This is a genomic window from Pseudodesulfovibrio halophilus DSM 5663 (genome assembly GCF_059568665.1).
Window position 1 is genome coordinate 173,825 of sequence record NZ_JCANTV010000011.1, and the last position, 55,537, is coordinate 229,361.

A 55,537-nucleotide genomic window follows, 5' to 3' on the forward strand; every position below is an offset into this window, starting at 1 on the left:
CTGCCGTTTCTCGCGGAGCTTCTTCCAGGTGGGGGTCGTGTAGAATTGCAGCAGGACGTCCACGTCCTTTTGCGTCAGGTGCGGCAGCCACGCTTCTGCCATCATGTCTGCCAGTTTGGGCAGGCTGCTGTTCAACTCTGCCTGCATTTCCTGTTTGATGATCTCGGCCACGCGCTCCCCCTTGCCGGGGTTGGCCTCGGTGTAGCGTTTCTTGGCCATGGCGTGCATCCGGCGCACGAGGAGCCTGACGTTGTCCAGCTCCCCGGAGAGTTGCAGAACGCGGATGACATCCTGCCGATCCGGGGCGCCTGCGTCGCCGTTGTCGACCTCTGCCGCGCGGAGCGGCAGGGGATCGAGGCACAGCGCGACAAAGAGAATGGAGAGAGTAAGAATCGGTTGTTTCATGCGTGTCCTATCTGACCTGCTTGTTGCACATGCCGCAGGTCTTGCAGTCGTGTTTGGGGCCTTCCACTGCATCCAGTCCGCGGATGCCGCGCTGCCAGTTGGTTAGCGCGTTCATGGCGCCCAGCACCAGTCCGAGGCACACAAATGCGCCCGGAGCCTCGATCATGAATGAAAACGGTTCGAAGCCGCTCCACATGACGTCGTTGCCGAAAAGGGTTCCGTAGCCGAAAGTTTCCCGGAGCGCACCAAGAAAGGTCAGGGATACCGCGAAGCCGAGCCCCATGCCGAAGCCGTCGGCGGCGGAGTAGAGGACGGTGTGGCGCGATGCGAACGCCTCGGCCCGGCCGAGGATGATGCAGTTGACCACGATCAGCGGCACGAAGATGCCGAGCTGCTGGTAGAGCGGATAGGCGAAGGCCTGCATGAGCAGTTCCACGCAGACCACCAGCGAGGCCGCCACCACGATGAAGCAGGCGATGCGCACTTTGTCCGGGATGAAGTTCCTGAGCAGGGAGACGAAGACGTTGGACATGGTCAGCACGAAGATGACCGCCAGCCCCATGCCGAACCCGTTGTCTGCGGTCTTGGTCACCGCCAGCGTGGGGCAGAGGCCCAGCACCACCCGGAACGGCGGAAGCTCGTCCCAGAGTCCTTTCGAAAATTCCTGCCAGAGTGTGCCCATGCGATTCTCCTAGGAGCCGAAGGCCGCCGGTATCCGTTCCTTGATCTTGTGATAGACCTTGATGGCCTGATTCACCGCGCCCACCGTACCCGTGGAGGAAACAGTCGCGCCCGAGACCGCGTCAATGTCGCCCCCGGTGGCCTTGAGGGCGACGCCTTCCAGCGGGTGGTGCCTGAACTGTTCGCGAAAATCGGGTTCGGTGATGCGTGACCCCACGCCGGGCGTTTCCTTCATGGTCGTTACGCCTATCCCGGCCAGCTCCGCTCCGTTTTCGCCGCCGACCTTGAACCCCACCATGATGCCCAGATCGCCGCCGAAGCCTTTGCCGATGGATTGAAAGGCAACGCCGGTCAGTTTTCCGTCCTTTTTCGCGGGAAAGACCAGCACTTCGTCACCGTCCCCGGTCTCGATGCGTTTTCTGTCGCGAACAGGGTTGTTGTCGTTGTCGCGGAAAATCTGGTTCAGGGCTGGCCCCTGAACGTAAGTCAGTTCCTGTTCAATGACATATGGCTCGGTGGCGTCGCGCAGGCTGGCCAGCGTCAGGCCGGAGGCCCCGCAGATGAGCGAAAGCACGAAGACCATGCGGATCATTTCCTTCATGCGGGCGACCTCCATGTTCCGAAAGGCTTGGGAGCGATGCGGTCCAGCAGCGGTGTGGCGAGCTGGGCCAGTATCAGCGCAAACGGAACGGCATCCGGGTAAACGCCGTAGACCCTAATCAGCATGGTCAGGATGCCCCCGAGCAGGCCATAGAGCAGCATGGGCACGGGCGTGACCGGAGACGGCGCCGGGTCCGTGGCGAGGAAGAACGCCCCGAATACGGTGCTGCCGCCGAGGATGTGGAACAGCGGAGAAGCCTGCTCGCCCGGATAGGCCCACTGGAAGAGGAGGGCCGCAGCCGCCACTCCCAGCAGGTAGCCGAAGGGAATCTCGGGTCTGGCGATGCGCCTGAACAGGAGGTACAGGCCGCCGAGCAGCACCGCGCCCGTCTGGGCCGCGCCGAGTCCTCCCAGCTGGTCGCCCAGCATCATGGATTTGAGGGTGATGTCCGAGACGGCTTCGAGGCCGAAGAATTTGAGTTCATGCAGGGGGGCTCGCAGCGGGGTGTCCAGCATGGTGGTGTAGGCGTCCATGGAGCCGCCCCATGAGATTCGGCAGGAGGCCCAGCCTACAAGCGCGGCCCCGAGCGGGTTGCCGCCGTTGCCGCCGAAGATCATCTTGCCGATGGTGATGGTCACCACCGCGCCCATGCCCACAAGCCACCACGGGGTCGAGGCCGGGAGCAGGAAGGCAAAGAACAGCCCCGAAAGGGCGGCGGTGTAGTCGTCCACCTGACTCTCGCGCTTCACCACGCGCCAGCAGATCGCTTCCGTTATGACGGCCACCGCGCAGGCCAGCGCCATGACGCGCACAGCGGGAAGCCCGAAATGCCATGCGGCCATCACCGCCGCGGGCAGGAGCGCGACGAACGTTTCAAGGGTCATGCCCCGGAAAGTCCTTCCGCTGTGTACGTGCGGCGGTTCGGCCACCGTGAGCAGCGTGTCAGGCTGGTTGATCATCATGCCGGGGCCTCCAGTATCTCGCATTGTCCCTTCTGAAGATTGATTTCGTGTTTGGCGTGCCGAATGTATTGAAGCAGCGGGCGTCTGACTGGGCAGAAATAGCCGCAGATGCCGCATTCAATGCAGGAAAACACTCCGTAGGCCTCGCAGCGCTCGTAGAGCTTGAACTCGGATGCGCGGCTGACCAGATCCGGACGGATGCGCGAGGGGCAGCGCCGGGAACATTCGCCGCAACCGACGCAGGAGGCGTCCCGGGTCGGCGGGAACAGGCCCGCGGGGATGACGTGTACGGCCGAGGTCGCCTTGTCGGTTCCCTGTTCCAGACGCGAGACGGACGCTCCGGTGAGCAGGCCGCCGAATATGACCCGGTCTCCTTCTGCCGCCCGGGTCTTTCCTTCTGCCAGCAGGTGGTCTGCCGGAGTGCCGACTGGAACCATCACGGTACGGTTGCCCATCTGGCAGACGGTGTGCGTGTACGGTCGGCCGGATTCTGCCATTCGTCCGACGATATAGAGGTCTTCGAGGGAGACGATGCATGCTGATGCGGGCCGCCCGGCCGGGGGCGTCTCTTCGCCGGTGACGGAGCGAAGCACCATGGGGGCCATGCCGTATGGGTGTCTCGCGGGAACGAAGTGCACGGTGCTGTCGGGAAAGGCCAGCACCCTCGTCCCCTTGGCTGCGGCGAGAACCGTCTTTGCGGGGGTGACCACCGATTTGATGATCTCGAGGCCGAGCTCCAACGCCTTGCGCTGGTCGTTCATGAGCGGGAAGACCGTGTCGTGCCCCGGCTCGCGGGGGACGTTGTTGATGATGAGCAGCCGTGAGGGGTAGATGTGGGCCGTGTTCATGCCCATGCGTGCCAGCCAGCCGGTAAGTTCGGCCTGCTCCGCGGGAGGATGAGCGCGTTCGGACACGCCTTCTCCGCCGGTCTCCACCGTGATGAGGTCGTCATGGACCGCGCTGACCCTGCCCGCATGGGAGGTGTGCATGTCGCCCACGCCGGAACGGGTGGAGCGGGCTATGCGCTGGTCGGCCAGCACCTCGTCGCCCTGACGCACTAGCGGCTCGTGACATTCCAGCGCGATGCGAAGCAGGGACGGTGCGCTGATGGTGCCGAGCGGACCGGCTTCAAGAGTGCCGAGGCGAAAGTCGTGTCTGTACATATCCCCTGTCCGTCACTGGTTGATATGGCATCGGTTGCAGGCGTTCTCCCCGTATGGGCCGGCGCCGAAGCGCTCGTGGCATCCCATGCACCGCTCGTGGAAGGCGGCGACCCGGGCCGGGATGGAGTTGGAGACCGGGTCCTTGTGGCAATCCGAGCACGGAGTGAAGGTGATCATCTCAGGCGGGACGATCTTTCGCGTGTGGCAGTAGCCGCATTTGCGGTAACCGGTTTCCAGCCTGTCCTGATGGCACTGGGCGCAGCGCTCGTGCGCCGCGTTCATGAGCGAGGGCTTTTCGGCGTCGCCGGGGCCGTGGCAATTGGAGCACCGCTGTGGTTCTTCTTCTATTTCGGGGCCGTGATGGCAGTCGGTGCAGTCGTATGTGTAGTCGTTGATATGCCCCTCGTGGTCGAAGGGGGAGATGTCCGCCCGGGCGTGGTGGCAGCTGGCGCACTGGCTCCGGGGCATCTGCATTTCGCTGTGTTGCTCGAGATATTCCGTGCTGAACTTCGAGGGGTGGCAGTCGGTGCAGCGGGGCGGGTTGGGGTCGTTGCCGCTCGTGTGGTGGCAGTCCTCGCAGGCTATCCCATATCCGTCGAGGTGCGACTGATGCGTGAAAAGCACATTGCCGCCCTTGGTCTCGAGGAGGACCTTTACGGGGGGAGAGTCCGTGTCGGCCGGGGTGACGTAGCCGAGCACCGAGACCACAAGCAGGATCACGGCAATGACGGTTATCGGAATGTATCGTCTACGCAAAAGGCTCCCCCCGAATGGAAATTCTTAATTCTACTGTGTAACGAAAACAACGGAGTTTCGTCCACCTCTTTCCCGAATTGTTATGTGTCCCGCTCGTGTTCTTGCCTGCGAACCGTTTATGGTTTTTCAGTTTTAATCATACTTTAAGAGTCTGATTTTATTGTAGCAGTTTTGTAAAACGGGTGTTTCCTATGGACGCATGACCGCCACGGATCCGTGACGGCCTCCTGCTAAGGAAGGGCAGATTCAGATTTTTTTGCTCGTAACAACCCAACTTCTGGAGGAATGCAATGAGGGGATTTGCCGCCAAAGCGGTCCTGCTGGTGCTTTTTGCGGTGCTGGCGCTGGGCTGCGACAACAGTAAACAGAAGGCCGAAACACCTTCCGCCGATCAGCCCAAGGTCAAGTATGTGATGCTGTTCATCGGTGACGGAATGGGGCTGCCGCAGCGTGCCGCCACCGAGCAGTTCCTCGGCCGCAAGTTGCACGTCGACTCCATGCCCGCGCAGGGAATCACCACGACTTTCGCGAACGACCGCTTCATCACCGGCTCCGCGGCTTCTGCCACTGCGCTGGCTTCCGGAATCAAGACCAACATCAACTATATCGGCGTGGACCCGGATTTCAGGCCCGTGAAGACCATTGCGGAAATGGCCCGCGACAACGGCATGAAGGTCGGCATCGTCTCCAGCGTCTCCATTGACCACGCCACTCCCGCCGCGTTTTATTCCCATGTGAAGACCCGCAAGATGTATCATGAGATCGACTGCCAGCTGGCCGACTCCGGTTTCGACTTTTTCGCAGGCGGCGGGCTGAAGGACCCTGAAGGCAAACGCTCCAAGAATCCGCAGGGCAACGCGGTGGAAAAGGCCAAGGCCAACGGCTACAAGGTGGTTACCGACAGGGACTCCTTCATGACGCTCAAGCCCGGCGACGGCAAGGTGCTGGCGTGGAACGCCAGGCTGCCCGACGGCAAGGCGCTGCCTTACGCCATGGACATGGACGGCAAGGACATCACGCTTCCCGAGTTCACCGCCAAGGCCATCGAGATGCTCGACAATGAAAACGGCTTCTTCCTGATGGTCGAGGGCGGCAAGATCGACTGGGCCTGTCACGCCAACGACGCGGCCGCTTCCGTGCGCAACACCGTGGCCTTCGACGATTCCGTGAAGGTTGGCATGGACTTTCTGGCCAAGCATCCCGACGAGACCCTCATCGTGGTCACCGGCGACCACGAGTGCGGTGGTCTGACTCTCGGCTTTGCAGGCACCAAGTACAAGAGCTACTTTGAAGTGCTCGGCGCGCAGAAGGCTTCCTTCCAGAAATTCACCGACGAGATTATGCCCGCTTTCAAGGCCAAGGGCGGTACGTTCGAGGACATGAAGCCGCTCATCACCGAGTATTTCGGTCTCAAGTTCGAAGGCGATCCCTCCAAGGACCGCCTCGTGCTGGCACCGTATCAGGTGGAAAGCGTGCGCAAGGCCTTTGAACGCAGCATGGAAGGCAAGCAGGAAAAATCCGGCGAGCAGACCTACCTGCTGTATGGCGGCTACGACCCGCTCGCCATGTCCCTGACCCACGCGCTCAACAACAACGCGGGGCTCTCCTGGACTTCTTACAAGCACACCGGTGTTCCGGTCTCAACTTCCGCAATCGGCGTGGGGCATGAGCGCTTCAACGGTTCCTACGACAACGTGGATGTGGCGCTTCGTCTCATGGACCTGATGGGAATGGAGGCCAAGGCTCAGTACCTGCCCGCTGAAAACACGGCCATGGCGCAGTAGCAATTCAAGAACCGCAGTCCGGGGCGGCGTTGCCATGCGCCGTCCCGGTTCATTTTCAGGATGACCATGCTCCGATCCCGCCGCCGAGATGTCGCCGTAGTAGTTCTTTTCCTGCTCCTGTGCGTCGTGTTGTACCTTGTCCCCACGGGGTTCGAAAACAGACACAAGGATGACTCCGTCCGCAGCGAGGCGCTCGTGCTGGAGGTGGATGATTCGGAGATTCACAGTTACGGTCTGATCCGCAAGGGTACCCAGACCGTGGTGATGCGAATGCTCGACGGCCCTTTCGAGGGAATGGTTCTCGAGGGGGACAACCAGCTTCTCGGGCAGCTCGACAGGGATAAACTGTTCCGGTCCGGGGACCGCGCGCTGGCGGTCATCACGCCCGGGCCCGAAGGCCGCCCGCAGGTGGTCAATCCGCAGGCGCACTATCGCATCGGTCTTGAGCTGTGGCTGCTCGGGCTGTTTGCGGTGCTTCTGCTCGTGTTCGGCGGGTGGACCGGAGCGCGTGCGCTGCTCTCGTTTCTTTTCACCGGGCTCATGCTCTGGAAGGTGCTGGTGCCGCTGATGCTTCAGGGCGTGCCGCCCGTACCACTGGCTCTCGGCGTGGTCGCGCTCCTGAGCGCCGCGATCATTTTCCTTGTGGCCGGTCCTACCAGAGCCGGGCTCACCGCGTTCGCCGGGGCCTTCATGGGCATCCTCTCAAGCTGCCTGCTCGCGTTGTGGTTCACGGACAAGTTTCATGTGCACGGCGCGGTAATGCCCTTTGCGGAGACCCTCCTGTATTCCGGGTACGAATATCTGGACCTGACCGCCATCTTCGTTTCGGGCGTGTTTCTGGCTTCGTCCGGAGCGGTCATGGATCTTGCCATGGATGTGGCCGCGAGCATGCGGGAGGTGGTGGAGAAGAAGCCCGGCATCGAGCGGGGCGAGGCGGTCATGTCGGGCATCCGTGTCGGACGCGCGGTGGTGGGGACCATGACGACCACGCTCCTGCTGGCTTATTCGGGGGGATATCTGACGCTGCTCATGGCCTTCATGGCGCAGGGCATCCCGCTGACGAGCACCTTCAACTTCGTATACGTTGCGGCGGAAGTACTGCGGACGCTGGTAGGGAGTTTCGGGTTGGTGCTTGTCGCACCGTTCACGGCGTTGGCGGGCGGCATTCTGCTCACCGGTCAGCGCCGGGAGGAGAAGGCTCCGCTCACGGCCCACGCCGCGCAGAACCCCGCACCCAGCCACCAGAGCGCCTCGGCCAGCTTTACTGACTGAAGCAGGTAGAGCAGCTTTACGAACCACGTCAGAGATAACCGCGTGGCCACGGCGAAAAGGTCCACGTCGATGAATCGGGCGAAGTCCATGAGGGTTATCCACTCCCGGCCGTCGCTGCCGAGGCTCATGACAGCCTGCAACCCGAGAACCAGCAGGCAACCCGTCCAACTCAATATGCAGAGGTATCGAAACATCAGGTGAATACTGAACCGTTTCGCCCCGGAGCGCAATTTGTCTTTTCCATAATTGCCCTGACCGGGCCGAATTGCTAACGTACGCGCAAAGGATTGAGGGGTAGGCATGCAGCTGGTCGTCGGAGACAGGGCCCTGTTCGAATTTCCGCCCTTGGGCGACAGGTTCGTGGGGGTGGTGACCGAAAACGACCCGGAAAACGGGATCGTTGCCTATGTCTCGACGCCTGCGTATGCCGCCGGAAGAATCCTCGCCAACGCTCCCGCCATGGTCTTTTTTGCTCGCGAAGGTCGCCTCATGGGCTTCCGGGCCATTGTCGAGGAGTCACACCATGGCTCCGGTACGACGGTGCGCCTCCTCCCCGAAGGATTTCCCGAAGACATGGACGTGCGAAGCGAGCCGAGGGCCGTCTGTTCCTTTCCGGCCACGCTGACCAACGGAAGCGATGTCCATGAGGGCTTCCTCGTGGACATGAGTCCGTCCGCCGCCCGTATGCGGCTGACTCCTGGAGATGACATCCCGGAGGTTGGTGCGCGGGCCATGCTGCGGTTTCGGGTCTTCGGAGCCGGGGACCACTATGAGGTACCGTGCAGCGTCTATCGCCGCTTTGTGAAAGAGGACGTTCCCCACGCCGTCCTGACGTTCGACGACCCGGCAGAGGAGTTCCGCCGGGCCGTCGCCGAATTCATCGAGTATCAGCGCCAGGCAGGCGCCCTGAACCCTATTTGAACTGCTTTGCGTGGGCTGCCGCGGACACGCCCGCAACGCAGCCTTCCCCAACGGCCTTGGCCATCTGCAGCGGAGGACCGGTGATGTCTCCGGCCGCGAACACGCCCTTGACGTTGGTCCGCTGCTTGCGGTCAACATCCACATAGCGCATGGACTCGTCCATGGTCAGGCCGAGGCTGGCCGCCAGCTCGAGCACTCCCTTGGCGCCCAGTTCGATGAACACCCCGGCGCAGTCGAGCTTTTCACCGTCGTCGAGGGTCACGCCGGTCACGGCATGTTCGCCTTCGATCTTTTGGATTGAGCGCCCCTCGTGCAGGATCACGCCCGCGTCCACGAGTCTCAGCCGCAGCTTTTCGCTGACGTCGAGCTCGTCGCAGACCAGATGGGTCTCCGATGCATGATGACTGAGGGTCACGGCGCCCCCGGCAGCGGCGCTGCGGCAGCCCGCAACCACGACGACCTCTTTCTTGAAGAAGCCCGCGTCGCAGTCAGCGCAGTAGCTCACGCCCTTGCCGAGCAGTTCCTTCTCGCCCGGGACGCCGAGTTTGTTGCGCGTGGTGCCGGTGGCGATAATCAGTGATCTGGCCTCGATTATCTCTCCGCTTTCGGTTTCCATGACGATGAGATCGTCCTTTTTCTCGACCTTCAGCACGTCCTCGTCGAAGAACTCCGCGCCGAATGCCTGAGCCTGTTCGCGTCCGGTCCGCAGGATTTCCTCGCCCGAGACCTTGAACATGCAGCAGTAGTTCTCAACATGCGCCCAGAAGAGGCTGCTGTCGGCGATTCTGCCCAGCAGCAGGGTGGACGCTTTCTTTCGGGATGCGTGGATGGCGGCCTGAATCCCTCCGGGGCCGGAACCGAGAATGACCACATCGTATTGTCTGGCGAGTTCGCTCATGTGCTACTCCTTTTGAGTTGTCGAAAACGCTCACCAGTCTACCAGTTCGCCCGTTTTTGGCAACAGGTGACAGGTCAGCCCTTTGTGACGAAAGGAACGGAAAGCATCCCCGGCAGACGGGAATAGCGGATGTCGCGCAGGATGTTCAGCCCGATCGTCATGCCGTCGTGCCCGTCGTCCGGCTGGGCCTTGTAGGTGGTGAAGAGGTAGTCCCACCACGGAACACAGAATCCGTAGTTGCGGTTGGCTTCCCGCATGTCCGTGGAGTGGTGTACGCGGTGCATGTCGGGCGTCACCAGAATCTTGCGCAGGGCGGCGTCCAGCCGCAGCGGGAGCCTGAGGTTGGCGTGGTTGAAAAGGGAACAGGCGTTGAGAATCACCTCGAAGGCCACCACTGCGGCGAAAGGTGCGCCGAGCATCGCCACCAGTGCGCACTTCAGGAGCATGGACGCGCCGATCTCGATGGGGTGGAACCGCACGCCGGTGCTTGTGTCGATGTCGAGGTCCGCGTGGTGCATCCGGTGTATCCGCCAGAGCGGGCGGATGCGATGAAAGGCCACGTGCTGCCAGTAGATGGCAAGATCCAGCACGAGCAGCGAGACGGCGAAGGATATCCAGTAAGGCGGTTGAAGCTGGTGCAGCAGGCCCCAGCCGCGTTCGGCCGCCACGATGGCGGTGGATGCCGGGAGCACGGGGAAGAGCAGGCGCACCAGTCCGGCGGAAAAAATCGATATCCCGACGTTGTTGGCGAAAGTGGCGAGTTTCGGCTTGCGCGGGGTGCGCCGGGGCCACAGAGTCTCCGCCGCGAGCATCACGAGCAGGACGGCCATGAACGAGCCGGACCGCAGCAGTGCTTCGGTGCCCATGCGCGGCTCCCTATACGTCCTTGGCGGAGTTGGAGAGTCCGCGCGAGTCTCCGAGCTGTCCGATGACCGGCGTCCACGGCTTGCCGTAAACCCTCTGGAACAGCTTGGCCGCCTCCGGGAAGTCGTTGCACATCTTCAGGGCGATGGCGACGTTCTTGCCCGCGTCCTCCTTGTGCCCCATGAAGTAGTAGGCCTTGGCCATGTTGAAGTAGATGTTCTCGTCGTTCGGGGTCAGTTCCAGCGCCTGCTTGTAGGCGTGCAGCGCGCCGGGGTAGTCCCCCTGACGGCGCAGGCGCACGCCGAGGCTGTTATAGGGGTTCGGGGTTTCCGAATCGTACTTGAGAATCTCGATGAAGATGGCCTTGGTCTCTTCCAGCTTGTCGAACTGGGCGTAAACGTCGGCGGCCTTCTGCAGATAGTGCTTGGTGGCCTCGTCGTCGCCCTTGCCCTTGTAGGCGTCGGCAAGTCCCTTGTAGGCCTCGCCGAAGAGGTCGTTGATCTTGACCGCCTTCTTGAAGGAGACAATGGCCTTGCCGTACTTGTGCTGCACCAGATAGTTGCAGCCCATGTCGTAGTAGCGCTGGGCCTCGTCCTGATAGGAGATGAGCTCCTCGAACGCCTCTATGGCTTCGTCGAACTCCCCGCGGCTGACCATCTCCTTGGCTTCCTGAAGTTCCAGCTCCTCGATCTCCGGGTAGTTGTCGAGCTGCTTGGCGAGTACCAGATAGCGCTCCATGGTGGCGATGGAGTAAGGGCGCAGGACGTACCCGGCACATCCCGCAGCGATGGCGTCCAGAACGTGGTCCTTGCGGTTTTCCAGCGTGACCATGATCACCGGGGGCGGGTTGTGGGTGTTCTTGCGGACTATCTGGCAGAACTTCACGCCCTGCATGTCGCTCGCAGTGGAGTCGCACAGGATCAGGTCCACGTTGTTCTGGCCTATGTAGTCCACCGCCTCGGTGCCCGAGGAAAACGTCTTGACGTATTCGGGAGCGAAATTTTTGATGGTTTCCGTGTCGCGACGTGCGTGGACTTCCACGTCGGTCACCACCACGACGTGCCGGAAAGCCTTGTATGCCTTGCTGCCGAGTTTGTTCATTCGTTCGCCTTTGGAATTGGTTGGGTCTACCCAAAGACAAGAGTAGACGGAACCGGCGGTATTCGCAAGAAGGTTAGCCGCCTCTTTTCCTGCTGGCGTGGGTCGTGACCGAATCCCGAAGTGTTTTGAATTCGGCGGTTTCGGGCAGGTGGGCGAAGATGCGGTCAAGCAACCCGTCGTCCAGGACACGGCCGCAGGAGTACGGGTGGTTCAGGTCGTACACCCAGCCTGCGAGAAGGATGAGAAAGTCGTTGGTCCAGCGGATGAGCTCGTAGTCGCCCAGCCTGCCGGAGAGGATCTGCTCGAACAGTTCGGGCGTGAATCTGTCCGGGTCGGGAGTGGCGCCGTGCATGACCACGGGGTTGTCGCCTCCTCGGTCGCAGTGGTCCAGAATCACGGGCAGAATGTCCAGCTTGTCGGCGTCGCGAACCACCGAGAGGGCTGTGCGGATGGCGGGGGTGGTCTTGACCGGGATGGACCGGACGTTGTGCAGGGCCACGGCGCCAACGGTCAGCCGTCGGATCGGCTCCGGGACGCCGTCGAGCAGGCCGTGGGTCTTGATGGCCCTGATGCTGAGGCGGGCATGGTTGGCTGATTCGGCGTCGCGGAACGTGCCGTAGTCGCGGTACTGAATGAATCGACCGGCGTCGTGATAGACCGCCGCGAGGAGCGCGGCCTCCCGCATGGGGGAGGGGATGTCCTCGGCGTCCGTGATGGCCTTTGCGTTTTCGACCACGCGCATGGTGTGGTCGTATTTGAGGATCACGTTTTCGTCCCCGTCCTTCATGAACGGGGCGGCGAAATCGTTGAAGCGGGAGAGGTGCTCCCGCAGCGGGATCGTGGTCATTTGAGCGAGCGCATCTTGATCTTGTATTCGGCCTCGTTGATTTCTCCGGCCTCGTACTGGCGGTCCAGCTCCTCGATCTCCCGACGGGTCTCCTCTTCGGCCTCGCGGTCCATCTCGTGGTCGCGGAAAATGCCTTTGGGGCCGAACAGGACGCGCACGAAGAGCAGGATGAGCCCCATGAGCGCGATGACGAAGGCCAGCCTGGCCAGATTGGGAAGCAGCGTCTGGCCGTAGCCGGGGCCGAAGGGCCACAGCCGCCATTCGGGATTGCTGAAGAATTCCTGAAGGCTTGTCAGGAATAGCAGGTGGTCGGGCATGATTGTTACTCCCTGAAAAATGCTGGTCGGTTGGGAGAATGCTTACTTCTTCCGGGATGATCCTGCAAGGGATGGATGACGGAATCCTGACAGCGCCGGGGTTGAAGATTGCCGCGCTTGGCCTTATCGTGTATGAGAGCGCAATCCATCCCGGAGAGGTTTATGCGCATACTCATTGTGGAAGATGAATACACGAGCCGCAAGCTGCTTACCTCGCTTCTCTCCGACTACGGAAAGTGCGATACCGCGTCCGACGGCAAGAGCGGGGTTGAGGCCTTTGAAAAGGCCCTCGCAGACGGCGCCCCGTACGGTCTCGTGTGTCTGGATATCATGATGCCCGTCATGGACGGCCACGAGGCCCTGAAGGCCATTCGCGATGTCGAGGCGAGGCACGGCGTCCGGGCCCAGAGCGAAGTGAAGGTCATCATGGTCACGGCCATCAACGACCCGGTCACGGTGGTCAAGGCCTATTATCAGGGCGGCGTTGCCGCATACATTCCCAAGCCGGTGGAGATAGATACGCTCCTTTCCGTGCTGAGGGATCTGGAAGTTATTACCTGAGGATTACTCATGTCCCTGAAGAAATTGATTTTGGCCGCAGCGACCGTTCTGGCACTGCCCACTACCGCCGTCGCGGCGGTTCCCGGTTTCGCCGGGATGCACGTGGTGGACCTGATCCTTCTCGGTTTTCTCGTCTTTCTGCTGATCCGCGTGTTCAAGCGTCGTTTCGGCGGGAATCGGGATCAGCATCGCGGTCCCGGAGCCGGCACTCCTCCCGAGGACACAACCGGACAGGATGAAGAGCGCGGCGCACCGCGTGACCGCTACGACGTGGCAAAGGCCACCTGGGACATGCTCTCTTCGGAGCCCGAACAGCCGCAGCAGTCGGCGCCGCCCAGAACAAACACGTCTGGAGAGGACTTCGATCCGGCCGAGTTCATCGAGGGCGCGAAGCTCTTCTTCACTCGTCTCCAGCAGGCGAAAGACGCCGGAACGCTGGATGAAATGCGCGATTTTCTGGCCCCTTCCCTTTACGAGGAGCTCAAGCAGGAGGCCGCAGGCGGCGACGCGGCCCGTACCGAGGTGATGCTGGTCGAGGCGCGTCTGGCCGACCGCAGAACCGAGGACGGCAAGACCTTCGTCTCCGTGCTCTTCGACGCCACCCTGCGACGCGGGGCTTCCGGCGAGACGCCCTACAATTACCGCGGCGTCTGGGAATTCTCCCGTACAGAGGGCGATTCGAACGCCCTGTGGACACTGGAGAAGATGGACAGGGTCGATCACTAGGCCTTTTGTATCCCCATACAAATACCCGGAGGGTATATACTTGTCCGCCAAGGATTTTGATCTGAACCAGTCGCTTGAAGCGCTGGTTGCCGAGGCCGAACGACGTTTCGGCGGCATAGTGTACGAAGAGGTGACCATTGCGGGTGCCACCTTGCAGATCCCGCAGATAAAGGACATGCCACGGTATCTGGACCGTCTGGTCGGCAAGACCCGTCCCGGCGATTCCGTGGAACTGCCGCTGTGGGCCAAGATGTGGCCGTCCTGCCTGATGCTCGGCATGTTCATGGCCCGCTGCCCGCTTCCGGAGGGCGCGCGCGTGCTCGAGGTGGGCGCAGGCGTCGGCGTTTCCGGGCTGGTGGCCGCCAGCCGCGGCTTGAAGGTCACGGTTTCCGATGTCGAACCCGACGCGCTGCTGTTCAGCCGAATCGGGGCGCTGAAAAATGGTCTTGAGGCAAATGTCGAGGTTGTCGACTGCGACTTCACCAAGGACGAGCTGCCCAACCGTTTCGACATGATCATAGGTTGCGAGATTCTGTATCAGGACCATGTGTACGAACCGCTGCATGCGTTTCTTGACCGCCACCTCGTCGAAGAACCGGAGGCGGAGATCGTCATCGCGCTCGACAGCGTCCGCAAGGGGCAGGGCTTTTTCCAGCGCGCCGAGGGCCGCTACCGCATGATGAAGCAGTCCTTCCCCTACAAGGACGAGGAAACCGGACAGGAGCGGGCGTCCGTGCTGTACAGGCTTCGGAGAGCTTCCTGATGATCCGGCTCAAGGACTGTTTCAAAACGTACACCAAGGATCAGGACAAGGCCGCTTCGCCCGAGGATACCGTCAGTCGCGTCAGGGCGTGTCTGGCCGAAACCTGTGAAGGGGTGCTGGCAGAGACCGACCGCGTTGACACGGGCCGCCTCGGTATTCCGGTTTTCGTGAGCAAGTGCGGACCGAAAGCGGCCGAGGTCATGCCAACCCGCAAGCAGATGGGCAAGGGCGCCTCGCCGGAGCAGGCCGAGGCTTCCGCGCTCATGGAGCTGGTGGAGCGCTTCAGCTATTTCACCTTCTGGAGTACCGAAGACAATTTCGAAAAACTTACATGGTCCGAAGCTGCCGCAAAGTGGCCGGAAAGTATCATGCCGGTCTCCGAAGTCCTTCAGTCCGTCGGTGAAGAAGACATGGCCGAAGAAGACGCGGTACGCATTCTGGATCTCATCAGCTGGCGCTTCCATCCCGCGCACGATGTTGCTTCCGGAAAGGATGTGCATGTACCTCTGGACTGGTTCAAGAAGCTCAACGAATTCAATGGGTCGTCAGCCGGAAATACCTTTGAGGAGTCCATCCTGCAGGGGGCGTGCGAGCTGGTGGAGCGCCATGTCTGCGCCGTAGTGGACCGGACCTCGCCGGAGCTTCCCACCATCGACCCGGCCACGTCCGATGATCCGGTTCTGGAGCGGCTTTGCAGCTGCTTCGCCGATAATGGCGTGAAGCTGATCCTCAAGGATTTCACGCTTGGCTTCCCCGTTCCCACGGTTGGAGCGTTGGCGTGGGATCCTTCCACGTTCCCGGGGTTGAGCGAAATCGTCTACACCGCCGGAACGTCCGCCACTCCGGAAAAGGCCGCGGTGCGGGCCGTGACCGAGATCGCCCAGCTCGCCGGCGACTTCGAGACCAGCCGTGTTTACGAGGCTTCCGGGCTGCCGAAGTATACCGATCCCGAACAGACCGAGTGGCTTCAGGCCGGACCGGTGTGCAGGCTGGACGAACTGCCGGAGGTCGAGGACGAGAATATCCGCGCCGAGCTGGCCTCGCTGGCCGAGGGCCTGCGCGATATGGGGTACACCCTGTATTCCGTGGACACCACGCACCCGGAACTCGGTGTGACCGCCAACTACAATTTCGTGCCCGGGTTTCTGTTCCGCGAGCGTACGCCCCATGCCAGCCTCGGCATGTTCGTCGGCCGCGCGCTGGCTGAGGATGCACCGTTCGACGAAGCGCTGGAAGGGCTGGACGTGTTGGCTCAGGTGTATCCCGAGGCGCATTTCGTGCCGTTCTTCCAGGGGATGCTGGCGCTGCGCATGGATGACATCATGTACGCCGCCGATCGTTTCGCCGATGCCGAACCCCTGCAGCCGGCGCGGGAGGAGGCCGCACTCTGCGCGTTCTATCAGGCCTATGCCCTGACGCTGGCCGAGGAATGGGCGGACGCAGTGCCGCATCTTGACAGAGCCATCGGATACGATGCGGATGTGAAGGAGTTTTTCAACCTGCGCGGCGTGTGCCGGTTCCGTATGGGAGATTATAACTCCGCGGCCGAGGATTTTCAGGCCTCGCTTGACATCGACTCCGGCAACCCCGAAGACCTCGCAAACCTCGGGCTCTGCCACAAGTTCATGGGCAACGCATCGGAAGCGCTGGACTATCTTGACGTGGCCCTGTCCATGAATCCGGGGCTCGAATGGGCGCGCCCTCATCACGAGGAACTTCTTGCCTTGCAAGGATAAATTTCTTCGCTGAGAGACAGGGGAAAACACGGCGACATGGTTGACAAAAGACGAGTTCTGACATTATAGACGTTGTCAGACTTAGCGACAAACGCAACAAGTCACCGAACAGCGGATCGCTGTTTAATGATAATGATAGGCTCCGGATCAAAATCCGGAAACATGTAAGCAAATCATCCTTACTAGGAGGAAACCATGGCTGTTGTCGAATTCCAGGGTAAGACTTTCGAAGTTGATGAAGACGGCTTCCTGCAGCGTTTTGAAGACTGGACCCCTGAGTGGGTTGACTACGTCAAAGACACTGAAGGCATCAAGGAACTCACCGAAGACCACCAGAAGGTCATCGACTTCCTGCAGGACTACTACAAGAAGAACGGCATCGCTCCGATGGTCCGCATCCTCTCCAAGGTCACCGGCTTCAAGCTGAAGCAGATCTACGAACTGTTCCCCTCCGGACCGGGCAAGGGAGCCTGTAAGATGGCTGGTCTGCCCAAGCCCACCGGCTGCGTCTAGTTCTTCGACGCAATCAAGTGGATATCAAGGCGGGAACCGAAAGGTTCCCGCCTTTTTTGCGTTCGGGGTTGCTATCCCTCACCCACTGCTGTCCGGTTACTTCAGCCGTCCATCCCGACTCCCCTTGACGGTTCGCCACCTTTCTGCCGTTAGCTCCTTTCTTTCCCGGCCTGTTCACCCGCTCGGATCGAGCGAAGCGGTTATGTGAAAAAACGGACATTCCCCTCTGTCTCATAAGACAAATCAGCATGTCTTTCGAGACGAAGGATATGTAGATGAAGTGGTCACATTATGTGTAACCGCCTGAATGTGCATATTTTTCCCTGTAGAGGGTGCGTCTGTCGAAGATTGTCGCTGTTTTTGAGCCCGGTTGTTGAACGTCTGCATGACCGCGCTGAATGCCGGAAAAGCTGTGGCAGTGTTCCGGTTTATGGACTGAGAAACACGGCTGTCCGAAAAATCGGACAGTCGTGTTTGTGAGCTGTTTTGGCATAACATGTTGTTATTTATGATGTAAGCGGCAAGGTGTCAGTGTGAATGGTGTCTTGTTTTTCGGACTTTTTGGTAAATCGTCGCAGAAGTGTCTTCTGCTTGCGCGATATTTCACATTCGGCATGCCTTGTATCGTGCTTCCAATGGGCCGTTGCATATCCCCGGCATAGTGGGACTCTTGAATATCTCTCGAAAAAATCTGTCTTAGTCAGCTTTCTGTGGCACGCTCCGTGCTAATTGGTGATTGGTTTGATTGATCAATCAAGATGCGTCCGGTTCGGTCGCGATATTTCTTTCGGCATGCTGCAGTGTGCCGGAAAGCGAAAAGGCAGAGGCCGGGGAGAGCTCGCCGCGGGGCCATAGGCGGCGGGGCTTCCACACATGAAAGCAAAGCTCAGGATCCAGGAGGGCGAGGGCACTAGGAGAACTCAGGACATTGATCCAACGCCGGTTTTTTTTCTGAGTCGGAACGACTCGCAGTATGAGGAAATTACTTCAGAAGAGGTTTTGATCCGTTGAAGAACAGATATATCCCGATAACAATAATCGTCGCCGTTCTTTGCGCCACCGCGCTGGTCGGCTACCTGACGCCTTCGGGCGAGCAGGAAGTGCCGCCCCGTGTGATTCTGGACAACGCGGGCGGCAGGGTGATCTTCACCCATGCGGCTCATACCGAGGACTACGGCTTCGCCTGTGTCGACTGTCATCACGACGACATCGGTCAGGAGCAGTTCATTTCCTGCGGCAGCTGTCATCCTTCCGAGTTTGATGAAACCTTCCGTGCCGAGCACCAGAACAATTTCGAAAACGAAGACGCCTGCCTGCGCTGTCACTACGACCCGCCGCAGGAAGAGCTCGCGGAAGACAATCGTCCCGATACCGAATTCATCCCCACTCGTGCCGACGCTTTCCACGCCCAGTGCATGAACTGTCATGAAGACATGGGTGCGGGGCCCTACGGCGACGACACCTGTTACGACTGTCATGCGAGGTAGCCGCGATGCTTAAGATTCACTACTCACTCGAATCCGAACTTCAGCACGGCATTTCCGACATAGAAGCGCCCTCGGAGCTCAACATCCAGGTGCGCAACCTCGTGCTGAAGACCAAGAAAGGCAAGCAGGTGGCCCGCGGCGAGATGATCGCCGAGCATCCGTCCAAGTTCGGGGGCGCCTACCACGCGGCCGCATCCGGCAAGGTCATGAAGGTCAACTACTACCACATGACCATCAAGTGCGATGGCGGCGAAGACGCGGTCGAGCCCGTGGACGTTGGCTCCATGGAACCCGGCAAGGATCTGCTCCGCGCCCTGCAGGATCTGGGAATCGGCGTTGCCGCGCTGGCACCGGTCAAGACGCTGGTGATCAACGGCCTCAACCCGGAGCCGGGCATCTCCGTGGCCGAGCAACTCCTCAAGGACGAAAAGGAGACCGTCGAAGCCGGACTCGAAATGGTCCGCCGCTTCATGTCTCCGGAAAAGACGGTGCTGGCCGTTGCCGCCAGCGCCCCCTACGAGCTGTCCGAGTCGTCGGTCCATGGCATCAAGCCGAAGTATCCCAACTGCCTCGACTCCCTCGTGGTCAAGTCCGTCACAGGCAAGGAGCTGCCTTCCGACACCAAGGTGCTCAGCGTGATGGATCTGTACGAAATCGGCACGGTGGTGCGGACCGGCATGCCGCTGACTCACACCGTCATGACCGTGGCCGGACGCAACTACCGCGTGCCTCTCGGGACCACCATCCGTCATCTGATGGATTCCCTGAACATGAACGTGACCACCGGCGATACCGTCGTGCTGGGCGGTCCGTTCCGCGGCGATGCGGTGTACAGCCTCGACGAAGGCGTGAAAAAGGGCGACCACGGCCTGTTCTCCATCTCTTCGTCCACGTTCCCGGCCATTCAGGACGCCGCCTGCATCAACTGCGGCGAGTGCGTCCTCAAGTGTCCGGCGCGGATTCAGGCCCACCTGATCAGCCGCTATGCGGAGTACGAGATGTTCGAAATGGCCGAAAAGCACGGCCTGAACAGCTGCTTCGAGTGCGGACTGTGCGGCTTCAACTGCATCTCCCGCAGACCGCTGTTGCAGTACATCCGTTTCGCCAAGGCGCAGCTCAGGGCGAGCCGCCAGAGCGAGCAGGGCTAGAGTCCCGGGTCTTCCGGCAATTTAGACAAATATCGAGAGCGAAGGACTACTGAATATGACTCCTCCCGTTATAAAGGCAATGTCCGACATCGCCGTGCGGCTCACGGTTTCCCCGCCGCCGCACTGGCGCAGCGGGCGCACCATCCAGGGCATGATGCAGGCACATCTGCTGGCGCTCGTCCCGGCAATGGTCATGTCCGTATACATGTTCGGCCTGCAGGCCGCCGCCGCGATAGGGCTGGCCGGCTCCGTGGCCGTGGGTACCGAGGCCCTGTGCCTCAAGCTCCAGAAGCGCGACATCGACGTGGACAACTTCTCCGCGCTTTACGCAGGCGTGCTGTTCGCGTTTCTGCTGCCCGCCACCGCGCCGTGGTGGCTTGTGGTTCTCGGTTCCGCCATCACCATCGTGCTCGGCCGCACCGTCTTCGGCGGTTTCGGCTCCAACCCGATCTGTGCGCCGCTGGTGGCGTGGGCGTTCTGTAGGCTGTCCTGGCCCGCTGCCATGGACATAGACCTCAACCTGTCCCACTTCCTGATCAACTATGCGCCCGACCAGCTCAAGCACTTCGGTGTTCAGAGCCTCTGGCAGTTCGACTACATGAACCTGTTCCTCGGCAAGCAGCTCGGCGGACTGGGAGCCTCGCAGGTCGTGGCGCTTCTGGCCGGCGGCATCTACCTCATCGCCTCAGGTTGGGTCCGTCTGTTCATTCCCGTTGCATTCCTCGTGGGCGTGGCCGCCACCGCAGGCATCTTCTGGGCGATCAACCCGGAAGTCTACGCCGATCCGCTGTTCCATCTGCTGACCGGAAGCACCATGCTCGGCGCCTTCTTCCTCGCACCGGACGTCTCTTCCAGCCCGGTGGGCAGGATGCCGCAGATTCTCTTCGGCCTCATCGCCGGAGCCATGGTCATCGTCATCCGCGTTTACGGCATCTACCCGGACGGGGTTCCGTTCGCGATCATGATCGCCAACCTGCTCAGCCCGCTGCTGGACAGGGTTCGCCCCAAACCTTTCGGAGGCAGATAAGACATGCGTGAAATACTTCATATGCTCGTCGTCCTGTCCCTGATCTGTGCCACATCCGGCGCGGTTCTGGTGAACCTGAAGAAGGCGACCAAGCCCCAGATCGAACAGCAGGTGCTGACCTACGTGCAGGGCCCCGCGCTCCTGTCCGTGCTCGATAATCGCGACAACGATCCCATCGACGACCGCAAGACGGTGGGTGATGTGACCGTGTTCCCGGCCATGAAGGATGGCAAGCTCGTGGGCGTGGCTCTCGAAGCCTTCGCTCCCGGCTACTCCGGGGATATCGGCGTCATGGTCGGCTTCAGCGTGGAACAGGACGAACTGCTCGGCATCGGTATTACGACCCAGACCGAAACGCCCGGCCTCGGAACCCGTATCATGAAGCCTTCCTTCACCAAGCAGTTCCAGGGCCACGGCCTTGAGAGCATGCAGCTTGCCTCCAAGGACGGCGACATCGACGGCATCTCCGGCGCCACCTATTCCGCAGCCGGTACGGTGGACGCGGTGCGCAAGGCCATCGAGGTCTACGAAGGCATCAAGCCGGAAATCCTCAAGATCTGGCAGACTTCCTAGGAGGGAGTACCATGAGCAATATAACCAAGGAATTCGTCAAGGGCCTGTGGGCCGAGCTGCCGCCGTTCCGGGTGCTCCTCGGACTGTGCCCCGTGCTGGCGGTCACCGCCACCGCGGAGAACGGTTTCGGCATGGGCATGGCGGTCATCTTCGTGCTTGTCATGTCCAACCTGATCATCTCCAGCATCAGGAAGATCATCCCGGGCAAGGTCCGTATCGCCTGCTTCATCGTCGTCACCGCCTCGCTGGTCGTCACGGTCGAGCTGCTCATGCAGGCGTACGCCTATCCGCTGTATCAGAAGCTCGGCATCTTCGTGCCGCTGATCGTCGTGAACTGTCTGATTCTTGGCCGGGCGGAAGCGTTCGCATCCAAGAATCCCGTGCTGCCGTCCATCGCGGATGCGCTCGGCATGGGCATCGGCTTCATGGCCTCGCTGACGTTCCTCGGCGCGCTGCGCGAGGTGCTCGGCAACGGCACGGTGTTCGGCGTTCCCGTCATGTGGGAGAGCTTCGAGCCCGCGTCCTTCATGGTCAAGGCTCCCGGCGCATTCGTCGGGCTGGGCATGATTCTGGCGGGCATGAACGTCCTGAACCGCTACCTCAGCCGCAAGAAGGGCGAGAGCGAGCCGGTTTCCCAGAACTCCACCTGCGCCTCCTGCGGGGCGTGCAACTCCTGCAAGTAGGGGAGGGCCAGTAAACCATGGAATACTTCCTGCTTTTCATATCCGCGATATTCATCAACAACATCGTCCTGGTCCAGTACCTCGGCGCGTGTCCCTTCATGGGCACCTCCAAGTCCACGGACGTGGCCATGGGCATGGGCGGCGCAGTCATCTTCGTCACCCTGATGGCCACTGCCATCACCTGGCCCATTCACCAGTACGTACTCATTCCCTTCGGCATCGAGTACCTGCAGACCATCGCGTTCATTCTGGTCATCGCTTCGCTGGTGCAGTTCGTGGAAATGTTCCTGAAAAAGGTCATTCCGCCGCTCTACAAGTCGCTGGGCCTGTTCCTGCCGCTGATCACCACCAACTGCGCCGTCATGGGCGTGGCCATCATGGTGCAGCGCAACGGATACTCCTTCTTCAAGTCCATGATGTACGGACTTGCGTCCGGAATCGGCTTCCTGATCGCACTGGTCATCATTTCCGCCATCCGCGAACGGCTGGACATCTCTCCGGTGCCCGCCGTGTTCCGTGGCGTTCCCATCGCCCTGATCATGGCCGGCGTCATGTCCATGATCTTCTTCGCGTTCCAGGGAATGGCGGCCTAACCGCGCAAGTCAAGGAGACACTTACGATATGGTAACATCATCCATTCTGGTTCTGTTTCTACTGGGCCTGACCGCCGCAGCCGTCCTCGCCGTGGCATCCCGCGTGCTCCACGTGAAAGAGGATCCGCGCATTGCCCAGGTAGACAACTGCTTTCCCGGCGCCAACTGCGGCGGGTGCGGATACCCCGGTTGCTCCGCTGCGGCCGCGGCCATCGTCAAAGGCGAGGCCGGACCTGAAATCTGCGTGGCGGGCGGCCCCGAGATTGCGGAAAACATCGCAGCCATCATGGGCACCGAGGTCGGCTTCAAGGAGCCCAAGGTCGCCCACAACATCTGCACCGGCGGCTCTCGCGCCGAGCTCCTTTTCGATTACGAGGGAGTTGAGGACTGTCGCGCCGAAGCGCTGCTATACGGCGGCGAGAAGTCCTGCGGTCTCGGCTGCATCGGCATGGCCTCCTGCGTGAAGGTCTGCGGCTTCGATGCCATCCGCCTGAACGACGACGGTCTGCCTGTGGTGGACATGAACGCCTGCCGTTCCTGCGGCAAGTGTGCCGAAGTCTGCCCCACCGGAGCCATCCGCGTCTCCGGCCTGACCATGGACCTGCTGCACCTCAACAAGACCGACGACTGCCTCGCACCCTGCATGCAGAAGTGCCCGGCCCAGATCGACGTCCGCACCTATGTGCAACAGATGAAGATGGGCGACATGCGCGGCGCGCTGACCACCATGAAGGAGCGCAACCCGCTCCCGCTGGCCGTCGGTCGCCTGTGCCCCGCACCGTGCGAGACCATCTGCCGCCGCAACATCGCGGACGAGGGCGTGGCCATCCACACCCTGCACCGCTTCGTGGCGGACTGGGAGATGAACGCCGGTTCCCGCGTGCAGCTGGACTGCAACCCCCGCAGCGGACACCGCATCGCCATCATCGGCGGCGGCCCCGCCGGTCTGTCCTGCGCCTACTTCCTGCGTCGCATCGGCCACGAGCCGGTGATCTTCGAAAAGCGCGAGGAACTCGGGGGCATGATGAAGGGCGTGATCCCGGAATACCGTCTGCCCTCGAAGGTCGTCGACTGGGAAATCCAGTCCATTCTCGACCTCGGCGTGGACCTGCGCACCGGCCTTGAATTCGGCAAGGACGTGACCCTTGAGAGCCTTGAGCAGGAAGGGTTCGAGGCCGTGTTCATGGCAACCGGCGCCTGGAAGGTGCCGGGGCTGGGCGTGGAAAACGACGATGCCGAAGGCGTGGTGGACGCGGTGTCCTTCCTCGACGGCATCGGCGAAGCCTACGGCGACATGCAGGGCCGTCGGGTCGTGGTGGTCGGCGATACCAATACCGCCATGGACGTTGCCCGCAGCGCGGCGCGCCTCGGCGCCGAGGTCACCGGCCTCGTGTCCTGCATCCAGCGCAAGATGTCCGCCAACAAGAACGAAGTGAAGCGTGCCGCCGAACTGGGCACCGACCTCAAGTTCCTCACCGCCCCCGTGCGTGTGCTGGCTGAGGACGGCAAGGTCACCGGCGTGGAATATCAGGAACTGGAGTACGACGACCCCAAGAAGGCCACCGGCAAGCCCAAGCCCGTCGAGGGCACCGAGGCAACGGTGCAGGCCGACATGGTCGTGGTCGCTACCGACCGCGTGGTGGACGCCGATCCGTTCAGGAACGAAAGCGGCGAACCGCTCTTCGATATGGACAAGAAGACCGGCGGCATCAAGGCCGACAAGACCACCCTGCAGACCAGTCTTCCGCACGTGTTTGCGGGCGGCGAGGCCCACACCGGCCGTAATATCCTGATTCAGGCTGTTGCCGACGGACGTCGTGCCGCACGCGGTATCCACTACTATATTACGGAAGGGGAAATCCCCGAACCGAAGAACCCGCAGCTTCGCGTCATCCCGGAAACCATCCTCAAGAACATGGATGTGACTTACACCATCCCGCGCATCGAAGTGCCCGAAATCGGCATCGAGGAGCGGAAGTCCACCTTCAAGGAAGAGGTCAAGGGTTCCATCGGATTCGACGCGGCCCGCAAGGAAAGCAGCCGCTGCCTGCGTTGCGGCCTGACCTGCTACGACTCGGAGGCCGGTGCCGAATATGCCGGTGACCCCGACGTCAAGAAATTCAGCGAATCGGGCAAGGAGTAAGATCATGCAGAACAAGCGATTCACAAGAAGAGCCTTCATGCGTTCGCTCGGCGTTGTCGGGCTTGGTGCGGCGCTCACCCCCGCGCCGGTCGCGGCAGCGGTTCGCATGACCGACTCCCGCAAACTGTCCGATAACCGCTTCGAGGTTTGCGAAACCCGCTTCCTCATGGGCACCTTCGTGGCGATCACGGCTCTGCACGAGTCCCGTGATGCCGCCAAGGAAGCCACGGCCCGCGCCTTTGATGAGATCGAACGGCTCTCCGCCATCTTCGACCGCCACAAGGGCGACACCCCGGTCTCCGTGCTCAATGCCACCGGCCGCCTGTCCGACGTCGCTCCCGAGCTGCGTTCGGTCATGGAAAAGGCCGTGATCTTCAACCGTCGTTCCGGCGGCGCCTTCGACTCCACCGTTCTTCCGCTGGTGGAAGTGCTCAAGGGCCACGCCGATGCCGACGGTAGGATCGACCTGTCCGAAAAGGACATGAAGGACGCGCTGAGCCTCGTCGATACCGAAGCCGTTCGCATCTCCGACAACGAAATACGTTTCGACAAGCAGGGGATGGGCGTGACGCTCGACGGCATCGGCAAGGGCTACATCGTGGACCGCGCCTCCGACGTGCTGGCCGCCAACGGCGTTGTCGACCACCTCGTGAACGCGGGCGGCGACATCCGCGCCCGGGGCGAACGCGCTCCCGGCAAGGCGTGGAAGATCGCCATCGAAGATCCCGCGGGCAAGGGCGGATACCCGTCCGTCATCCACCTGCGCGACGCAGCCGTCGCAACCTCCGGCGGCTACGAAGTGTACTACGATGCGAACCGCACGCATCATCACGTCATCAACCCCAGGACCGCTCACTCTCCCACCCAGAGCGTCAGCGTGTCCGTTACCGCTCCGACCGTCATGCAGGCCGACGCTCTCTCCACCTCGGCTTTCGTCATGCCCCCCAAAGACGGCGTCCACTTTGTGGATGCACAGCCGGGAAGCGACTGCCTCATCGTCGGTAAAAGCGGCGCGAACGTTACCACGCGCCGTTGGAGCAGGTTGAGCAGGACCTAAAACCTGCAGCCATACCCTCGCCTCCGAGAAGGAACAACAGCCCCCCGTTCCTTCTCAACCGAAAAGGGAACACACTCCCTCAAAACGCCCCCCGGCCACTCCTACCGGGGGGCGTTCATTATTGAAGAAGGGATGAGGCAGGAAGCCGCGCTACTGCGGCCCTTTGTCGAATTCCACGATCCGCGCGAAGTCGAGGTCGGGCCCCTCGGTGACGCGGTGATATAGCGGACTGCCGTCCTCGACGCGCCCGCCCATGTCGTAGGTGAAGTCGGCGACGGCCTCGTGGCGCACCCAGTAGCCGTCCATGCGGGCACCACGCCCGTCGTGCATGGAATGAAAGTGCAGGAACTCGTCCTGTGGTTCTGGACGTGTTGCAAGCCATGCCTTGGGGGCCTCGTCAAAGAAGACCGGGAGAATTCTCTCCTGCCCCTGCGGCTGGTCGTTTCGATTGCCGGGAAGCCGGGTCAGGACTGCCGTGCCCTCGAAGAGCTTTGCATTCACTGGCGCATCCGAGGAATAGAAGCCGTCCTCATTGAAGCATACGAAACGCAGCCTGCTCAGGTCGGAAGGGTCTTCCGGACGGAAGTAATAGCCCATGAACGGCCCGAAGGTGGCCGCCGTGCCGTTTTGCATGACGCGCAGGGTGGCCTGGTAGCCGTGCGGCACATCCGGTTCCGAGGCGTCGCGCGAGGGGGCTTCGCCGCATCCGCCTGTGACAAGAAGCATGAGCAGTGCGAGCGTGGTTGTCAGTCTGGCGGGGACGTGCATCGCTACAAGGCTCCTGTTTCGTCATGACACCAGAGTTTCCCGATGAGCCAGACCGCTGCGAGCAGGAAGATGCCTTCCACGATCAGCCCGGTCAGCGGCGTTCCGAAGAGGTCGGCCAGCGTGAGCTGGCCCACGTTCGTCGGAGCGTGTACGGCCGGGATGAGCCACGCGTGAAGATGCGCGAAGGCGGCGGTTCCGGCCAGTCCGCCGATGAGGGCGAACACCGCGTCCATGCGTCCTTCGCCCACCGCGGCCCAGCAGGTTCCCGGACAGTAGCCCGCCATGCCCCAGCCGATGCCGAAGAGTACGCCGCCCACGAGGATCGCGCCGAAGGTCAGGGGCAGTATCAGGGTGTTTCCGCCTCCGGAGGCCTGAAGGCTGAACAGACCGATGGATGAAAACAGCACCGCCAGAAGCATGAACTGCGGTATCCGCGGGTCCTGCATGAGATGGCCCAGCGCCATCTCTTCCGGGTCGGTCGCGCCGACCCGCTGGATGACGAACCCGAAGGCAGCGCCGGACAGGATGCCGAGAAGAACTTCAGTCATTGTTTCCTCCCCTTTGTCTTTCCGTAGACGATTCGCGCCGAGAGCATGGCGGTTGCGAAGATCACCGCGCCGAAGAGCAGTCCGCTCAGGGCCAGCTGGATGCTGCCGGACATGAACAGTCCAAGCGTGCAGCCGCCCGCCAGTCTCGCTCCGAACAGAATCAGGAATCCGCCCGCGAAGGTAGCCGCGTAGCGTTTGACGCGGCTCTTCCCAAAGCGGCGGACCCAGATTTCCGGCACGTCGCGGATCTTTCTGCCGCCGGTGAGTCCTGCCGCGAATCCGCCCGCCGCCATGCCAATGACGAATCCCATGAGCCATGAGCCGGGACCCGGCAGGGCCGAATAGTGCGGGTTCGTCTCGGCGTACTTCGGTGCCACTTCAAGGAAGAATCCTTTGAGCGCGGTCACGAAACCGCTTGACGAGGCGGGTGGGCCGTAAGTGGCGAAGATGAATACGATGATTCCGGCAAGCGCCACCGCCGCCGGAACGACCGGCCAGCGTTTGGGGTCGGTGTTGGTGGGTTTCATGTTCAGCCTCCGCAGGATACGTATCCGTCACCGGAGCCGCCGCCGGAACTTCCGGAGGCTCCCTGCGTTCCCGTCTTTCCGGATGACGAAGTTTTTTTCATGAGGGCCGTGGAAACCGGCGCGCCTGAGGGCGGAAGGTTTTCCTTGGTCTCCACCGGGAAGAAGTTCTCATGCGAGCCCCATTCGAACCACGAGTTCTCGTAGAGCCGCACATCCTGAAAGCCCATAAGCCGCAGGATGAAGTAGCCGAACGAGCCGCGTCGACCCGAATGGCAGTAGACAACCGTTCCCTTGGAACGGTCCATGCCCGCGTACATCTGCGCCAGCTCGGCTGCGGGCTTGATGTCCTTGGATTCCTCGGAGGTCCAGTTGCGGGTGTAGTTCACGTTGTAGGCCGTGGGAATGTGCCCCAGCTTGAGAACCGTACCGTCCAGTCCGGTGTTGGGCCGTTCGCCCAGATATTCGGAGCGCGAACGCACGTCGATGATCTGGTAGTGCGGATCATTCAGCCGCTGGTAAATCTTTTCGCCGCTGATGCGCCGTTGGACCTGCACTTCGTCCACCGGGGCCTGATAGAGCACCGGCTCTCGCTTGGCAGGACTGTTGGATAGCTCATATCCGGCGTCTCGCCAGCCGTCGATGCCTCGTTCGAGGATCTTGACGTCGTCGTGTCCCAGCAGGTCCAGCACCCAGAAGACGTATGACGCGGTGGCACCGCCGTCGCGCTCCACGGAGTCGTAAAGCACCACGGTATCCGAGCGGGCGATGCCGTGTTCGCCCAGAATGGACTGGGCTTCGTCCAGCCCCACGAACACGCCGCCGAGGCCGTAAAGCAGGTCGTTCTTGCGGAACGAGCGCCACGGCATCCGCACCGCACCGGGGATGACCTTGCCGTCGAAATACTTGTCCTCGCGCACGTCGACCACGGCGACGCCGGGATCGTTTTTATGCTGCTGCAGCCACTTTGGACCGGCCAGCAGGCCCGGGTCGGCGTACGCGTCCACCCTCGGTGCCGAGGCGAGGCTCCACATCCCCGCGAGAATCAGAAATCCCGCGATGACGATGCGTTTGATCATGACCGAAGACATATGCAGTTCCTCCTTTTGTGAAAACGCGGTCTTGGTAACGGGGCTACTTTCACCTTATACAATGTATATGGAAGAAGACCAGACGGGAGGGGATATTTTCGGCATGATTCGGGTATAATTGCGGCTGGTCGTATGGTGTGACGAAAAAAAGGCCGCCCGGATGCATTCGGACGGCCCTGCTTTCTGCGGAATGGGGAAGCCGCTAGCTGTCGTAAAGGGCGTCAATGGCTGGAGTGCCGTCGATGGCCTTGATGCCGTCGAGCCACTTGGCGACCTGCTCGCGGTTGGCTGCGAGCCATTCTTCGGCGGTCTTCTCCGGGGAGAGGCCGTCGCGCTTGTTGCTGAAAATCCAGTCGGACTGAATCTGCGAGGGGACCACGAACTGCTTCAGAAAGGCGTAAGCCTGCGGATAGTCGGTGTGGAACTCGTCGGTGGTCACCGTGTAGACGATGGAGGTCTTGCCTGCGATCTCCGAAGTGCCCTCGGTTTTAGAGTCGAGGTATTCAAGGTCGTGGGCGATGTTCATCCAGTGCGGCTGCCAGCCCACGAACACGACCCAGTCGCCCTTTTCCATCATGTTGCCGGCCTGAGCGAGCATTGCGGACGTGGAGGAAGCAACCAGCTCCCAGTCGCCAAGTCCGGCCGCGTCGGCCTTGATGGCCTTCTCGATCTCGTCGTTGATGCCGGAACCGGCGCCGATGCCGTATATCTTGCCGCCAAAGCGCTCCTTGTTGGCGTCAAGATCCTCGGCGGTGCGGATCCCCTTTTCGTACAGATCCTGCGGAACCACGAGGCCTACCGCGGCTTCCTCGATGTTCGCCACGACCTTTTCAATCACACCCTTTTCGATCAGCGGGTCGAGCATGGGGTCTTCCACCGGAGTCCAGCCGCCGAGGTAGGCGTCCAGCTCGGCGATCTCCATGGACTTGAGGATGATGGAAGGGGAGGCCACGATCTGTTCGGTCTCGTAGCCCATGGCCTGCAGGATGCGGCAGGCCACCTCGCTCTTGACCGTCACGCCGGGCCAGGAAGGCACGCCGAACTTGACGGTGGGGGCGGCAGATGCCCCGGCAGCGAAAAACGTTACCATCAGCAGGGAAATGAAAAGGTTCCTGACGACTTTCATGCAAACTCCTTTGTTTCTGTTCGGCCGGATCGGTCCGGTTGTCCGGTTCCCGACCATGGAGGGCGATGTCCGGCCTCAAAGCGCTTGCCTCAAGGCTCTTGAAGGGACAGAATCGCCCGATGCCTTTGAATCAATTCGACTCCGCGGGCGGCGGATCCTCGCATTCCGGCGAGCCCGTCTGGTTCCTGCCCGGAAAAGGGTTCTCCATGCTCGGCCTGCTGGCCGCCGTGGAGCCGTTGCGCGTTGCCAACCAGATCCGGCCCGGCCTGTTCCGCTGGGAATTCATTTCCGAAAGCGGCGGTCCTGTTGAAGCCAGCAACGGCATGGCCATCATGACCGTGCCCTTTCCGGAGCCGCCTTTCAGGCGCTACGGAGTGAAAAGCGTTTTCGTGTGCGCGGGCTTCGAGCCGGAGCGCGTGGTCTCTTCCACTCTGTGCTCATGGCTCTCGGCCGCTGCGGCCACCGGCGCCACCCTCGGCGGCATTGATACCGGCAGCGTTGTTCTGGCCCGCTGCGGACTGCTGCGCGGATACCGGGCCACGGTGCACTGGGAGAACCTCTCGGCGTTTCGCGAGGACTTCCTCGGAGTGCGCGCCACGGAGAACATCTACGAGATTGACCGCGACCGGGTGACCTGCTCCGGGGCCACGGCCTCGCTCGACATGATGCTCGGCCTCATGGGGCGTACCCATGGTCACGAACTTTCCCGGGCCATATCCGAGCAGTTCGTCATGGACCGCATCCGCGACCCCATGGAGAGCCAGCGGACCGCACCGGCTCATCGCCTGGCGGCACCCACGCCCGCCCTGAGCAGGGCGGTGGAGTGTCTGGAGCGCGCCGCCTCCATGGAAGTGGCCCCGCCGCTGGATATGAGCGGCCTGGCAGCCGAGTGCGGGCTTTCCGTCCGTCAGGTGCAGCGCCTTTTCAATGAAAAAGTCGGGGAAACACCCTCCCGCTATTATCTCGACCTTCGTCTGGAGCGAGCGCGCCGCCTTCTTCGACAAACCGACATGCGGATCACCGACATCGCCGTGGCCTGCGGGTTTTCCGGTCAGGCTCACTTCTCGCGGGCCTACCGAAGCCGGTTCGGCATCCCGCCGCGAAACGAGCGGGCCGCGTCCTGATCAGCCGTCCAATGCGATGCGGCGGCTGACCTCCGTTTCATCCCATTCGCCAATGTGCGCCTGCCTGAGCCGGTCCAGCTCCTGCGCCACTTCCGGCGCGAACGGCGCGGTGTGCGGCGTTTCCGAGGTGTCCACGTGCAGCAGGAGCACTTCGGATGAGGCCAGATGCGTTTCATGTCCATCCCGCACGCGGTACATCCGGTGCAGCAGGTGCATGCGCTTGGCGTCGGTGCCCGTTACGAAGGTGCGGACCCTGATGTTGTCACCTTCGCGGGATTCCCTGTAGTAGTTGATATGGCCCTCCACCGTGTAGGCGGAGACCTTGCGGCTGGTGCGAAACGCCTCGTCCATGCCGATGCGGTCCAGCACGCCGTCGGTGGCGTGGCCGAAGACCAGCACGTAGCCAGCTTCCGTCAGGTGCCCGTTGTAGTCGATCCAGTCAGCGGGCACCTGATTTTCGTACATGATTTCGGTCATCAGCAGCTCTCCCCGACCGCACTGCGGTAGTCGTCCAGTGCGCTCATGATGCGAATGAGGCATTCGTCGCGTTCACGAACCAGATCGTCGCAGCTGCGTCCTTTGGCGGCCTTCTCGCAGCCCTCCACCATGCGGTCGCGAAGCGTCTTGGTGAGTTCGGGCGCTTTCAGGCGGGTCCATGGCTCTTCAAGCGCAGGACCGAAGTGGTCCAGCATGTGGGCCATGCCGCCCTCGCCGCCCGCCATGTGGAACGTGAGGCACGGCCCCATGATCGCCCAGCGCAGGCCGGGACCGTAGGCGATGGATGCGTCGATCTCATCCACGGTGGCTTCGCCTTCCGCCACCATGTGCAGGGCTTCGCGCCACAGGGCTTCCTGCAACCGGTTGGCGATGAACCCCGGGAGCTCCCGCTGCATCCGGATGACCTTTTTGCCTGTGCTCTCGAAGAACTCCGCGGTCCTGTCCACAAGCTCCGGGTCGCTGTGGTCGCCACCCACGACTTCCATGAACGGGACGAGGTACGGCGGGTTGAACGGGTGCCCGACCACGGTGCGCTCCGGCGTGCCGCACTTCTTCTGGATGTCGCTCATGGCAAACCCCGAAGTGCTGGAGCAGATAATGGTGTCAGGAGAGGCCAGCTCGCCAAGGGTTTTGTAGAGCTCCTGCTTGGATTCGAGATTCTCTGGGGCGGATTCCTGTATGAACTGGACCTGTTCCACCAACTCCTCGAGGGAGTCGGCGAACCTGAGACGGTCCCTGGAGGCGCCCACGGACAGGCCGAGCTTCTCCATGGTGGGCCAGTTTTCTTCCACCATCCGGCGCAGTTTCTCCTTTGCGCCCGGGCCGGGGTCGAAAGCGACCACGTCGAGACCGTTGCGAAGGAAGTGCAGCGCCCAGCCGCCGCCGATGACGCCCGCGCCGAGGATGCCTACCGTTTTTATGTCCTTGATGTCTTTCATGATTATTCTAGCGCTATTGGTTGAGTCCAAGGATGTCACGAGCCTGATCCGGGGTGGCGGGAGCCGCGCCCAGCGTGTCCGCGAGTTGTACGGCTTTCTCCACGAGCATGACGTTGTCCGCCGGGACGCCCTTCTTGAGGTAGAGGTTGTCTTCCAGTCCCACGCGCATGTGGCCGCCCATAAGCAGGGCCTGCGCCGCAAAGGGGAACTGGTTGCGTCCAATGCCGAACCCGGCCCAGATCGCGCCTTCGGGCAGCTGGTTGCGAAGCGTCAGCATGGCCTCCGGCGTTGCCGGGGCGCAGAAGGGGATGCCCATGCACAGCTGAAAAAGCGGCGGGGCGGCGATGAGGCCTTCCTGGATGAGCTGTTTGGCCATCCAGACATGACCCATCTCGAAAACTTCGATTTCGGGCTTTACGCCGGATTCGGCGATGCCGGCCGCCATGGTGCGAAGTTGATCGGGCGTGGTGATGTATGCGGCGTCGGCGTAGTTCATGGAGCCGCAGTCGAGGGTGCAAATCTCCGGCTTGAGTTCCCGGATATGGGCGATGCGTTCCTCGGCCCCGGCCATATCGGAGCCTGCCCCGCCGGTGTTCGGCTCATTTTCGTCCGGGACGAAGTCCCCGCCCATGCCGGCAGTGAGGTTGATGATGACGTCGGAGCCGCTCTCGCGGATGCGTTCCACAACTTCCCGGTACAGCTCCGGAGCCCGCGAGGCTTTGCCGGTCTCGGGGTCGCGGACGTGGATGTGCGCTACGGCGGCCCCAGCGTTCCGCGCCGCAATGGCCGACTCGGCGATCTGCCGGGGTGTGACCGGGACCGCTGGATTCCTGTCCGCGGTATCTCCGGCGCCGGTGATGGCACAGGTGATTATCGGTGTCGTATTCATATTAAAATCCTTGTTCATTCCTTTTTGTCCGGGCAGCCGCGCCCGAAGACCGCCTGACACTAGGCGCGGAAAAGAATCCTGTTATGACTTATTGCGACGGAATCTTGATCCAGTATGACGGATTGAGTGAGAGAGTCTGTTTCTCCAGAAATTATTGCTCGTCACTGAATGGTAAGAAGTGGCTTTATATACGCCGAAAAAAACGGTCTCGGAAAAGCATAGCTTCAATATCGTCGGTTTGTTGACTTCGCTGAGAGGCTTGAATAAGCTATAAAGGCACATTTTTATAGTGCTGCTTTTGAAAGAGGTTTTCGTTGCGATGCATATCGCCGAAACCTTTTTTTGTGGCTCTGTTGTTGAACTTCATGATGTTCATTTTCTATTCGACTACACTTCGGAGGGAATCGTGTTTGGCGCTCATCAAAAATCCAGTACTGCTCGTTCTGTCGTTATTCTGCTTGTTTGCAGCATCCTTGTCGGCGGCTGCCAGGCCAGCAAGCAAAAGACGGGGATGGCCGTGGGGGCCCTTGTCGGCGCCGTGGCCGGTAGTTTTATCGGAAAAGGTGCTGGAAAGGCCCTTGCCGTAGGCATCGGCGTGCTCGCCGGCGGCTTTATTGGCAACCAGATAGGCGGCTATCTTGATGAGCAGGACCGTCTGGCTGTTGAACGCGAGTCCACCAAGGCTCTCTCGCGTGCCAAGGACGGGGAAACCACCACGTGGGAAAATCCGGACACCAAAGCAAAAGCAGAGATCACGGTTGAAAAGACGGAAACGGTCGAGCGGGAAATACCTATTGTCCGGCATAAGAAAGTCCAAAAGCCCGGCAAGCTGGAGCTCATCGGCGAGCCGTACGAAATTTTGACCGCTTCCAACGTGCGTTTCGGCCCGTCCATGGAAAACGACGTGGCCGAAGTGCTGCCCGAAGGCGACAAGGTTCTTGCCGTCGGCAAGGTCAAGGGCAGGAACTGGATTCTCATCAACAAGAATCGTCACGCAATCGGCTACATACACGCCTCTCTTGTCGGCAAGGAAGGAACGCTTGCTGAGCGCAAGGCGGCCGAGAAGCAGGAGGGCGAAAAGGAGTGCACTGCAAGGAAAAGTGCCATGGTCGAGACGCAAACCGCAGACGCGCAGCAGGTCATGAAGCCTGCGTACGATCTCGACGCGATGCCCGAGGACATGAAGTCCTCTCAGACTCTGCGGAAGGCCGTAGATCTCGATACCATGGTCGCCAGCTATCCCGACACGCCGGAAACCGACGACTATGTGGCAGAGCAGGTTGAAGTGGAAGCTCCGGCCCGTACACTCAAGATGAAGGTCTCTTCTCCCAAAGGGCAAGAAGAAACCACGGTCGTGGCGAGCAAGGGAACCGATGGTGCATGGGAGATTATTTAGTCATGCGAGGTATCCGGACAATTCTTCCGGCCCTGTTGTGCCTGCTGATGCTTTCGGCGGGCGCGGCAGAGGCCGCGTCGTGGCATCGTCTGGCCTATTCCAAGAAAATGGGTGCCGAGGTCTTCGTGGGTCCGGATGGGACCGACTGGTGTGCCGGGACCGTCAGGGGCAAGGTGAAGCTGGACACTGACAGCCCCTTGCGCAGCGGTGGTGTCGAATCTTTTCTTGGGAAAGTGCTGACCGTGGTTCGAAACGAATGCCCCGAAGCGGAGAAGGCGGCTTTTTCCGTGATGGACGCGAACGGCGGAGCATCGCTCGGGAGCTATGTGGCTGAGTCTTCAACCGGCTGGAACGTGGTGAAGGAGAGCGCGCCCGTTGTCGCATCCGAGTCAAGCGACAAGCCTTCCGAAGTGACCCGCAAGGAATCCGCTTCTCCCAAAGCGCCGGCGAGGGCGACGTATCTGGCTCTGGCGCCCGGCGTTTTGCATGGTGCCCCCTCCACCGCTGCTCGTGATGACTTCGTGAAAGATTATATCGTAATGAAGTATTACAAGGAGTTTCGCAAGGTCCGGAGAAACGAGATTGAAGTCGCCAAGATGGTGGACAAGTATCGGGATGAGGCGCGGGAATTCTATCAAGCTGTAGCACCGGATTACATTGAACTCAGGATTGGCGGGAAGCTGGGTAAGTACGACGTCCAGCAAGAGGCGTTTGAGTTTTCTCCCATCGACAAGGGGACTGAGTTCGAGGTGGATCGTCCCGAAAAAAGCTGGATTTATCGTATGGGAAAAGGTTTCCCTGAGAAAATTCGCATAGATGTATTCGGCGGAGAAGCCGTCAGCCGTATGGGCATGGCGAAGAGCCAGGCCCAAAAGGTTCTAAAGAAGTTTAGGCATCGAAGGGTGGATATCCTTGCCGTTGTCAAAGTCGTGGGCCACGACACCTACCCCGGGACCTCCGTGCCGAAGTATCGAACTCAGCTGCATTCTCTCAAGGTCCTGGAGAACCGGGGCGAGAAGGTTCTCTACGAGTACCCGGCCTCTTGGGTCGGAGCCGAGGTTGCTAAACTTCGGGAGGAGCAGCGCCGCGCTGAGCGAGAGCGTCAGAAGCGGCTTGAAGCTGAACGGCGGCGCAGAAAGGCCGAGGAGGCCGCCCGGCAGGAACGTATCAAGCGTGGCGTGGAGCCGATCGTGGCCAGCTGGGATGTCGTCAAGGCCCATTTCGATAAACTTCGCTCCGGGAAGAATGATTCATACATGGTCAATGGGGTGGATACCCGGCGGCCTCTGGTGATCCTTTCCAACGCGAAATATATGGGTGAAACCATCATCTTTGGTGAAGGGCTTATTCCGTCGCTACTCAGGGACAAGGAAATCACTTATGTCTTCACGCCGGATGAGGGAGAAGGCAGAATCAGGCTTAAGCTTCAGAACTGGCGTGAATTCAGGGAAACAAAAGTCCCCGAGACTATCCAGTCCGAGTTGCGGGCGATGCTCGAAGGCTATCCCAATGTCTTTGCAAAGATGGGTGTAAGCACGCTGTATGAAGCCAAAGCCAGGTTGCGCCTGACTCCCGTCGGATACGGAGATGACCCGTGGAAAGGCGGAAAGACGCTTGTCCTGTATGTGGAGTCCGCCAAGTACGGAGCCAGATTGAAGGACTCTGAAGCCGAAGAGTATCCCCTGTGGCACGTGAAGGCCACAGAGCCCAAAAAGCCATATGTCCAGAAAAGGGACCGGCGAACTGCCCGACAGTTGGATCTTGCCGGACTGTATGGCGGCATGGAACTTGAGGAGGTGAAGGATATCCTGGAGGATCGCGTTGGCATTGATGCGGAGTTCGACGAGCAGACTAAGCTGTTGGAATCCACCGCGCCGATCTCCCTCTCGGAATACAAGTCCTTCGGCGACGCTCTCCCGCCGGGCAGAAGGTACTTCAAGGGCCGTTTTGTCAAGACCGGCGAGTCCCTGATGGGCCTCGGCGGGCCGGTGTACTCGCTCAAGCAGGCCATGTTGCGGCAGACTGCGACCAAGGATGAAAAGGAAGCCATCGTCGAAGGACTTATCAAGAAGTTCGGCGAGCCCGACCTGCGAATGGTCAAGGGCGGGGTTCTGGTTTTCAACTGGGGCGAAAGGATTACGGACGATCGCTCGGAAATGCCTTCCGGCAAGAATATCAGGCGTCCTGTCTCCGCATTGGAAGCGCAGATACACCAGTCGGGGCGTGGTGTTGTCACAACGCTCATTCTCACCGACGAGCTGTATCTGAAAAAGACCAAGGTCGAGACTCAGACCATATATTGACGGTCAGGGGCGCTTTTCCTTTGGAGAAGCGCCCTTTCATTTTGGAGGTGCCATGCGGTGGACATTGATTGTACTGGGAGCGGCTGCGCTCTTGCTCGTTTCGTTTGCGTATGGGACTGCGCCGGAAAAGATCGCCTATTCCAGAACGTATGGCGCTGACGTCTACGTGGTTGGGCATGGCAAGAGCTGGTGTGAAGCGGACATTGCGACAATAGCCAGAATGCGACCGGGCAGCGTAGTCGGCGATCAGGCTCTTCACGCCTTTTACAGGATGATAGGCATGATTCTCCAGAATGAATGTCCGGAAGCGCAAAAGACGGATTTCATGGTCCTCGGCGCTGATGGAGCGTACTATTTCGCTGGAGAATGTAGCCTGAACAACGATTGGGTGCCTGTCCGTACCGGTTTTGGTCTATCCGAGAGCATCACCCTGATGCGCTACCATGCGTCACTGATTGCAGACGCCCTCACCGGGAGGCTGCTTGCCGACCCGTACGGCGATCGACTCAATACATTGGGAATTGCGGGATTTGTGGTCCTGATTGCCGGAGGCGTGCTCTTTCTTTTCAAAGGAAAAAAGCAGACCTCGTCCCGGCAGAACTTTGAAAACGAGGTTGAGTCGAATCAGAGTGAACAAGGCGTGCCGTCTGAGCCTGAAGGAGTCTATGAAGACGGTGCGGCTGGCCCGGAACCGCAGCTTGTGGCTTCTTCCTGTTTTGCCCAGAGCTACGAGGCCGCCCTGGAGGGAATTCTCAGCGAGGATCCAAGGGAGCGCGCCGGTGATTACGGCGAAGCGTTAGTGTTGTCCAAGGTCATGGAAACGGGGGGCGGCATAGTTTACTGGGGACTCGGCCTCAGCAACCGAGGCAAAAAGTGCGAGGTCGATATTCTCGTGGTTGCTCCGCACGGCTTGCTTCATGTGGAGGTGAAAAACCTTCGCGGCGTCTGGAAAGTACTGAGTGAATACGATGAGCAGGGGCGGGTGCGCAGCTCCCACTGGACGCGGGATGGTTACGGCGATCTGACGCTGAAGAGCCCGGTGGAGCAAGCTAATCGGGCACGAACCATCCTTGCCGAGACGGTCAGAAATCTGAGCGATTTTTATCTTCCGATTCACAGCGTGGTGGTTGCGGCTCACGACGAGTTCAGCTTGACAGGTGCTGAGGAAGACGGGGTGAAGGTGATGAGCCTTTCTGAGTTTACCGATTTTTATCAAGAGTACGCGCATGGTTCGATCGCTCAACTCAGTGCGGCGCGAAGAGGACTTTTTGCCTCACTGGTGGAGCATGTGGCCAGTTTTGGACAGCGCCCCGCATTTTTTGATCTGAAACTGTTCGAAGATGACACGGATCAACTGCCGAACCAACCCATGTCCGCAGAGACATATGAGGACTATCTTTTTTCGAAACTGGCTGAGTGCTGGAGCCTGAAAACCAGAATCCCGAAGCAGGACGGGATATGGTTCGGCACCAAACAGGATATGGCTCCGTCCACGAAAAGGAACGGCACACGGGACTGACCGCGTTCAGCCTGTGCCCGCTGCCTGAGCACTTCCGCGAGCCCGATGGCGTTGTGGACATAGATTCTGTCCGAAGCGAGGTCGCAAACGAAAAGGCAATGGATTACGAAAAGTCGGCACGTTGTCACAGTCGTGAGCGACAATGAACATGGTGCGTCGAACGCGTCAAAGATGCGGGCGGAGCGGTTGGCGCAGAGCGGAGTACGGCACCCTGCACAGGGCATCCAGCGGGTCGCGGCCAGAGAAGGGGCTGCGTGTCAGTCCAAAGGCGGCATTGACGTTGAGGTCAGTGATAATACCGTCGCCTCACCACCTGCGGGGCAGCGTATATGCCGTGCGAAGTGCCGGAAAGGGCAGGGTGCAGAAGGATTCATGTGTCACCGGTCTGCACCATTGTTGTCCCTGCGGGGCGTCTGAGGGCCTTTGGATTTCTGTCTATGATTCGGTCCTAATGACATGGATGGGTGATGCGCAGAACGCCCAGGCGAGCGAGTCAGTCTCTGCTCGCAAGGAGGGTGGTTTCACGAATTGACATGAGAGCCCGATGGACCTATCCCTTTGGGCTTCTCCGTACGCGAAACCCGCCCGGAGGATCCACCTGCACCGACTCGGAGCCGTTCATGCGTATCGAACACAACCTGTCGTCCATCTATCCTTCCGTCGAGGAAATCCCCGCCGAGTATCTTTCGGGCCTTCCCATGGACTCCCCTTACTACCTCGTCGACGGTGAACTGCTGCGCTGGAAAGGGGAAACCGAGCCTGTCCTTTCAGCGGTCATGGCCAGCGAGAACGGTCTGCTCGCGCCACTGCATCTTGGAAGTTGCCCCGTCCTGAACGAAGACGTCGCCATGGATGCGGCAAAGGCTGCGGTGGAAGCCTACGGACACGGGCTTGGCGAATGGCCCGCCATGACGCAGGAGGAACGCATCCGCCATATGGAACGGTTTCTTGAGCGCATGGCCGCCGTTGGTGATGAGGTCGTCCGGCTCATGACGCTGGAGATCTGCAAGCCTGTTCGACAGGCGCGTGGCGAGTTCGATCGTACGGTGCAGTATGTTCGCGACACCATCGACACCCTCAGGGAGATGGACCGCCACGACTCCCGGACCTTCGAGGGCGAGGGCATCCTCGCTGGTGTCCGGCGCGCGCCGCTTGGTCCCGTGCTCTGCATGGGGCCGTACAACTTTCCCTTCAACGAAACCTTTGCCACGCTTATACCGGCGCTGCTGATGGGCAACACGGCAGTGGTCAAGCTGCCCAAGATCGGCCGGCTGCTTTTTTCGCCGATTCTCAAGGCGCTGCGGGACTGTTTCCCTCGCGGCGTCGTCAATGTCATCACGGGGAATACGGAATTGGTGCATCCGATCCTGAAATCCGGGTATGCCGATGTGTTTGCGTTCATCGGATCGAGCGGGGCCGCCAACTCTCTGTGGCAACTGCATCCGAGGCCGGGCCGCCTGCGCTGCGTGTTCGGGCTGGACGCCAAGAATCAGGCCGTTGTGCTGGAGGACGCGGACATGGATGTTGCCGCGGCCGAGATCCTCTCGGGGAGTCTGTCTTTCAGCGGTCAGCGCTGTACCGCCATCAAGACGGTTTTCGTGCACAGAAGCAGGGCGGATGATTTGCTGGAACGGCTCAAGCAGGGCGTGGATGCGCTCAGGGTCGGCATGCCATTTGATCCTGACGTGGATATCACCCCGATGCCGGAGCCGGGCCGGGCGGAGTATCTCAGGACGCTGGTGGACGACGCGGTCTCGAAAGGGGCGCGGATCGTCAACCCGGGGGGCGGTTCCGTGTTCGAAAACCTTGTGCACCCCGCGATTCTGTATCCGGTGGATTCATCCATGCGCGTGTACCATGAGGAGCAGTTCGGGCCTGTGGTGCCCGTGGTCCCATTTGATGACGCGCGCACTCCCGTGGAGTATCAGGCGCACTCCGATTTCGGGCAGCAGGTGAGCCTCTTCGGGCAGGACCCGGTCAGGCTCGGACGGCTTGTGGACGCCATGTCCGCGCAGGTCTGCCGGGTGAACCTGAACAGCCAGTGCCAACGCGGGCCTGACACGCTTCCATTCGGCGGGCGCAAGGACTCGGCCGTAGGGACGCTCTCGGTCAGGGACGGAATCCGGGCTTTTTCCATGCGCACCGTAGTCGCCGCGAGGAATACGGATGACAACCGGACACTGCTCTGTGGCCTCCAAGAGCGGCAGGCCTCTTCATTTCTGAATACCGATCACCTGAAATAGAAGTTCATTCGGCAAGACGTCAGCCCCCTGTTCCCGCGGAGTCGGAGGGCAACCCCCAGAGGCGATTCGAGCACTTCATGAGAGATGTTCATCGAAAAGGGTCGCTTCGCCGGCGTATTCGGATAAGAAGCAGGGAATTTGCCGAACTAGGTTTTTTTCATGAAGTCGGTACGCTACATTTCAGAAGGCTCTCCGGCATTGGCTCGACCCGTGCCGGTCGTAATGAAGATATTCAGGGAGTTAGCAGCAGGAGCAACTGGCGCGAAGATGCGAACAAAGAAAAAGGACTTTTTGTCGATTCGGCAAAAAGTCCTTTTATTTCATGGTACCCGGAGCGGGAGTTGAACCCGCACAGTGCAAGCACCGAGGGATTTTAAGCCTCTCAATATGTTGCCTATCAATCTGTAATGTATTGCTATTATTTAATAAAAATAGTTTTTGTGGCAATTGTGGGACAGTTTGGCGGAGTTATCAGTTATGGCCAGTTGGATTGCCCTAGGGTTTTCTTGGACAATCCACTTGCTGAGCGGCAGGAGGCGGCGGAGATGGGTGACATTTTGATAGGATGCCGTTGCGTTCATCTTCTGTCCAGCTCAGAAATGACCTTTTGTAGCTACCATCATGGATAGCCTATTGGGATAGAAATTGTGGGGGATGACAAAACGGTTTTCAACTAATTAACACATTGAGTGAACATACAGTGTGGTTGTAAACGTGAACGGGTTGTCCGCATTTCGCTTAGTGGTAAGAACTTGAGTTTCTGAATAAGATATATAAAAGTTTGTTAGGCCTATGCTTCTGATCACACCTGAGATCTTCGTAAAAATGCTCTGCCCTAAAGAATACAAATCCTTCCTGGCAGACATGTTTCCTTCTGTCCCCGCCAAGACTGTTAGAAATTTGAAAAATGGCGCATCGCCCTCAAGGAAAACAATGGATGCCATTGTGGCTGACTTGAGTGCAGCCTGTTCTCTTAGTGAAGAACAAATCCGGTTACTTCTTGACAAGCAAACACCCCAACCTTGGAAGAACGCTGTTGAAGGCTTTAAAGAGGTTCCGAATTTCCCTTATTCTTCCTCTTTTGATTACGTCACTGAGATTGTAGACAGAATTGAAAGTGCTCCATTCAAAGCCGCTGCCGCAAAGCAAAGAAAAAACTCATGTTGGAAAAAGCAATTTGAGAAAACTGGTTTGCCTCAGTCTGTTATGCCACATTCTTTTCTAACGACTTGCTATCAGATTGGAAGAAAGAAGGCCCCTAAAGGTAAACGAATCTTGCCTGTCGAAAGTGGAAAGGTTTTGCTGCGAACAAATCTTTTTGTCTTAGGCGCTTTTGAAGTCTCTTTGCTTCACTCTGATTTAGTGAAGCCCGGCATTGGACCGCGGATTCACAAGTGCATGCCGTATTACAGAGATGGCAAACTCATTGAGCCAATTAGAGTACTTTTTGAAGTGTTTATGAAGAAGTTGGAAATCCCAAGTATAGCCCAGTTCGCTGAACAGCTGAAGCCTTTGACCGTGCGGGAGCAGGATAAGAACATTGATAGTCAGAAGCGACAGGTCAAGCGCTGGTTGGCTGGCCAGATTCCACCGAGTTGGGAGTATATACGCTTGATTCGAGACTCCTTTTTTGACGGGGATGATGGAGTGATGATGTCATACGGTATCACCCGTTTTTTGCAGTGTTTGTTGAAAGAGCTTCGGGAGAACTACATCCCTCTCTTCTTTAAGGACGAACAGGAACTCGTCTCCATCTTTCAAGAGTATCCTGAGTGGCAAAAGTATCACCAGAAGGGGTTTGAGAAATGGAATGAAGCGAGGAGCAACACATAGCCCCTCGCTTCATTAACGCCTAGGAGCCTATGTAATCTTCGTTGTTGGGATTGTGGCCATCGGCCCAGTCATCCATGTCGGCATCGTTATTAGGGTTGTTGATGTCGGACCACAGATCGAGTTCTTCTTGGCTCATGTTTGAAGTATCGGGCATTTTGCGTTTCCTTACTTGCCTTGCTGATTTGGATTCATCTTCTTGCCGCGATCCCCCTGATTTTGATCGTATTGGCGATTTGTTCCACTGGTGCCTTTGTTCGCGTTCGGGATGTTGGCCGCGTTGTCTTCAGGCTTGATTTTCTTTCCAGATCCTTTGGTCATTTTTAATCTCCATCATTGGGCTTGTACCAGACACACTATGCGTCGTGGTGTCGATTGAGAGACTGTGCCAGATCGCAAAGTTCGTGAGGAGTGACACTGGACGGCCATATTTGGTCTGGGGTGTTTAGGCAGTCCGGTGGTAATATTGAGGGTAGGGTCTGTTGCTCATCTTGCTGGCCAGCTGGCCAGCTGGCGAGTGTGCGGAGAGTGGGGTGACATTTTGATGGTATGCCATCCTGCCTTTTTTATGTTGAGCCCCGAAAAGCCTTTTTTGTAACAACCGCGATGGTTTTTCAAGTTGAGTAAAAACTAGGGGGTGACAAAAAGTTTTCCGAGTAAAATAAAACAAGTAGAGTAAATACAAGTAGTGGTCTTTCCTGCTTCTCCTCGCCGCGCGTCAGCCCGTTTGCGGGCTCTGCGGGAGCTAGCGCGGCGGCTCCCTAGTGGGTGCCGAACTCAGCTGAACGCGATACCAGCCTTATGGGCTCAGAACAGTTTACTTACGCGCTTTCTAAGGCTGTTTTCTGAATCAAGTCGGAAGGGCTTGATTTAGAATTTGGTTCTGATAAAAATATCGACAGAAGTAAATAAGTGTAGGTAATTTTATCATGCGAAGAAATGAAACGACGAGAGGCGGCAGGTTCGATGAGGCCATCGCCATTTTCAAACGAGAAGGCGGCATCCTGCGCACGGGGCAAGCTCTGCACAAAGGAGTTCATCCAAGCACGCTGTACGCTCTCAGGGATTCGGGGATTGTGGAGCCTGTAAGTCGAGGGGTCTATAGGCTGGCAGAGGCTCCTGCCCTTGGCGATCCAGATCTGGTCGTTGTCGCTACGCGAGCCCCAAAAGGCGTCATCTGTCTTATCTCAGCTCTTGCCTTTCATGGGATCACAACCCAGATACCGCATGAGGTTCATCTGGCGCTGCCCAGAGGGGCCGAGGACCCGCGACTGGATTACCCTCCAATCGCAACTTATCGCTTCAGCGGCGAAGCCTTCTTGGAGGGAGTGGAGAATCACGCCCTCGACAACGTGAACGTTCGCATCTACTGCCCGGAGAAGACGCTGGCAGATTGCTTCAAATTCAGAAACAAGATCGGAATGGACACTGCCATTGAGGCGGTTCGGCTGTATCGGGAACGACAAGCAGTGAAAGTGAACGATCTGATGCGGTATGCGAACATATGTCGGGTGGCCAAGGTCATGCGTCCCTACATCGAGGCTATTCTGTGAGAGAAAGCAAGAATATTTCCGCATCCGTTCATCAGCGTTTGCAGAACAAGGCCAGGGAATCGTCCAGAACGTCTGGTGAAATCCTGCAGCACTACGCTATTGAGCGGTTTATCTACAGGGGCATCTCCATCCCACAATGGGACACAAAGTGTCGCTTGGGGCAATTATGGGACATTTTTTTGTTTCAGGCGTCTTTTGGAGGAAGGCAGAGTAGAAAAAGCGAAAGCGGCTAGTTGTCTTGCAACTAGCCGCTTTCGCTTTAATTTTCATGGTACCCGGAGCGGGAGTTGAACCCGCACAGTGCAAGCACCGAGGGATTTTAAGTCCCTTGCGTCTACCAGTTCCGCCATCCGGGCGTGAGGGCGATTTATTTAGCCTTCAATGGTTTGGCACGTCAACAGCTTATCGGGCGAACATGCGCAGATAGTTGGCCCAGAGTCGCGGGGAGATGCGCGTGTACCGGTCGAAGTCCGAATTGATCTCAAGGCCCGGCACGATGGCGCGTGTCACGGGAATCCTCAGGTCCTTGCGGGTCATGTCTGCGTAGGCTGGAATGAAGCCGTTCTCCATGAGCGTCTTTTCCAGCACCATCAGGTCCCCTTCCGCGCTGCCTGTCGAGTGGTCGGGGAGGTCTTCAAGCCTGCGAACCGGGAGGCCTCCCGGAGCCGGAGCGCTTCTGGGGCCTGGAAACGGGTAGGGGGTCTCCGTCATGGCGGAAATCAACGCGGAACGTCCGTTCAGGTCCGATCCGGAGCCCTTGTCCAGCCCCCCGCGGGCGCCGAGGACCACAGACTTGTAGCAGGGGACGCCGAATTCCGGGGTCATATCGAGGAACCAGACGTGGATTCCCATCTCTTCGTACTGCTCCAACAGGAAATTCACCTGCGGATCGTCGGATTCGATGCGGAAGGCGCGTGACATGTCAAAAGGAATGGTCGCGTCAGCGTCTCGCTCAATGACTTCAAGCAGCGCTGAAACCTTGGCTTCTGACAGCGTGTTGCCCGAGGCCAGCCCTGTGGAACTCAGGGCCGAAAACAGATGCTGCTCGTCCAGATTGCAGAAGAGAAAAACGAACTGCGCCGGAATCATGATCGGTTTGATGCCGCCGGATTCATCGGGGCGATGCCCTTCGAACCAGTTGATGCGCTGGCCCGAGTAGGGGACCTCCAGACGGACCTTGCTCAGGTCGACGGCTTCCTGTTCCAGCTCTTCAAACGCCGCAAGCGTCAGCGGATAGTTCTTCTCGTATCCCCGGATGGCGTTGCCCCCGAAGCTCGCATAGGAAGAAAAGCGTTCGGCGAGCTCCATGGAATACGACGCCTCGGCGTTGGCTTCGGCAAGGCCCCGCCCGTAGCAGGTCTGCATGCCGGAGAGCGAATCCGAGTGGCGACCGTTGGAGCACCGGACGTCCACCATCCAGTGGCGCAGGCGGTTCACCGGGGAAAGGCTCGCCTTGTGCGCCATGGCGGGACCGACGAAGGCGTCGACCTTCTCCAGCACCGACAGGGCGTAGGAACTCGTCTCCTCGAGGGGCTTGCGTTCCTTGGGCTCGGGCAGGGAGCCTTCAAGCTCCTGACGGGCCTGCTCCGCTGTGTAGGCATGGCCGGAGGGGAGGTCATCCTCATTGACCGGAGCGGCAAGGCCTGCCTCTTTCGGTGCCGGAAGAGGCTCGTGGAAGGAGAAGTTGTTGGCGAAAAGCGGCGCCCATTGCCGGTGCAGCGGCTGGTCCTCAAGCTGATGGGAGCGGATGCGGATGGTCGGGAGATTGTCGTTCAGGGAGTTGACATCTACGCCTTCGAACATGGGCAGATATTTTTCCAGTCGCCCATGCACCAGACAGGCCTCATACAGCAGGGCGGTGAGTACCGGATCGGACGAGCCGTTATCCGTCATGACGCCGTTGATGAGCTTTTCCACCTTTTTGGGGCGGTGCCTGCCGAGGCCGTCGAGCAGGTGCTCGTGCATGTAGGTGTCGTAGGGGGCTTGCCTGAGGTGGTCCACCATGGCGGAAAAGCTGAGGTTCTGCTTGGGCATGGCGGCAAAGCAGCCGACCCCCGCCTGAGTGTCCATCAGTTTGAGTTCGTATCGCATAAGTTTGCTCCAGTGCTGGATTTCGTCACGCAAGTTCGTAGCACTGTAAGGATGAAAATGTCGAACGGTTTTCCGAACCGTGGGGGGAGGAATCGCCCCGCCAGGGCGGGGCGTTGTTTTCGCTATGCCTTTTCGAGAAGCGTCCTGACATGGGGGAGCATGGCTTCGGCCATGCGTTCCACGCCCTGTTCGTTGGGGTGCAGGCCGTCCATAAGCGTCAGCATGGGGTTGCCGAAATAGGGCGCGAGGACGTTGGGAAACAGCGGGATGCCAAGTTTCTCGGCCAGTTCAGGGAAAACCCTGTCAAACTCCGCCTTGTATTCGACTCCAACGTCGGGGATGGCCTTGATCCCGCCCAGCAGGACCGGGATGCTCTTCTTGAGGAACGCGTTGCAGAGCGTTTCGATGTTCTCGCGTACGAAGTCGGGTTCGTCGCCGACGTAGAAGTCGTTGGCGCCGAAGGCCACGATTACGGCGTCCGGCTTTGCCTTGAGGACATCGTTCATGCGATGCAGACCGTCCTCGCTGGTTTCTCCGGAGATGCCGAAGTTCAGCGCTTTGACTTCGACACCTTCCGCCCGCAGCCTTCTTTCCAGCGCCGCCGGCAGGGCTTCCGAGGGCTTGAGCCCGTAACCTTCCGTGAGGGAGTCGCCGAAAACGGCAAGTGTCTTCATCAGATGGCTCCGATCCAGCTTCCCACCTTGGTGGCCTCCGCCTTCCAGTCGCTGCTCAGGCGCACCTTGAGGAATTCCTTGAAGATGGTGTCGAACATGGCCATTGCCGTCTCAAGAAGGTAGACCTTCTCAAGAAACTTCGCGTCCGGGTCGTCGCCTTCCTCGTCGCGTGTGGCGATCTTGGGCGTCTTGAGGCCGGAGAAGAGGAAATCCTCGGCCTTGACGGTCAGAGTCCATTCGTCTTCGTCGGACTGGAAGCGAAGTTGTGCGCGGCAGACCTTCTTGCCGGTCTTGAGACCGGTCATGGCTTCAGTGAGTTCGCCGCGCGGGCTGTTTACCGTGGCTGTCTCCACACCTTCGCCGTCGCCGCCCTGCACCGAAATGCGCTGCTCCATGTTCACGGAGTAGTATTTTCCGTCCTCAAGCTGGAACATGTGTGATCCCGAGGCGATGCGGTACCAGAGCCAGGTCAGGAAGTCCTGTCCGAGAACGGTGTTCTCTCGTTCAACTGCGGTAAGATCCATGACTGCCTCCTATACGAAAATGGTCGGGTCGAGGTTTTCCAGTTTCTCCACCGAATCTTCGCCCAGTTCCTCCATGGCCATGAAGAACGGCCCCAGCGGTTCCAGATGCAAGTCGAAGGTCGCGGTGAAAAGGTCCTCGAACAGCGCTCTGGCCTTGGCGTTGCTGGTGTCCAGGTAGACGCGGTTGGCGGACGGCGTCCAGACCACATCGAAGACAGCCGGGACGGGCAGGCTCCGGGCGCGAAGACGCAGGGTGACCTGCTCCTTGAGTTCGCGCTTGCGGTCGCGGGAGACGAAATTCTTCCCTTGCTCCTTGTTGCGCGCCAGTTCGGCGTTCAGTGCGATCTGGTAGTGCTTCTTGAGGACCGCCGGCTGTACCCTGCGAGTCTCCAGACGCATTGAAAAGGCAAAGAACTCGGCTTTCTCGGGCGGAGATTGCGTCCAGTTGACGTCGAGAAAGTCGTCGATGTTGGTCCAGCCGAAGCTGCGTTCCTCGGCGGTGTCGTCGATGTCGATGAAGCTGTTCTGCGACAGCTTCTCCGGCACTTCCTGAAGCAGGGAGTCCGGTACTTCCTCGATGATGCGGTAGCGGGTGAGCCCGAGGCTCGCTGAAAGTATGCTCACGGTTTGAAACCTCTCGTATTTGACCTGTGGTTCGGACCGTCAATTGGGTAGAATCATTCCCCGGCGATGTAAAGTCATTTGATGCGCGGATGTGCCCTCCAGAAGGAGTTTTCCGGCACGCAAGTTGTATGAAATGGAGCATCGGCAAAGCCGAAATGGAAAGAATCGGAGGAAAGCAATGCGGTAGAAGGATGGCAAAAGGAGGCCGCCATGAAAGTCTGGCGTTTCAATGTCTCGGACGACTGCGTGGAATTCGGCGGCGTGAAGCGGAAGAAGCTCACGCCGGACGGCTGCAACGAACCTTACGGCAAACGTTTCTGGTGTCCCAGGCGGCGCTGGTTCCTCACGGAGGCGTGTCCGTTCGTGAGCCGTCAGGAATGCGACAGCTACAGACGGATGTGCGGCGCCATCTGATCCTCTTGCCCGACCGCTTCCGAGCGTGTAGGTTCCGCGCCGGAGGTACCCCGATGAATGAAGCTCTGAAAAGACTGGCCGGCATACTGGATGAAGCCGTTGACGAAATTGCCAAATGCGAAGCGGAAGCGGTTCGGGAAGTTGACGAAAACGGCAATCAGGCCGGATTCGAATCCTGGATGGTCGAAAAGGCCGAGGTGCTCGTGTCCCTGCCGGAGAAAGTCCGCGACGCGGCCGAAGCCGTGGGCGGCGATCTCGGTGGATTCGTTCTCGACAGGGTGGAACAGTACTCTTCCTCGGCGGAGACCTCGCTGGAGATAAACAGCCCGTTTTTTATGAGCGCGCTGCTGTATCCGTCCGATCATCAGCCGGGTGAGCCGAACAACCTCGAGTTGGTGGCGAAGAGGGTGCGCGAGGCCCTCTAGGAGCCGTTGCGGCGGGCGGCCTGCTGTTTCTGCCCCACCAGCACCAGCTTTGAAACCGCGTCTTCCTGTCTGCGGTCCAGTTCCAGGAATTCGACGCCCACGGCGTCCCCGTCGTGCCGGACAACTCTGGCCGCGATGCCTTCGGCCACGGTCTTTTCCTGAAATTCCAGGGCCAGTGTCAGCTTCACGCCGTGCTTGAAGCGGGCTTTCGAAAAGCGAAACCCGGCACCGGTGGCGCTGATGTTGATGCAGGGCAGGAGCCCGACCCGGTCCACTCGAATCGCGAGGCCGTCGACAGCAATCCTGACCGCGTTGCGGCGTTCTTCCTTGTTGGTCGGGGGTTTGAAGCTGAATCCGAGAGCATCCTCGTCAATGGGCTCGGCCTTGATCTCGGTCTTTTTCTTGCCCTTCACGAGCTTCAGCCCGGGCAGAATCCCGGAAGACTTTTCCCTGCCTCTCTTCGCTTCGACGGAATGGGGCTTCCCCGCAGACGCGGCTTTACGGCCTGCGGCTTTCTTCACCGAAGGAGTTGATTTGGCAGCTGCGTCAACGTCATGCGTTGCCGCGGCATCGCCCGCTTTCCTGCTCCCCCCGTTGCGCCGTTTCGAATCTTTCTCACTCAACTTTTTGAAAAAACTCAAAATGTCCATTCCGTTCCCCCCTTTGGAATGTACCGACTTTCTTAGCGAAAAAAAGCATTTTTGGAAAGCCGCATATTGAAATCACGCATGGTGAACCTTCATGAATGCGCAAACCCTCTTGACTTTTACTCGCCAACCATGGGAAGAATGTTCAGTTTTTCACGAATAAGGGTAGTGTTTTTTTAGGAGGAATAGAGGATGATTGGCGAACTGTTCCACGGTATGGCTAACAGCACGGCAGCCGGTTTCACCGGCGTGTCCCTGATTTTCATCTATCTGGCCTGGATCGTGGTCATCGGCTGTGTTCGCGTTCGCGAAGCCATGCACGAAGATCACCACTAGTTTTCCCGGGGGCTCCGGAAAAAAGGCGCGGTTCCTGCGAACCGCGCCTTTTGTTTTTCTACTTCGTCCGGGATGTACTCAGTCCTTGAGTTGATCCAGCAGATATTGTCCGTACCCGGTCTTTGACAGCTCTTGACCGAGCTTTTCGAGCCTTTCGGCGTCTATGTAGCCCATGCGGTAAGCGATTTCCTCGATGCTGGAAATGATGTGCCCCTGCCTGTCCTGCACCGCCTTCACGAAACTGGACGCTTCGTGCAGAGAGGCATGGGTGCCCATGTCGAGCCACGCGAACCCTCTTCCCAAGGCCGTGACCTGCAGGTCGCCGCGCTTGAGGTAGACGTTGTTGAGGTCGGTGATTTCCAGCTCTCCCCGCGCCGAGGGCTTGAGGCTTTTGGCGATGTCCACGACTTCGTTGTCGTAGAAATACAGGCCCGTGACCGCATGGCTGGAGCGCGGGTGTTCGGGCTTTTCCTCAATGCTCACCGCTGTGCTGTTCTTGTCGAACTCAACCACGCCGTATCGTCTGGGGTCCTTGACGCGATACGAGAACACCACGCCGCCTTTTTTCAGGGAGGCGCTATCCTGAAGCAGGCGCGTGAGGCCGTCGCCGTAGTAGATGTTGTCGCCGAGAATGAGGCTGCACCGGTCGTTGCCGATGAAGTCCTCGCCAAGGATGAAGGCCTGCGCCAAACCGTCCGGGCTGGGCTGGACTTTGTAGGAAAGGTTGATGCCGACCCGGGAGCCGTCGCCGAGAAGGGACTGGAATCTCGGCAGATCCTGCGGGGTGGATATGATGAGGATGTCCTTTATCCCCGCGAGCATGAGCGTGGAGAGGGGATAGTAGATCATGGGTTTGTCGTAGACCGGCAGCAGCTGTTTGCTGACGGCGAGCGTGAGGGGGTGCAGCCGGGTGCCGGAGCCTCCGGCCAGGATGATGCCTTTCATTGCGCCTCCGGGCTTGGTTTACTTGCTCGTCTGATTGCGATATCGCTTGCAGCACGAGCCGGAGGGACTATAGCGGCCTCGCCGTGTACTTGGCAAGCCGCCTCCGGATACTCTAAAACGAGGTGACGATGAATTATCCATATTTCCATTTCACTGGCGGCCTCATTGCCGCCGTTCTGTTTCTCGTGCTCATGTTCTTTCTGCTCGTCGTGCTCCCGGTGGGATTTGTCACCGAAGCCTTCGGGCGCCTGGGGATGACCACGGGGCAGGGCTTCCTGCTGCTGCTCGCCATTCTGGTGGGCCGGGCGGTCAACATTCCGGTCTACACCAGCGAAAAGCTCGTGATGGTGCAGGGCAGCGGCGCAATGCGCTTTCGTTTCGATGGCCTCGCGCGGCAGATCGAGTACGAGGAACCCGTCAACGAACTGAAAAAGCAGGTCTTCGCCGTGAACCTCGGCGGCTGCGTTTTCCCCGTGATTCTGAGCATCGGCTTTCTGTTGCGTTCAAGGCTGATCGACGTTCCGAACATGCCGGCGCTGCCGGAGACCTTTGCCTGGCTCGGGCTGACCACTGCGGCCGTGGCGGCCGTGTGCTACGCCCTGACCAAGCCGGACGTCTTCACAGGATTCCGGCTGCCGGTCCTTGCTCCGCTGGTGGTGACGCTGGCGACCACCATGATTCTGGTTCCGGCACCTGTCGCGCCGCTGTCCGCCTATGTGGGCGGCTCCCTCGGCACGCTTCTGGGGGCCAACGTGGTTCCGCTGCTCATTCCCTCTAGACGGCGTGAGCTGGCTGCACCGCTGGTTTCCATCGGCGGGGCCGGAACATTCGGCGGCGTTTTTGTGGCCGGTGTGGCCGGTGCCCTGCTGACCTAGGAGGTTGTCATGGATGGAAGTCTCACGCTGGAGCTGCGCCGCGAGTTGAAGGCAGGCGAGCGCCGTCTCGCCGGTCATCCTGATGAAACGGGGTTGCCCGTGGATGTGGCCGGGGCGTTCCCCCGGCTTCGGGTTGGCGAACGGCTGGATGTGGACGGCAGGCCGTTTTTTCGCGTGCTCGGCACCTTCTGGAGCGGAGCCGGAAGCGCGGCAGCGTCAAGGCGAATGGTGCAGCTTGAATGTCTTGTTGACGCTCCGGCCGCGGGCACTGTTTCCGCGGACATTGTCTCGGAAGGTTTCTCGCTTGCGTGGGTTACCTTGAGCGACAAGGGGTGTCAGGGCAAGCGTCGCGACGAGTCCGGTCCGCTCATCGCCGAAATGGTTGCCGAAAAAATGCCGGTCCGTCATGCTCAGGGCTTTATTCTGCCGGACGAGGAGAGGCAGTTGCGGCATTTGATCACGGACCTTGCATTAGGACAGGGGTTTGATATGATCATGACCACCGGAGGAACCGGGGTCGCTCCGCGCGATGTGACGCCGGAAGCTACGCTGGCCGTGATCGAGAAGCGCCTGCCGGGATACGAGCGGGCCATGACCGCGGCGAGTCTGGCAAAGACGCCGCATGGAGCCGTCTCCCGTGCCGTGGCCGGCACCCTCGGAGGCGCGCTGGTGGTGAACATGCCGGGCAGCCCCAGGGCGGTCCGTGAATGTCTGGAGCCGCTTCTTCCGACGCTCGGGCATACACTGGAAAAGCTCCACGGCGATCCGTCGGATTGTGCAGTACTGCGTTGCTGATCAGGCCTTTATCCCTTGCGGTTGCAGCCGCAACTTGATAGGTAGGGCGAGTTATCTGGAACGAACAACGCCTAAACGAAATATAGACCGCGAGGCTGTCCACTCATGATCAAACGTTTCACAGTGTTTTCCCTCTGCCTTTTCATGCTGCTTTCGGCCGCCACGGTTCAGGCGCAGACTGCGGACAAGACCAATCCGGCCGTGAATGGAGCCTATACGCTTGAGCGCTGCGTGCAGCGCGCCCTTGAGGCGAACCCGACCATTCTGGCCGCAAAGTCTCAGATCAAGGGTGCGGATTACGGCACCAAGTCCGCCCGTGGTGATTTCCTGCCTTCCGTGACCGCCGGATATGATTACAAAACCTACAACCGCGAGCAGACCGGCGGCGACCTCACCACCCACGGCAAGGCTTCGTACAGCGGGAGCATCGTGGTCACGCAGCCCATCTTCAAGGGCTTTTCTCTCCTGAACAACTACCAGAAGCAGAAGCTGGACAAGAAACGTCAGAAGGCCAACCTCAACAACGTTGAGCTGGTGGTCATTCAGGACGTGCAGACCAATTTTCTCGCGCTGCTCAAGGCCCGTATGGACGTCAAGAGCGCCGAAGACTCCGTCGAGCGGCTGCGTTCCCAGCTCAAGGTGAACACCGCGTTCTACGACGTGGGGCTCAAGCCGCGCGTGGACGTGCTTCAGGCCGAAGTTGAACTCGCCACTGCCGAGCAGGACCTTCTGAAGGCTCGCAACGCAGTGTCCACCCAGACTGCCAAACTCAACAGCCTGCTGAACCTGCCGTTGACCGCAGACATCAATTATGTGGGCGATCTCCAGTACGACCCTTTCAATCTGACGCTGCGTCAGTGCCTTGACCGCGCCTACGAATTCCGTCCGGATCTCAAGATCGGCGAAAAGGCGGTCGAGATCGCGGCCAAGGACGCGGGTATCGCCTCCTCCAGCTTCATGCCTTCGGTGGACGGCACCGTGACCTACTCCAAAAACAGCGACGAGCCCGGTCTTCAGGACAAGGGATATTTCTCTCACGAGAGCAGCGAGACGGTCACCGCCGGCATCAGCGCCTCGTGGACCGTGTGGGAGTGGGGCTCCGACTACTACGACTACAAGAAGACCGACGAGGTCGTGAATCAGCTCGAGGCCGAACTTGAAGACACCCGCCTCAACGCCGGGTTTGAAGTCAAGCAGGCGCTTCTGAGCATCAGGGAAGCATCCGACCGCATCGGAGTGGCCCGCAAGTCCGTGGAGTCCGCCAAGGAATCCTACCGCATGGCTCTGGCCCGTTATCAGGCGCAGGTCGGCACCAACAACGATGTTCTCGACGCACAGTCCCGCGTCACCAACAGTGAGGCACAACTCATTGAAGCGCTTGCAGACTACAACACCGCAGTCGCGAACCTGTACGTTGCCATGGGCGAAAAGAACCCCTCTCTGGAGGTCGAATAGCAGTGGCGTTTTTTCGTAGAACCAGAGTCAGCGGCGCCAGCAGCGTTCCCTGCCCGGAGTGTTCCGGAAGTATGCGGGTGGCGCGCAGCTGCCATGAAGTCTGGTACGAATGCCCGGACTGCGGCGGCAGGCACGAGATTCCCGAAGTGGTCTCGCAGCTGGACGACGATTTTGACGAGGATGTGGCCTTTGTCCCACTGGACCGAATGTGAATATATTTCATCGCGCTTGAGCGCATACTGCAAAGCCGCCATCATGGCGGCTTTGCTCATATTGGTCGGCCCGGGCGTATATGAAACCGCAGAGGCCGGAGAGTCCGATCAAAGCGGGCTGTCATCCACCGGCATCTGGTCCCCGCTGGCCGAGAGGCTCGTGAAGGACGGGCTCGAACGCGCCTACGTCGTGTCTTTGTTTTCGCGCTCCGGGCTTGTGTTTGATCCCGACCACATGGCTCACAAGATGCGAAGCCTTCTTTCCATAAAACAGGCTGACCGCGGCACCGCACCCGCTCGCGAGCCCAAGGTCATGGACCGTTACCTCAACCCCATCCTCATCGCCGGGGCTTACGCCTATCTGCGTGAAAACCGGGTGGCACTGGAAGCGGCGCAGGAGCGGTACGGAGTCGAAGGAGACTACCTTGTGGCGCTTTTGCTGGTGGAGACCCGTCTGGGAACCAACACCGGCAGGCACAAGGCCATGCCCGTTCTCGCCAGCATGGCGCTGGCCGGGGATTTTTCCCTGATCGCACACAAGGTGGATACTGCCGGGCTGGACGATGAAATGAAGCAGTGGCTCGTGGCACGTACCAGAACAAAGGGAGACTGGGCCTACAACGAGCTCGTGGCGCTCATCGAATATGCCAGAGGCGCCCGGCAGGATCCTCTGACCGTTCCGGGATCAATATATGGAGCCATCGGCATCTGTCAGTTCATGCCGAGTACAGTCAAGCATTACGGCGTGGATGGCAACGGGGATGGACGGGTAGACCTGTTCGAGCGAGCTGATGCGCTGCACAGCATGGCGAATTTTCTGAAAGAGCATGGCTGGGAAAAGGGCATGGATACTGAGCGGCGGCTCAAGGTCCTGTACCGCTATAATCATTCGGAGAGCTATGCCCTGACCGTGGATGCGGTGGCACAGAAGCTCCGTGGAGCCAGAGAGCTGTTCGGAGGCTAGCGGGCCGCGAGGTCCTGATACACCGTTTCGGTACGGCGCAGAAATTCCCTGTCCGAAAGTTGGGAGATGGTGCGTTGCTGGGCATCGATCAGGTCCGCGCGGAGCGGGCCGCGTGTCCCTTTTTCGATGAGCAGGGACAGTTCCCTCACATCTCCGGGGCGGTACAGGCCGTCCGGCTGAACCAGGTCGGGCATGACGCCCACGGAACTGGATACGAGCGGAACGCCGCAGGACATGATCTCCAGCGCAGAGCGCGCGATGGCTTCTGACCACAGGGAGGCGCAGACTCCGAGGTCCAGCGCACAGATGCATGCAGGGATGTCTTCGCGCCAGCCGCTGATGGCGGCATGGGAATCAAGTCCCTCCTTTTTCAGCCACGAGCGCACTTCATCCGTCGAGGTGGCCGAGTCCCCTCCGATGAGGAAGAGTTTCAGATCTTCGCGACCGTTCTCGCGCAGGTGGGACACGGCACGGATCAGGTCACGCTGTCCTTTCACGTGGTCGAAGCGGCCGAGCATGCCAACCACCGTGTCGTTGTGAGCAAAGCCGAACTCTTCTCGAACCCTGCCGCGTCCTTCGGGGGCGCTCGCGAATCGATTTCTGTCCACACCGCCCTGAATGAGC

The 55,537-nt window shown here is 59.8% G+C and carries 60 protein-coding genes and 1 tRNA gene (2 of these 61 cut by a window edge); 32 read left to right on the forward strand and 29 right to left on the reverse strand.

The window, feature by feature from the left end:
* The 6 genes in view from BR24_RS09755 to BR24_RS09780 are tightly spaced (at most 12 nt apart) and all read right to left on the reverse strand, a layout consistent with a single transcriptional unit that may run on beyond the window.
* Positions 1–405, reverse strand: partial view of a DUF2059 domain-containing protein gene (locus BR24_RS09755; RefSeq protein ID WP_496541301.1) — the 5' portion only. It extends 111 nt beyond the left edge of the window; the window shows 405 of its 516 coding nt (coding positions 1–405); it begins with the start codon at positions 403–405; its stop codon lies beyond the left edge, outside the window.
* A gap of 7 nt (positions 406–412) precedes the next feature.
* On the reverse strand, positions 413–1,087 hold the full coding sequence (rsxE, locus tag BR24_RS09760) for an electron transport complex subunit RsxE (protein ID WP_496541302.1): 675 nt from the start codon (positions 1,085–1,087) through the stop codon (positions 413–415).
* Between the two features lie 9 nt (positions 1,088–1,096).
* On the reverse strand, positions 1,097–1,687 hold the full coding sequence (gene rnfG, locus BR24_RS09765) for an RnfABCDGE type electron transport complex subunit G (RefSeq protein ID WP_496541303.1): 591 nt from the start codon (positions 1,685–1,687) through the stop codon (positions 1,097–1,099).
* Entirely contained in the window at positions 1,684–2,673 is a 990-nt protein-coding gene (locus tag BR24_RS09770; protein WP_496541304.1) for an RnfABCDGE type electron transport complex subunit D, read from the reverse strand. The genes rnfG (BR24_RS09765) and BR24_RS09770 overlap by 4 nt, the downstream gene beginning before the upstream one ends.
* Entirely contained in the window at positions 2,646–3,812 is a 1,167-nt protein-coding gene (locus BR24_RS09775) for a 4Fe-4S dicluster domain-containing protein (protein WP_496541305.1), read from the reverse strand. The genes BR24_RS09770 and BR24_RS09775 overlap by 28 nt, the downstream gene beginning before the upstream one ends.
* A 12-nt stretch (positions 3,813–3,824) precedes the next feature.
* Positions 3,825–4,568 carry a cytochrome c3 family protein gene (locus BR24_RS09780; protein WP_496541306.1) on the reverse strand — a complete coding sequence of 248 codons (744 nt, stop codon included), beginning with the start codon at positions 4,566–4,568 and terminating at the stop codon, positions 3,825–3,827.
* Positions 4,569–4,858: 290 nt separating this feature from the next.
* Between BR24_RS09780 and BR24_RS09785 the strand changes: the two genes are divergently transcribed.
* Positions 4,859–6,352, forward strand: a complete 1,494-nt coding sequence (locus BR24_RS09785; RefSeq protein WP_496541307.1) for an alkaline phosphatase — start codon at positions 4,859–4,861, stop codon at positions 6,350–6,352.
* Between the two features lie 60 nt (positions 6,353–6,412).
* Complete coding sequence (locus tag BR24_RS09790) at positions 6,413–7,624, forward strand: YibE/F family protein (protein WP_496541308.1); 1,212 nt, start codon at positions 6,413–6,415, stop codon at positions 7,622–7,624.
* Here BR24_RS09790 and BR24_RS09795 read toward each other — a convergent pair.
* Positions 7,531–7,797: a hypothetical protein gene (locus tag BR24_RS09795; RefSeq protein ID WP_496541309.1), complete on the reverse strand. Its 267-nt coding sequence runs from the start codon at positions 7,795–7,797 to the stop codon at positions 7,531–7,533. The two genes, BR24_RS09790 and BR24_RS09795, sit on opposite strands and share 94 nt — an antisense overlap.
* 127 nt (positions 7,798–7,924) lie before the next feature.
* Between BR24_RS09795 and BR24_RS09800 the strand changes: the two genes are divergently transcribed.
* The gene (locus BR24_RS09800) at positions 7,925–8,545 is read left to right on the forward strand and encodes a PilZ domain-containing protein (protein ID WP_496541310.1); all 621 of its coding nucleotides are present in this window, start codon (positions 7,925–7,927) and stop codon (positions 8,543–8,545) included.
* On the opposite strand, the gene BR24_RS09805 is transcribed toward BR24_RS09800, so the two are convergent.
* From BR24_RS09805 to BR24_RS09825, 5 genes are all read right to left on the reverse strand, one after another.
* The gene (locus BR24_RS09805) at positions 8,538–9,443 is read right to left on the reverse strand and encodes an NAD(P)/FAD-dependent oxidoreductase (RefSeq protein ID WP_496541311.1); all 906 of its coding nucleotides are present in this window, start codon (positions 9,441–9,443) and stop codon (positions 8,538–8,540) included. The two genes, BR24_RS09800 and BR24_RS09805, sit on opposite strands and share 8 nt — an antisense overlap.
* 74 nt (positions 9,444–9,517) lie before the next feature.
* Complete coding sequence (locus BR24_RS09810) at positions 9,518–10,309, reverse strand: sterol desaturase family protein (RefSeq protein ID WP_496541312.1); 792 nt, start codon at positions 10,307–10,309, stop codon at positions 9,518–9,520.
* Between the two features lie 10 nt (positions 10,310–10,319).
* The gene (locus BR24_RS09815) at positions 10,320–11,408 is read right to left on the reverse strand and encodes a tetratricopeptide repeat protein (RefSeq protein WP_496541313.1); all 1,089 of its coding nucleotides are present in this window, start codon (positions 11,406–11,408) and stop codon (positions 10,320–10,322) included.
* A 73-nt stretch (positions 11,409–11,481) separates the two neighbouring features.
* Entirely contained in the window at positions 11,482–12,255 is a 774-nt protein-coding gene (locus tag BR24_RS09820; RefSeq protein WP_496541314.1) for an HD domain-containing protein, read from the reverse strand.
* Positions 12,252–12,572: an SHOCT domain-containing protein gene (locus BR24_RS09825; protein ID WP_496541315.1), complete on the reverse strand. Its 321-nt coding sequence runs from the start codon at positions 12,570–12,572 to the stop codon at positions 12,252–12,254. Before BR24_RS09825 ends, BR24_RS09820 begins: the two co-directional genes overlap by 4 nt.
* Before the next feature lie 162 nt (positions 12,573–12,734).
* On the opposite strand from BR24_RS09825, the gene BR24_RS09830 reads away from it, so the two are divergent.
* The 13 genes from BR24_RS09830 to BR24_RS09890 all read left to right on the forward strand — a co-directional run bounded on the left by BR24_RS09830 (position 12,735) and on the right by BR24_RS09890 (position 25,582).
* Positions 12,735–13,133, forward strand: a complete 399-nt coding sequence (locus BR24_RS09830) for a response regulator (protein WP_496541316.1) — start codon at positions 12,735–12,737, stop codon at positions 13,131–13,133.
* A 9-nt stretch (positions 13,134–13,142) separates the two neighbouring features.
* Complete coding sequence (locus BR24_RS09835) at positions 13,143–13,859, forward strand: Tim44 domain-containing protein (protein ID WP_496541317.1); 717 nt, start codon at positions 13,143–13,145, stop codon at positions 13,857–13,859.
* A gap of 40 nt (positions 13,860–13,899) precedes the next feature.
* Positions 13,900–14,622 (forward strand): class I SAM-dependent methyltransferase, encoded by a 723-nt coding sequence (locus tag BR24_RS09840; RefSeq protein ID WP_496541318.1) that lies wholly within the window; start codon positions 13,900–13,902, stop codon positions 14,620–14,622.
* Positions 14,622–16,358, forward strand: coding sequence for a YcaO-like family protein (locus BR24_RS09845; RefSeq protein ID WP_496541319.1), 1,737 nt, complete (start codon positions 14,622–14,624; stop codon positions 16,356–16,358). The genes BR24_RS09840 and BR24_RS09845 overlap by 1 nt, the downstream gene beginning before the upstream one ends.
* Before the next feature lie 195 nt (positions 16,359–16,553).
* On the forward strand, positions 16,554–16,871 hold the full coding sequence (locus tag BR24_RS09850; protein WP_018123293.1) for a TusE/DsrC/DsvC family sulfur relay protein: 318 nt from the start codon (positions 16,554–16,556) through the stop codon (positions 16,869–16,871).
* Between the two features lie 1,007 nt (positions 16,872–17,878).
* The gene (locus tag BR24_RS09855) at positions 17,879–18,358 is read left to right on the forward strand and encodes a cytochrome c3 family protein (RefSeq protein WP_496541320.1); all 480 of its coding nucleotides are present in this window, start codon (positions 17,879–17,881) and stop codon (positions 18,356–18,358) included.
* Positions 18,359–18,363: 5 nt separating this feature from the next.
* Positions 18,364–19,506, forward strand: a complete 1,143-nt coding sequence (locus BR24_RS09860; RefSeq protein ID WP_496541321.1) for a 4Fe-4S dicluster domain-containing protein — start codon at positions 18,364–18,366, stop codon at positions 19,504–19,506.
* A 55-nt stretch (positions 19,507–19,561) separates the two neighbouring features.
* A complete protein-coding gene (locus BR24_RS09865; RefSeq protein ID WP_496541322.1) occupies positions 19,562–20,533 on the forward strand; it encodes an RnfABCDGE type electron transport complex subunit D in 972 nt (323 codons plus the stop codon).
* A gap of 3 nt (positions 20,534–20,536) precedes the next feature.
* The gene (rnfG, locus tag BR24_RS09870; RefSeq protein ID WP_496541323.1) at positions 20,537–21,106 is read left to right on the forward strand and encodes an RnfABCDGE type electron transport complex subunit G; all 570 of its coding nucleotides are present in this window, start codon (positions 20,537–20,539) and stop codon (positions 21,104–21,106) included.
* 11 nt (positions 21,107–21,117) lie between these two features.
* Positions 21,118–21,789, forward strand: a complete 672-nt coding sequence (gene rsxE, locus BR24_RS09875) for an electron transport complex subunit RsxE (protein WP_018123298.1) — start codon at positions 21,118–21,120, stop codon at positions 21,787–21,789.
* Between the two features lie 17 nt (positions 21,790–21,806).
* Positions 21,807–22,382 carry an electron transport complex protein RnfA gene (locus BR24_RS09880; protein WP_496541324.1) on the forward strand — a complete coding sequence of 192 codons (576 nt, stop codon included), beginning with the start codon at positions 21,807–21,809 and terminating at the stop codon, positions 22,380–22,382.
* A gap of 28 nt (positions 22,383–22,410) precedes the next feature.
* Positions 22,411–24,525, forward strand: a complete 2,115-nt coding sequence (locus tag BR24_RS09885) for an FAD-dependent oxidoreductase (RefSeq protein WP_496541325.1) — start codon at positions 22,411–22,413, stop codon at positions 24,523–24,525.
* 4 nt (positions 24,526–24,529) lie between these two features.
* The gene (locus BR24_RS09890) at positions 24,530–25,582 is read left to right on the forward strand and encodes an FAD:protein FMN transferase (RefSeq protein ID WP_496541326.1); all 1,053 of its coding nucleotides are present in this window, start codon (positions 24,530–24,532) and stop codon (positions 25,580–25,582) included.
* A gap of 150 nt (positions 25,583–25,732) precedes the next feature.
* On the opposite strand, the gene BR24_RS09895 is transcribed toward BR24_RS09890, so the two are convergent.
* The 5 genes from BR24_RS09895 to BR24_RS09915 form a co-directional block, all read right to left on the reverse strand.
* Positions 25,733–26,350, reverse strand: coding sequence for a hypothetical protein (locus BR24_RS09895; protein ID WP_496541327.1), 618 nt, complete (start codon positions 26,348–26,350; stop codon positions 25,733–25,735).
* 2 nt (positions 26,351–26,352) lie between these two features.
* A complete protein-coding gene (locus BR24_RS09900) occupies positions 26,353–26,898 on the reverse strand; it encodes a DUF6691 family protein (RefSeq protein ID WP_496541328.1) in 546 nt (181 codons plus the stop codon).
* Positions 26,895–27,425 (reverse strand): YeeE/YedE thiosulfate transporter family protein, encoded by a 531-nt coding sequence (locus tag BR24_RS09905; RefSeq protein ID WP_496541329.1) that lies wholly within the window; start codon positions 27,423–27,425, stop codon positions 26,895–26,897. Before BR24_RS09905 ends, BR24_RS09900 begins: the two co-directional genes overlap by 4 nt.
* Positions 27,426–27,427: 2 nt before the next feature.
* The gene (locus BR24_RS09910) at positions 27,428–28,501 is read right to left on the reverse strand and encodes a sulfurtransferase (RefSeq protein WP_496541330.1); all 1,074 of its coding nucleotides are present in this window, start codon (positions 28,499–28,501) and stop codon (positions 27,428–27,430) included.
* A 214-nt stretch (positions 28,502–28,715) separates the two neighbouring features.
* Complete coding sequence (locus tag BR24_RS09915) at positions 28,716–29,639, reverse strand: glycine betaine ABC transporter substrate-binding protein (protein WP_496541331.1); 924 nt, start codon at positions 29,637–29,639, stop codon at positions 28,716–28,718.
* A gap of 119 nt (positions 29,640–29,758) precedes the next feature.
* Here BR24_RS09915 and BR24_RS09920 point away from each other — a divergent pair, with 119 nt between their 5' ends.
* Positions 29,759–30,763, forward strand: a complete 1,005-nt coding sequence (locus BR24_RS09920; protein ID WP_496541332.1) for a GlxA family transcriptional regulator — start codon at positions 29,759–29,761, stop codon at positions 30,761–30,763.
* On the opposite strand, the gene BR24_RS09925 is transcribed toward BR24_RS09920, so the two are convergent.
* Genes BR24_RS09925 through BR24_RS09935 form a run of 3 tightly spaced genes read right to left on the reverse strand, consistent with a single transcriptional unit; the run spans position 30,764 to position 33,088 of the window.
* Positions 30,764–31,240: a thioesterase family protein gene (locus tag BR24_RS09925; protein WP_496541333.1), complete on the reverse strand. Its 477-nt coding sequence runs from the start codon at positions 31,238–31,240 to the stop codon at positions 30,764–30,766.
* Positions 31,240–32,199, reverse strand: coding sequence for a 3-hydroxyacyl-CoA dehydrogenase NAD-binding domain-containing protein (locus tag BR24_RS09930; protein ID WP_496541334.1), 960 nt, complete (start codon positions 32,197–32,199; stop codon positions 31,240–31,242). Before BR24_RS09930 ends, BR24_RS09925 begins: the two co-directional genes overlap by 1 nt.
* 13 nt (positions 32,200–32,212) lie before the next feature.
* On the reverse strand, positions 32,213–33,088 hold the full coding sequence (locus BR24_RS09935) for a beta-keto acid cleavage family enzyme (protein ID WP_496541335.1): 876 nt from the start codon (positions 33,086–33,088) through the stop codon (positions 32,213–32,215).
* Between the two features lie 289 nt (positions 33,089–33,377).
* Between BR24_RS09935 and BR24_RS09940 the strand changes: the two genes are divergently transcribed.
* From BR24_RS09940 to BR24_RS09965, 6 genes are all read left to right on the forward strand, one after another.
* Positions 33,378–34,484: a YMGG-like glycine zipper-containing protein gene (locus BR24_RS09940; RefSeq protein WP_496541336.1), complete on the forward strand. Its 1,107-nt coding sequence runs from the start codon at positions 33,378–33,380 to the stop codon at positions 34,482–34,484.
* A gap of 539 nt (positions 34,485–35,023) precedes the next feature.
* Positions 35,024–36,787, forward strand: coding sequence for a hypothetical protein (locus tag BR24_RS09945; RefSeq protein WP_496541337.1), 1,764 nt, complete (start codon positions 35,024–35,026; stop codon positions 36,785–36,787).
* A 52-nt stretch (positions 36,788–36,839) separates the two neighbouring features.
* Entirely contained in the window at positions 36,840–38,306 is a 1,467-nt protein-coding gene (locus BR24_RS09950; RefSeq protein WP_496541338.1) for a nuclease-related domain-containing protein, read from the forward strand.
* Between the two features lie 620 nt (positions 38,307–38,926).
* On the forward strand, positions 38,927–40,549 hold the full coding sequence (locus BR24_RS09955) for an aldehyde dehydrogenase family protein (protein ID WP_496541339.1): 1,623 nt from the start codon (positions 38,927–38,929) through the stop codon (positions 40,547–40,549).
* Positions 40,550–40,626: 77 nt separating this feature from the next.
* Positions 40,627–40,926 (forward strand): hypothetical protein, encoded by a 300-nt coding sequence (locus BR24_RS09960; RefSeq protein ID WP_496541340.1) that lies wholly within the window; start codon positions 40,627–40,629, stop codon positions 40,924–40,926.
* A 415-nt stretch (positions 40,927–41,341) separates the two neighbouring features.
* Entirely contained in the window at positions 41,342–42,382 is a 1,041-nt protein-coding gene (locus tag BR24_RS09965) for a hypothetical protein (protein ID WP_496541341.1), read from the forward strand.
* A 165-nt stretch (positions 42,383–42,547) separates the two neighbouring features.
* On the opposite strand, the gene BR24_RS09970 is transcribed toward BR24_RS09965, so the two are convergent.
* Complete coding sequence (locus BR24_RS09970; RefSeq protein ID WP_496541342.1) at positions 42,548–42,700, reverse strand: hypothetical protein; 153 nt, start codon at positions 42,698–42,700, stop codon at positions 42,548–42,550.
* Positions 42,701–43,308: 608 nt separating this feature from the next.
* On the opposite strand from BR24_RS09970, the gene BR24_RS09975 reads away from it, so the two are divergent.
* Positions 43,309–43,932 carry a type IV toxin-antitoxin system AbiEi family antitoxin domain-containing protein gene (locus BR24_RS09975; protein WP_496541343.1) on the forward strand — a complete coding sequence of 208 codons (624 nt, stop codon included), beginning with the start codon at positions 43,309–43,311 and terminating at the stop codon, positions 43,930–43,932.
* Positions 43,933–44,201: 269 nt separating this feature from the next.
* On the opposite strand, the gene BR24_RS09980 is transcribed toward BR24_RS09975, so the two are convergent.
* From BR24_RS09980 to rdgC, 5 genes are all read right to left on the reverse strand, one after another.
* Positions 44,202–44,288, reverse strand: a tRNA-Leu gene (locus BR24_RS09980).
* Positions 44,289–44,334: 46 nt separating this feature from the next.
* Positions 44,335–46,023, reverse strand: a complete 1,689-nt coding sequence (locus BR24_RS09985) for a YcaO-like family protein (RefSeq protein WP_496541344.1) — start codon at positions 46,021–46,023, stop codon at positions 44,335–44,337.
* A gap of 122 nt (positions 46,024–46,145) precedes the next feature.
* Positions 46,146–46,697, reverse strand: coding sequence for an arylesterase (locus BR24_RS09990; protein WP_496541345.1), 552 nt, complete (start codon positions 46,695–46,697; stop codon positions 46,146–46,148).
* Complete coding sequence (locus tag BR24_RS09995) at positions 46,697–47,221, reverse strand: hypothetical protein (protein ID WP_496541346.1); 525 nt, start codon at positions 47,219–47,221, stop codon at positions 46,697–46,699. The genes BR24_RS09990 and BR24_RS09995 overlap by 1 nt, the downstream gene beginning before the upstream one ends.
* 9 nt (positions 47,222–47,230) lie before the next feature.
* The gene (gene rdgC / locus BR24_RS10000; protein ID WP_496541347.1) at positions 47,231–47,845 is read right to left on the reverse strand and encodes a recombination-associated protein RdgC; all 615 of its coding nucleotides are present in this window, start codon (positions 47,843–47,845) and stop codon (positions 47,231–47,233) included.
* Positions 47,846–48,055: 210 nt separating this feature from the next.
* Here rdgC and BR24_RS10005 point away from each other — a divergent pair, with 210 nt between their 5' ends.
* Positions 48,056–48,259, forward strand: a complete 204-nt coding sequence (locus BR24_RS10005) for a hypothetical protein (protein WP_496541348.1) — start codon at positions 48,056–48,058, stop codon at positions 48,257–48,259.
* Between the two features lie 53 nt (positions 48,260–48,312).
* Positions 48,313–48,684, forward strand: a complete 372-nt coding sequence (locus BR24_RS10010; RefSeq protein WP_496541349.1) for a hypothetical protein — start codon at positions 48,313–48,315, stop codon at positions 48,682–48,684.
* On the opposite strand, the gene BR24_RS10015 is transcribed toward BR24_RS10010, so the two are convergent.
* On the reverse strand, positions 48,681–49,205 hold the full coding sequence (locus BR24_RS10015) for a PilZ domain-containing protein (RefSeq protein WP_496541350.1): 525 nt from the start codon (positions 49,203–49,205) through the stop codon (positions 48,681–48,683). The two genes, BR24_RS10010 and BR24_RS10015, sit on opposite strands and share 4 nt — an antisense overlap.
* Before the next feature lie 318 nt (positions 49,206–49,523).
* Between BR24_RS10015 and BR24_RS10020 the strand changes: the two genes are divergently transcribed.
* Complete coding sequence (locus tag BR24_RS10020; protein ID WP_018123409.1) at positions 49,524–49,667, forward strand: hypothetical protein; 144 nt, start codon at positions 49,524–49,526, stop codon at positions 49,665–49,667.
* 78 nt (positions 49,668–49,745) lie between these two features.
* Here BR24_RS10020 and rfbA read toward each other — a convergent pair whose 3' ends face one another.
* Positions 49,746–50,612 carry a glucose-1-phosphate thymidylyltransferase RfbA gene (gene rfbA, locus BR24_RS10025; RefSeq protein WP_496541351.1) on the reverse strand — a complete coding sequence of 289 codons (867 nt, stop codon included), beginning with the start codon at positions 50,610–50,612 and terminating at the stop codon, positions 49,746–49,748.
* Positions 50,613–50,740: 128 nt separating this feature from the next.
* Between rfbA and BR24_RS10030 the strand changes: the two genes are divergently transcribed.
* The 5 genes from BR24_RS10030 to BR24_RS10050 all read left to right on the forward strand — a co-directional run bounded on the left by BR24_RS10030 (position 50,741) and on the right by BR24_RS10050 (position 54,913).
* Positions 50,741–51,487, forward strand: a complete 747-nt coding sequence (locus BR24_RS10030; protein ID WP_496541352.1) for a DUF1614 domain-containing protein — start codon at positions 50,741–50,743, stop codon at positions 51,485–51,487.
* Between the two features lie 9 nt (positions 51,488–51,496).
* Positions 51,497–52,282, forward strand: coding sequence for a MogA/MoaB family molybdenum cofactor biosynthesis protein (locus BR24_RS10035; RefSeq protein WP_496541353.1), 786 nt, complete (start codon positions 51,497–51,499; stop codon positions 52,280–52,282).
* Between the two features lie 144 nt (positions 52,283–52,426).
* A complete protein-coding gene (locus BR24_RS10040) occupies positions 52,427–53,737 on the forward strand; it encodes a TolC family protein (protein WP_496541354.1) in 1,311 nt (436 codons plus the stop codon).
* A gap of 77 nt (positions 53,738–53,814) precedes the next feature.
* Positions 53,815–53,949: a dual CXXC motif small (seleno)protein gene (locus BR24_RS10045; RefSeq protein WP_496541355.1), complete on the forward strand. Its 135-nt coding sequence runs from the start codon at positions 53,815–53,817 to the stop codon at positions 53,947–53,949.
* Between the two features lie 16 nt (positions 53,950–53,965).
* The gene (locus BR24_RS10050) at positions 53,966–54,913 is read left to right on the forward strand and encodes a lytic murein transglycosylase (protein ID WP_496541356.1); all 948 of its coding nucleotides are present in this window, start codon (positions 53,966–53,968) and stop codon (positions 54,911–54,913) included.
* On the opposite strand, the gene BR24_RS10055 is transcribed toward BR24_RS10050, so the two are convergent.
* A protein-coding gene (locus tag BR24_RS10055; protein WP_496541357.1) for a glycosyltransferase family 4 protein crosses the window boundary here: on the reverse strand, positions 54,910–55,537 show its 3' portion. The gene runs 476 nt beyond the window's last position; only the last 628 of its 1,104 coding nucleotides appear in the window; its start codon lies off the right edge, out of view; the stop codon is at positions 54,910–54,912. The two genes, BR24_RS10050 and BR24_RS10055, sit on opposite strands and share 4 nt — an antisense overlap.

Coding starts and splice junctions, on each gene's coding strand:
- BR24_RS09785 (WP_496541307.1), top strand. CDS start 4,859: ATGAGGGGATTTGCCGCCAAAGCGGTCCTGCTGGTGCTTTTTGCGGTG.
- BR24_RS09775 (WP_496541305.1), bottom strand. CDS start 3,812: ATGTACAGACACGACTTTCGCCTCGGCACTCTTGAAGCCGGTCCGCTC.
- BR24_RS09890 (WP_496541326.1), top strand. CDS start 24,530: ATGCAGAACAAGCGATTCACAAGAAGAGCCTTCATGCGTTCGCTCGGC.
- BR24_RS09865 (WP_496541322.1), top strand. CDS start 19,562: ATGACTCCTCCCGTTATAAAGGCAATGTCCGACATCGCCGTGCGGCTC.
- BR24_RS10040 (WP_496541354.1), top strand. CDS start 52,427: ATGCTGCTTTCGGCCGCCACGGTTCAGGCGCAGACTGCGGACAAGACC.
- BR24_RS09835 (WP_496541317.1), top strand. CDS start 13,143: ATGTCCCTGAAGAAATTGATTTTGGCCGCAGCGACCGTTCTGGCACTG.
- BR24_RS09895 (WP_496541327.1), bottom strand. CDS start 26,350: ATGCACGTCCCCGCCAGACTGACAACCACGCTCGCACTGCTCATGCTT.
- BR24_RS09995 (WP_496541346.1), bottom strand. CDS start 47,221: ATGGATCTTACCGCAGTTGAACGAGAGAACACCGTTCTCGGACAGGAC.
- BR24_RS09965 (WP_496541341.1), top strand. CDS start 41,342: ATGCTTCTGATCACACCTGAGATCTTCGTAAAAATGCTCTGCCCTAAA.
- BR24_RS09800 (WP_496541310.1), top strand. CDS start 7,925: ATGCAGCTGGTCGTCGGAGACAGGGCCCTGTTCGAATTTCCGCCCTTG.
- BR24_RS09805 (WP_496541311.1), bottom strand. CDS start 9,443: ATGAGCGAACTCGCCAGACAATACGATGTGGTCATTCTCGGTTCCGGC.
- BR24_RS09945 (WP_496541337.1), top strand. CDS start 35,024: ATGAAGTATTACAAGGAGTTTCGCAAGGTCCGGAGAAACGAGATTGAA.
- BR24_RS09950 (WP_496541338.1), top strand. CDS start 36,840: ATGCGGTGGACATTGATTGTACTGGGAGCGGCTGCGCTCTTGCTCGTT.
- rsxE (WP_018123298.1), top strand. CDS start 21,118: ATGAGCAATATAACCAAGGAATTCGTCAAGGGCCTGTGGGCCGAGCTG.
- BR24_RS09825 (WP_496541315.1), bottom strand. CDS start 12,572: ATGCCCGACCACCTGCTATTCCTGACAAGCCTTCAGGAATTCTTCAGC.
- BR24_RS09900 (WP_496541328.1), bottom strand. CDS start 26,898: ATGACTGAAGTTCTTCTCGGCATCCTGTCCGGCGCTGCCTTCGGGTTC.
- BR24_RS09880 (WP_496541324.1), top strand. CDS start 21,807: ATGGAATACTTCCTGCTTTTCATATCCGCGATATTCATCAACAACATC.
- BR24_RS09915 (WP_496541331.1), bottom strand. CDS start 29,639: ATGAAAGTCGTCAGGAACCTTTTCATTTCCCTGCTGATGGTAACGTTT.
- rnfG (WP_496541323.1), top strand. CDS start 20,537: ATGCGTGAAATACTTCATATGCTCGTCGTCCTGTCCCTGATCTGTGCC.
- BR24_RS09860 (WP_496541321.1), top strand. CDS start 18,364: ATGCTTAAGATTCACTACTCACTCGAATCCGAACTTCAGCACGGCATT.
- BR24_RS10035 (WP_496541353.1), top strand. CDS start 51,497: ATGGATGGAAGTCTCACGCTGGAGCTGCGCCGCGAGTTGAAGGCAGGC.
- BR24_RS09985 (WP_496541344.1), bottom strand. CDS start 46,023: ATGCGATACGAACTCAAACTGATGGACACTCAGGCGGGGGTCGGCTGC.
- BR24_RS09790 (WP_496541308.1), top strand. CDS start 6,413: ATGACCATGCTCCGATCCCGCCGCCGAGATGTCGCCGTAGTAGTTCTT.
- BR24_RS09905 (WP_496541329.1), bottom strand. CDS start 27,425: ATGAAACCCACCAACACCGACCCCAAACGCTGGCCGGTCGTTCCGGCG.
- BR24_RS09885 (WP_496541325.1), top strand. CDS start 22,411: ATGGTAACATCATCCATTCTGGTTCTGTTTCTACTGGGCCTGACCGCC.
- BR24_RS09910 (WP_496541330.1), bottom strand. CDS start 28,501: ATGATCAAACGCATCGTCATCGCGGGATTTCTGATTCTCGCGGGGATG.
- BR24_RS09955 (WP_496541339.1), top strand. CDS start 38,927: ATGCGTATCGAACACAACCTGTCGTCCATCTATCCTTCCGTCGAGGAA.
- BR24_RS09810 (WP_496541312.1), bottom strand. CDS start 10,309: ATGGGCACCGAAGCACTGCTGCGGTCCGGCTCGTTCATGGCCGTCCTG.
- BR24_RS09930 (WP_496541334.1), bottom strand. CDS start 32,199: ATGAAAGACATCAAGGACATAAAAACGGTAGGCATCCTCGGCGCGGGC.
- rfbA (WP_496541351.1), bottom strand. CDS start 50,612: ATGAAAGGCATCATCCTGGCCGGAGGCTCCGGCACCCGGCTGCACCCC.
- BR24_RS09845 (WP_496541319.1), top strand. CDS start 14,622: ATGATCCGGCTCAAGGACTGTTTCAAAACGTACACCAAGGATCAGGAC.
- BR24_RS09935 (WP_496541335.1), bottom strand. CDS start 33,088: ATGAATACGACACCGATAATCACCTGTGCCATCACCGGCGCCGGAGAT.
- BR24_RS10030 (WP_496541352.1), top strand. CDS start 50,741: ATGAATTATCCATATTTCCATTTCACTGGCGGCCTCATTGCCGCCGTT.
- BR24_RS09850 (WP_018123293.1), top strand. CDS start 16,554: ATGGCTGTTGTCGAATTCCAGGGTAAGACTTTCGAAGTTGATGAAGAC.
- rnfG (WP_496541303.1), bottom strand. CDS start 1,687: ATGAAGGAAATGATCCGCATGGTCTTCGTGCTTTCGCTCATCTGCGGG.
- BR24_RS09975 (WP_496541343.1), top strand. CDS start 43,309: ATGCGAAGAAATGAAACGACGAGAGGCGGCAGGTTCGATGAGGCCATC.
- BR24_RS10020 (WP_018123409.1), top strand. CDS start 49,524: ATGATTGGCGAACTGTTCCACGGTATGGCTAACAGCACGGCAGCCGGT.
- BR24_RS09990 (WP_496541345.1), bottom strand. CDS start 46,697: ATGAAGACACTTGCCGTTTTCGGCGACTCCCTCACGGAAGGTTACGGG.
- BR24_RS10010 (WP_496541349.1), top strand. CDS start 48,313: ATGAATGAAGCTCTGAAAAGACTGGCCGGCATACTGGATGAAGCCGTT.
- BR24_RS09820 (WP_496541314.1), bottom strand. CDS start 12,255: ATGACCACGATCCCGCTGCGGGAGCACCTCTCCCGCTTCAACGATTTC.
- BR24_RS09925 (WP_496541333.1), bottom strand. CDS start 31,240: ATGACCGAAATCATGTACGAAAATCAGGTGCCCGCTGACTGGATCGAC.
- BR24_RS09830 (WP_496541316.1), top strand. CDS start 12,735: ATGCGCATACTCATTGTGGAAGATGAATACACGAGCCGCAAGCTGCTT.
- rsxE (WP_496541302.1), bottom strand. CDS start 1,087: ATGGGCACACTCTGGCAGGAATTTTCGAAAGGACTCTGGGACGAGCTT.
- BR24_RS10005 (WP_496541348.1), top strand. CDS start 48,056: ATGAAAGTCTGGCGTTTCAATGTCTCGGACGACTGCGTGGAATTCGGC.
- BR24_RS09920 (WP_496541332.1), top strand. CDS start 29,759: ATGCCTTTGAATCAATTCGACTCCGCGGGCGGCGGATCCTCGCATTCC.
- BR24_RS09970 (WP_496541342.1), bottom strand. CDS start 42,700: ATGACCAAAGGATCTGGAAAGAAAATCAAGCCTGAAGACAACGCGGCC.
- BR24_RS09815 (WP_496541313.1), bottom strand. CDS start 11,408: ATGAACAAACTCGGCAGCAAGGCATACAAGGCTTTCCGGCACGTCGTG.
- BR24_RS09960 (WP_496541340.1), top strand. CDS start 40,627: ATGAGAGATGTTCATCGAAAAGGGTCGCTTCGCCGGCGTATTCGGATA.
- BR24_RS09770 (WP_496541304.1), bottom strand. CDS start 2,673: ATGCGAGATACTGGAGGCCCCGGCATGATGATCAACCAGCCTGACACG.